This is a genomic window from Geitlerinema calcuttense NRMC-F 0142 (genome assembly GCF_030285425.1).
Map to the genome: position 1 here is coordinate 1 of NZ_JASVEJ010000024.1, position 52,487 is coordinate 52,487.

General features: G+C 49.3%; 55 protein-coding genes. 32 read left to right on the forward strand and 23 right to left on the reverse strand.

Annotated features, from left to right (window positions below; all coding sequences use genetic code 11):
- Positions 1 to 194: pentapeptide repeat-containing protein (locus QQ055_RS10905; protein ID WP_432806002.1), on the forward strand; the 194-nt coding region annotated here is incomplete at its 5' end.
- Positions 195 to 460: 266 nt separating this feature from the next.
- On the opposite strand, the gene nusB is transcribed toward QQ055_RS10905, so the two are convergent.
- The 4 genes from nusB to hpsJ-B form a co-directional block, all read right to left on the reverse strand.
- Positions 461 to 1,087, reverse strand: coding sequence for a transcription antitermination factor NusB (gene nusB / locus QQ055_RS06320; protein WP_069969501.1), 627 nt, complete (start codon positions 1,085 to 1,087; stop codon positions 461 to 463).
- 72 nt (positions 1,088 to 1,159) lie between these two features.
- Positions 1,160 to 1,894 carry a DUF502 domain-containing protein gene (locus tag QQ055_RS06325; RefSeq protein WP_069969502.1) on the reverse strand — a complete coding sequence of 245 codons (735 nt, stop codon included), beginning with the start codon at positions 1,892 to 1,894 and terminating at the stop codon, positions 1,160 to 1,162.
- 371 nt (positions 1,895 to 2,265) lie between these two features.
- Positions 2,266 to 3,144, reverse strand: a complete 879-nt coding sequence (locus QQ055_RS06330) for a glycosyltransferase family 2 protein (protein ID WP_283359935.1) — start codon at positions 3,142 to 3,144, stop codon at positions 2,266 to 2,268.
- A gap of 100 nt (positions 3,145 to 3,244) precedes the next feature.
- Entirely contained in the window at positions 3,245 to 4,075 is an 831-nt protein-coding gene (gene hpsJ-B / locus QQ055_RS06335) for a hormogonium polysaccharide biosynthesis protein HpsJ (RefSeq protein WP_283359936.1), read from the reverse strand.
- 417 nt (positions 4,076 to 4,492) lie between these two features.
- Between hpsJ-B and QQ055_RS06340 the strand changes: the two genes are divergently transcribed.
- The gene (locus tag QQ055_RS06340) at positions 4,493 to 5,131 is read left to right on the forward strand and encodes a tetratricopeptide repeat protein (protein ID WP_284475853.1); all 639 of its coding nucleotides are present in this window, start codon (positions 4,493 to 4,495) and stop codon (positions 5,129 to 5,131) included.
- 3 nt (positions 5,132 to 5,134) lie between these two features.
- Here QQ055_RS06340 and QQ055_RS06345 read toward each other — a convergent pair whose 3' ends face one another.
- Together QQ055_RS06345 and QQ055_RS06350 are read right to left on the reverse strand one after the other, a co-directional pair.
- Complete coding sequence (locus tag QQ055_RS06345) at positions 5,135 to 5,815, reverse strand: TIGR04283 family arsenosugar biosynthesis glycosyltransferase (protein WP_284475852.1); 681 nt, start codon at positions 5,813 to 5,815, stop codon at positions 5,135 to 5,137.
- Positions 5,816 to 5,876: 61 nt separating this feature from the next.
- Positions 5,877 to 6,476 (reverse strand): TIGR04282 family arsenosugar biosynthesis glycosyltransferase, encoded by a 600-nt coding sequence (locus tag QQ055_RS06350; RefSeq protein WP_284475851.1) that lies wholly within the window; start codon positions 6,474 to 6,476, stop codon positions 5,877 to 5,879.
- Positions 6,477 to 6,677: 201 nt separating this feature from the next.
- Here QQ055_RS06350 and pgl point away from each other — a divergent pair, with 201 nt between their 5' ends.
- The 4 genes from pgl to QQ055_RS06370 all read left to right on the forward strand — a co-directional run bounded on the left by pgl (position 6,678) and on the right by QQ055_RS06370 (position 9,522).
- On the forward strand, positions 6,678 to 7,394 hold the full coding sequence (pgl, locus tag QQ055_RS06355; protein ID WP_284475850.1) for a 6-phosphogluconolactonase: 717 nt from the start codon (positions 6,678 to 6,680) through the stop codon (positions 7,392 to 7,394).
- Between the two features lie 93 nt (positions 7,395 to 7,487).
- A complete protein-coding gene (locus QQ055_RS06360) occupies positions 7,488 to 8,210 on the forward strand; it encodes a double zinc ribbon and FHA domain-containing protein (RefSeq protein WP_069969509.1) in 723 nt (240 codons plus the stop codon).
- A 140-nt stretch (positions 8,211 to 8,350) separates the two neighbouring features.
- Complete coding sequence (locus QQ055_RS06365) at positions 8,351 to 8,872, forward strand: FHA domain-containing protein (RefSeq protein WP_283359941.1); 522 nt, start codon at positions 8,351 to 8,353, stop codon at positions 8,870 to 8,872.
- 203 nt (positions 8,873 to 9,075) lie between these two features.
- Entirely contained in the window at positions 9,076 to 9,522 is a 447-nt protein-coding gene (locus QQ055_RS06370; RefSeq protein WP_283359942.1) for an FHA domain-containing protein, read from the forward strand.
- A 25-nt stretch (positions 9,523 to 9,547) separates the two neighbouring features.
- Here the strand turns inward: QQ055_RS06370 and miaB are convergent, their stop codons facing one another.
- The 3 genes from miaB to QQ055_RS06385 all read right to left on the reverse strand — a co-directional run bounded on the left by miaB (position 9,548) and on the right by QQ055_RS06385 (position 13,142).
- Positions 9,548 to 10,930 carry a tRNA (N6-isopentenyl adenosine(37)-C2)-methylthiotransferase MiaB gene (miaB, locus tag QQ055_RS06375; RefSeq protein WP_284475849.1) on the reverse strand — a complete coding sequence of 461 codons (1,383 nt, stop codon included), beginning with the start codon at positions 10,928 to 10,930 and terminating at the stop codon, positions 9,548 to 9,550.
- Positions 10,931 to 11,000: 70 nt separating this feature from the next.
- Complete coding sequence (locus tag QQ055_RS06380; protein ID WP_284475848.1) at positions 11,001 to 11,642, reverse strand: Uma2 family endonuclease; 642 nt, start codon at positions 11,640 to 11,642, stop codon at positions 11,001 to 11,003.
- Positions 11,643 to 11,705: 63 nt separating this feature from the next.
- The gene (locus QQ055_RS06385; protein WP_284475847.1) at positions 11,706 to 13,142 is read right to left on the reverse strand and encodes a carotenoid oxygenase family protein; all 1,437 of its coding nucleotides are present in this window, start codon (positions 13,140 to 13,142) and stop codon (positions 11,706 to 11,708) included.
- Here QQ055_RS06385 and QQ055_RS06390 point away from each other — a divergent pair.
- The 5 genes from QQ055_RS06390 (at position 13,141) to QQ055_RS06410 (ending at position 15,502) form a co-directional block, all read left to right on the forward strand.
- Positions 13,141 to 13,296, forward strand: coding sequence for a hypothetical protein (locus tag QQ055_RS06390; RefSeq protein WP_284475846.1), 156 nt, complete (start codon positions 13,141 to 13,143; stop codon positions 13,294 to 13,296). The genes QQ055_RS06385 and QQ055_RS06390 overlap by 2 nt on opposite strands.
- Positions 13,297 to 13,381: 85 nt before the next feature.
- Positions 13,382 to 13,744 (forward strand): hypothetical protein, encoded by a 363-nt coding sequence (locus tag QQ055_RS06395; RefSeq protein ID WP_286004396.1) that lies wholly within the window; start codon positions 13,382 to 13,384, stop codon positions 13,742 to 13,744.
- Positions 13,638 to 14,156, forward strand: coding sequence for a DUF8692 domain-containing protein (locus QQ055_RS06400; RefSeq protein WP_490722105.1), 519 nt, complete (start codon positions 13,638 to 13,640; stop codon positions 14,154 to 14,156). The genes QQ055_RS06395 and QQ055_RS06400 overlap by 107 nt, the downstream gene beginning before the upstream one ends.
- Before the next feature lie 163 nt (positions 14,157 to 14,319).
- A complete protein-coding gene (locus QQ055_RS06405; protein WP_069969514.1) occupies positions 14,320 to 15,198 on the forward strand; it encodes a mechanosensitive ion channel family protein in 879 nt (292 codons plus the stop codon).
- A 115-nt stretch (positions 15,199 to 15,313) separates the two neighbouring features.
- Positions 15,314 to 15,502: a CsbD family protein gene (locus QQ055_RS06410; RefSeq protein WP_069969515.1), complete on the forward strand. Its 189-nt coding sequence runs from the start codon at positions 15,314 to 15,316 to the stop codon at positions 15,500 to 15,502.
- 68 nt (positions 15,503 to 15,570) lie between these two features.
- Here QQ055_RS06410 and rpe read toward each other — a convergent pair whose 3' ends face one another.
- On the reverse strand, positions 15,571 to 16,278 hold the full coding sequence (rpe, locus tag QQ055_RS06415) for a ribulose-phosphate 3-epimerase (RefSeq protein ID WP_284475844.1): 708 nt from the start codon (positions 16,276 to 16,278) through the stop codon (positions 15,571 to 15,573).
- A 122-nt stretch (positions 16,279 to 16,400) separates the two neighbouring features.
- Here rpe and QQ055_RS06420 point away from each other — a divergent pair, with 122 nt between their 5' ends.
- Together QQ055_RS06420 and QQ055_RS06425 are read left to right on the forward strand one after the other, a co-directional pair.
- Entirely contained in the window at positions 16,401 to 18,032 is a 1,632-nt protein-coding gene (locus QQ055_RS06420) for a S8 family serine peptidase (protein WP_284475843.1), read from the forward strand.
- Between the two features lie 229 nt (positions 18,033 to 18,261).
- On the forward strand, positions 18,262 to 19,539 hold the full coding sequence (locus tag QQ055_RS06425; protein ID WP_284475842.1) for a serpin family protein: 1,278 nt from the start codon (positions 18,262 to 18,264) through the stop codon (positions 19,537 to 19,539).
- Here QQ055_RS06425 and QQ055_RS06430 read toward each other — a convergent pair.
- Positions 19,529 to 20,929, reverse strand: a complete 1,401-nt coding sequence (locus QQ055_RS06430) for an MFS transporter (protein ID WP_284475841.1) — start codon at positions 20,927 to 20,929, stop codon at positions 19,529 to 19,531. The genes QQ055_RS06425 and QQ055_RS06430 overlap by 11 nt on opposite strands.
- A 178-nt stretch (positions 20,930 to 21,107) precedes the next feature.
- Between QQ055_RS06430 and QQ055_RS06435 the strand changes: the two genes are divergently transcribed.
- Complete coding sequence (locus tag QQ055_RS06435; RefSeq protein ID WP_284475840.1) at positions 21,108 to 21,470, forward strand: hypothetical protein; 363 nt, start codon at positions 21,108 to 21,110, stop codon at positions 21,468 to 21,470.
- A gap of 298 nt (positions 21,471 to 21,768) precedes the next feature.
- Entirely contained in the window at positions 21,769 to 23,172 is a 1,404-nt protein-coding gene (locus QQ055_RS06440) for an LCP family protein (RefSeq protein ID WP_071958200.1), read from the forward strand.
- On the opposite strand, the gene QQ055_RS06445 is transcribed toward QQ055_RS06440, so the two are convergent.
- The 3 genes from QQ055_RS06445 to dhaL all read right to left on the reverse strand — a co-directional run bounded on the left by QQ055_RS06445 (position 23,169) and on the right by dhaL (position 25,731).
- Entirely contained in the window at positions 23,169 to 23,552 is a 384-nt protein-coding gene (locus tag QQ055_RS06445) for a hypothetical protein (RefSeq protein WP_283359954.1), read from the reverse strand. The two genes, QQ055_RS06440 and QQ055_RS06445, sit on opposite strands and share 4 nt — an antisense overlap.
- A gap of 107 nt (positions 23,553 to 23,659) precedes the next feature.
- Positions 23,660 to 25,063, reverse strand: coding sequence for an aromatic ring-hydroxylating dioxygenase subunit alpha (locus QQ055_RS06450; RefSeq protein WP_284475839.1), 1,404 nt, complete (start codon positions 25,061 to 25,063; stop codon positions 23,660 to 23,662).
- A 41-nt stretch (positions 25,064 to 25,104) separates the two neighbouring features.
- A complete protein-coding gene (gene dhaL / locus QQ055_RS06455) occupies positions 25,105 to 25,731 on the reverse strand; it encodes a dihydroxyacetone kinase subunit DhaL (RefSeq protein WP_190566540.1) in 627 nt (208 codons plus the stop codon).
- 48 nt (positions 25,732 to 25,779) lie between these two features.
- Here dhaL and QQ055_RS06460 point away from each other — a divergent pair, with 48 nt between their 5' ends.
- Positions 25,780 to 26,118 (forward strand): 7(1) septoil knot domain-containing protein, encoded by a 339-nt coding sequence (locus QQ055_RS06460; protein ID WP_190566552.1) that lies wholly within the window; start codon positions 25,780 to 25,782, stop codon positions 26,116 to 26,118.
- 19 nt (positions 26,119 to 26,137) lie between these two features.
- Here QQ055_RS06460 and QQ055_RS06465 read toward each other — a convergent pair whose 3' ends face one another.
- The 5 genes from QQ055_RS06465 to QQ055_RS06485 form a co-directional block, all read right to left on the reverse strand.
- Positions 26,138 to 29,146, reverse strand: a complete 3,009-nt coding sequence (locus QQ055_RS06465) for a PAS domain-containing hybrid sensor histidine kinase/response regulator (RefSeq protein ID WP_286004398.1) — start codon at positions 29,144 to 29,146, stop codon at positions 26,138 to 26,140.
- A 182-nt stretch (positions 29,147 to 29,328) separates the two neighbouring features.
- Entirely contained in the window at positions 29,329 to 29,625 is a 297-nt protein-coding gene (locus tag QQ055_RS06470) for an NIL domain-containing protein (RefSeq protein ID WP_283359958.1), read from the reverse strand.
- Between the two features lie 223 nt (positions 29,626 to 29,848).
- Entirely contained in the window at positions 29,849 to 30,718 is an 870-nt protein-coding gene (cysW, locus tag QQ055_RS06475; protein WP_283359959.1) for a sulfate ABC transporter permease subunit CysW, read from the reverse strand.
- A complete protein-coding gene (cysT, locus tag QQ055_RS06480) occupies positions 30,705 to 31,565 on the reverse strand; it encodes a sulfate ABC transporter permease subunit CysT (RefSeq protein WP_283359960.1) in 861 nt (286 codons plus the stop codon). Before cysT ends, cysW begins: the two co-directional genes overlap by 14 nt.
- 83 nt (positions 31,566 to 31,648) lie before the next feature.
- Positions 31,649 to 32,722, reverse strand: coding sequence for a sulfate ABC transporter substrate-binding protein (locus QQ055_RS06485; RefSeq protein ID WP_284475836.1), 1,074 nt, complete (start codon positions 32,720 to 32,722; stop codon positions 31,649 to 31,651).
- Between the two features lie 180 nt (positions 32,723 to 32,902).
- On the opposite strand from QQ055_RS06485, the gene QQ055_RS06490 reads away from it, so the two are divergent.
- Complete coding sequence (locus QQ055_RS06490) at positions 32,903 to 33,046, forward strand: hypothetical protein (protein ID WP_284475835.1); 144 nt, start codon at positions 32,903 to 32,905, stop codon at positions 33,044 to 33,046.
- Positions 33,047 to 33,075: 29 nt separating this feature from the next.
- On the opposite strand, the gene QQ055_RS06495 is transcribed toward QQ055_RS06490, so the two are convergent.
- A complete protein-coding gene (locus QQ055_RS06495) occupies positions 33,076 to 34,008 on the reverse strand; it encodes an NAD-dependent epimerase/dehydratase family protein (protein ID WP_284475834.1) in 933 nt (310 codons plus the stop codon).
- Between the two features lie 39 nt (positions 34,009 to 34,047).
- Here QQ055_RS06495 and QQ055_RS06500 point away from each other — a divergent pair, with 39 nt between their 5' ends.
- The 5 genes from QQ055_RS06500 to QQ055_RS06520 all read left to right on the forward strand — a co-directional run bounded on the left by QQ055_RS06500 (position 34,048) and on the right by QQ055_RS06520 (position 38,344).
- Positions 34,048 to 34,254: a hypothetical protein gene (locus tag QQ055_RS06500; protein WP_141724484.1), complete on the forward strand. Its 207-nt coding sequence runs from the start codon at positions 34,048 to 34,050 to the stop codon at positions 34,252 to 34,254.
- The gene (gene gltX / locus QQ055_RS06505; RefSeq protein ID WP_284475833.1) at positions 34,251 to 35,699 is read left to right on the forward strand and encodes a glutamate--tRNA ligase; all 1,449 of its coding nucleotides are present in this window, start codon (positions 34,251 to 34,253) and stop codon (positions 35,697 to 35,699) included. The genes QQ055_RS06500 and gltX overlap by 4 nt, the downstream gene beginning before the upstream one ends.
- 3 nt (positions 35,700 to 35,702) lie before the next feature.
- Entirely contained in the window at positions 35,703 to 36,206 is a 504-nt protein-coding gene (locus QQ055_RS06510) for a hypothetical protein (RefSeq protein WP_069969531.1), read from the forward strand.
- A gap of 363 nt (positions 36,207 to 36,569) precedes the next feature.
- Complete coding sequence (locus QQ055_RS06515; RefSeq protein WP_069969532.1) at positions 36,570 to 37,241, forward strand: Npun_F0813 family protein; 672 nt, start codon at positions 36,570 to 36,572, stop codon at positions 37,239 to 37,241.
- 143 nt (positions 37,242 to 37,384) lie between these two features.
- Positions 37,385 to 38,344, forward strand: a complete 960-nt coding sequence (locus QQ055_RS06520) for a hypothetical protein (RefSeq protein WP_069969533.1) — start codon at positions 37,385 to 37,387, stop codon at positions 38,342 to 38,344.
- Between the two features lie 57 nt (positions 38,345 to 38,401).
- On the opposite strand, the gene QQ055_RS06525 is transcribed toward QQ055_RS06520, so the two are convergent.
- Positions 38,402 to 39,613, reverse strand: a complete 1,212-nt coding sequence (locus tag QQ055_RS06525) for a M20 metallopeptidase family protein (RefSeq protein ID WP_284475832.1) — start codon at positions 39,611 to 39,613, stop codon at positions 38,402 to 38,404.
- Positions 39,614 to 40,091: 478 nt separating this feature from the next.
- Between QQ055_RS06525 and QQ055_RS06530 the strand changes: the two genes are divergently transcribed.
- Positions 40,092 to 40,526, forward strand: coding sequence for an ATP-binding protein (locus QQ055_RS06530; protein WP_069969617.1), 435 nt, complete (start codon positions 40,092 to 40,094; stop codon positions 40,524 to 40,526).
- 11 nt (positions 40,527 to 40,537) lie between these two features.
- Here QQ055_RS06530 and QQ055_RS06535 read toward each other — a convergent pair whose 3' ends face one another.
- Positions 40,538 to 40,846, reverse strand: coding sequence for a DUF6439 family protein (locus tag QQ055_RS06535; protein WP_284475831.1), 309 nt, complete (start codon positions 40,844 to 40,846; stop codon positions 40,538 to 40,540).
- A gap of 179 nt (positions 40,847 to 41,025) precedes the next feature.
- Between QQ055_RS06535 and QQ055_RS06540 the strand changes: the two genes are divergently transcribed.
- The gene (locus tag QQ055_RS06540) at positions 41,026 to 41,349 is read left to right on the forward strand and encodes a sll0565 family protein (protein ID WP_286004399.1); all 324 of its coding nucleotides are present in this window, start codon (positions 41,026 to 41,028) and stop codon (positions 41,347 to 41,349) included.
- Between the two features lie 66 nt (positions 41,350 to 41,415).
- A complete protein-coding gene (gene asnS, locus QQ055_RS06545; protein ID WP_286004400.1) occupies positions 41,416 to 42,807 on the forward strand; it encodes an asparagine--tRNA ligase in 1,392 nt (463 codons plus the stop codon).
- A gap of 125 nt (positions 42,808 to 42,932) precedes the next feature.
- Here the strand turns inward: asnS and QQ055_RS06550 are convergent, their stop codons facing one another.
- Positions 42,933 to 43,235, reverse strand: coding sequence for a DUF3288 family protein (locus QQ055_RS06550; protein ID WP_283359968.1), 303 nt, complete (start codon positions 43,233 to 43,235; stop codon positions 42,933 to 42,935).
- Positions 43,236 to 43,319: 84 nt separating this feature from the next.
- Between QQ055_RS06550 and QQ055_RS06555 the strand changes: the two genes are divergently transcribed.
- The 7 genes from QQ055_RS06555 to QQ055_RS06585 form a co-directional block, all read left to right on the forward strand.
- Entirely contained in the window at positions 43,320 to 43,841 is a 522-nt protein-coding gene (locus QQ055_RS06555; RefSeq protein ID WP_284475829.1) for a hypothetical protein, read from the forward strand.
- A gap of 35 nt (positions 43,842 to 43,876) precedes the next feature.
- On the forward strand, positions 43,877 to 45,661 hold the full coding sequence (locus QQ055_RS06560) for a peptidoglycan D,D-transpeptidase FtsI family protein (protein WP_284475828.1): 1,785 nt from the start codon (positions 43,877 to 43,879) through the stop codon (positions 45,659 to 45,661).
- A gap of 76 nt (positions 45,662 to 45,737) precedes the next feature.
- Positions 45,738 to 47,801 carry a thioredoxin domain-containing protein gene (locus tag QQ055_RS06565; protein ID WP_284475827.1) on the forward strand — a complete coding sequence of 688 codons (2,064 nt, stop codon included), beginning with the start codon at positions 45,738 to 45,740 and terminating at the stop codon, positions 47,799 to 47,801.
- Positions 47,802 to 48,121: 320 nt separating this feature from the next.
- A complete protein-coding gene (locus QQ055_RS06570) occupies positions 48,122 to 48,664 on the forward strand; it encodes a calcium-binding protein (RefSeq protein WP_286004401.1) in 543 nt (180 codons plus the stop codon).
- Positions 48,580 to 51,021, forward strand: a complete 2,442-nt coding sequence (locus QQ055_RS06575; protein ID WP_432806004.1) for a calcium-binding protein — start codon at positions 48,580 to 48,582, stop codon at positions 51,019 to 51,021. The genes QQ055_RS06570 and QQ055_RS06575 overlap by 85 nt, the downstream gene beginning before the upstream one ends.
- Before the next feature lie 659 nt (positions 51,022 to 51,680).
- Positions 51,681 to 52,229 (forward strand): calcium-binding protein, encoded by a 549-nt coding sequence (locus tag QQ055_RS06580; RefSeq protein WP_286004403.1) that lies wholly within the window; start codon positions 51,681 to 51,683, stop codon positions 52,227 to 52,229.
- Positions 52,171 to 52,487: calcium-binding protein (locus tag QQ055_RS06585; protein ID WP_432806003.1), on the forward strand; the 317-nt coding region annotated here is incomplete at its 3' end. The genes QQ055_RS06580 and QQ055_RS06585, both read left to right, overlap by 59 nt.

A 52,487-nucleotide genomic window follows, 5' to 3' on the forward strand; every position in this document is an offset into this window, starting at 1 on the left:
ACTTCTGGAGTTGCTGCTTCCGGAGTTGCCACTTCAGGTTCGCTAACTTCTGGAGTTGCTACTTCAGGTTCGCTAACTTCGGGTTCGCTAACTTCTGGAGTTGCTGCTTCCGGTTCGCTAACTTCGGGTGGTTCGGCGACCGGAACAGCTTGTTGAGTCTGAATATTCTGATAAGCTGCTTTTGCCCAAGCTAAATAGTCCATCGCAGTCTCATCCGAGGTAGACTGTTCTGTCTCCTGCTCGGCGTCTGATGGAGATTCAACTGAAGTTGCTTCTTGTTCTTCTATCTGTTGTTCTTCGGCAGATTCTTCAGAGCGATTAAACTGGCGACGGAACCAATTAAAAACCATTGGAATTTTTCGCTTGAGCTTTCAGATTCAAATTGTATCGGGTTAGGGGAAATTCTGCTGTCCGTTAGGCAATGACTTCGGACACCGACTGCGAGGATAGCTGAGGGGAACTAGACCAAATTGGATTTCAGCAGATTGGAAACTCGACGCAGAACCCCATTGATAAAGCGATATTCTTCGTTACCGCTATAGCGTTTAGCCAGTTCAATGGCTTGGTTGATCGCCACTTTTTCATCAATGCCTACGTAAAGCATTTCCACCACTGCAATTCTCAGGATATCGCGGTCGATTCTGGCAATCCGATCGAGTTGCCAGTTCACAAGCGATTGTTTGAGGATATTGTCTACTTCAGTGCGATTTGCATGAACCAGTTTGGTGAGTTCTAGGGCGTACTCATAAACTTCTTGTTGGTTGCTAGAGAGGTAGACTAACTCTGGAATCTCCATTGCACTGCCAACGCGGTTAATTGCGAGTTGAGCCAGTTCAATCGATTCTTTGAGCATTGCCCTAGCGCTCGGTACGCTGTTGGCGATCGTTTCGCTATCGAGTAGGCGATCGCTACTGCGTTGCAATTCTGCCGCCGCTGTTTCGAGTGCTTCTGAGGCTTCAGTTCTCAGGGTTCGCACGGCCGCCAGCATTAAGTCTTGCAATTGTTGAGTTTCAAGTTTTTCTGGCGTAGTAGGCAACTGGCTAAGACTGAGTAGAGCCAGTTCGCGAGCAATTTGGCGGGGTAGCATGATGGTCGATCGGAGTCTGAGATCGTCTAATTTTAGCGCATTCTCCGATGCTTTTAGAAAAGGGCGGCGGCTTCAGGAGGTGGGTTCTTCTTCTTCAACTTGCAGGCGTTGCAGGGGTTGAGGTTCGAGTAAGGTTTCCAGTTTGCGATCGCTCTTAGAGTTGCGAGGCAGAGAAACCAAGCTATCGGGGCTAACAATTCCCCCAGAAACAATCACCTTAAAGGCATCTTCCACCGAGATTGATAAATTAATCACTTCATTTTCCGGGACGATCGCGTACCATCCGGTGGTAGGGTTAGGCGTCGAGGGAACGAACAGGCTAATCATGGGGGCGCAAAAATGGTTCTTAAATTCGCTGGTCAGGCTGCCTGTCACAAATGCGATCGCCCAAATGCCTTTACGGGGATATTCCACCAAGACAACCCGACGAAATTTATCGTTAGAGTCTTTTAAAAGGGTTTCTAGGAGTTGTTTAAGCGTTTTATAGATCGATCCGGCTAAGGGAATGGCTTGCAAAAAGCGTTCGCCCACCTCCAGCAACCACCGCCCCGCAATATTACGAGCCATTAGACCAATGATCAAGATACTCAGGAGGGGAACGGCAAGTCCGACAAGCAGGTTCAGCACGTTAACCAGGATGGGATGCAAGCCATCAAAGGGGTTAATTTGCTTGGGAATGCGGGTTAGGAAGTTAACAACCCAGATCGCGATGGTGATGGTGAGCCAGATCGTGGTTGCCAGGGGAATCACCACCAAAAGACCCGCAATTAGATCGTTCTTCAAGTCTTGCTTAAAGCGTTGGAGCACGAGTTTGCTTTTTCTCCTATGAACGAGCGAGAGCCGAAAGCACGCTTGTCAATCAAACGACTGAATGGGTTAAGCGTCGATCGGGTGACATCCTCCGGGTGAATCGGGTTGCCGATTCCCTAAAAAGGGAATTAGCCTCTTCTATTACTATTTGTAAAGGTTGTGAAGAATTGTTTCAAGTAATCATTGCAAAACCAGCCCTCATTTGCCAGTTTAAATAGATTCCTGGCTCTGTGGCTATCTTAGGACAATTGGGATCGCGAAAACAGCAGATTGGCCGGTCTTTCAGGAAAATCTGGAATTCCTGGCCTTTCTACTGGGTTGACTTACAAAGCTTCTTTCTCTCCCTAGGAGAAGGGAGCCAATCAAGATTACTGGCTGAGGGGGATTTCTGGACTCGGAGCGATCGCTCCTTGGGGTTCTGCAACCGGAGTAACGGGTAGATACTTCATTTCCCACACCTTCAGGACAATGAGGTATTCATAAAACGCCTGCAACGTACACCACGCCAAGCCGGGACGACCGTCAAGGCACCCCCCCAGAAACAGATACATATACACAAAGCGAATCAAAGGTCTAAAGGGGAGCCGTTGGGAAAGGTCTTTAAGAGCGCGGCGACGTTCAACTTCGGTTTTACCGAAAAATAAATCTTGCCAGTCCACCGAACCGTTTTCTAACTGGCGTAGCGTTTCGGTTGCTTCATCGGTGGAGTAACGATTGTGCTTTTCAATCCAACGGCTCAACCCTTTGCTACAGGTATAGTGCGGGTAAGTCTCTTTAAGAAAACCGACCGCCCCCTCATAAACCTCGCGTTCGGTATGGCCGTAGTCGCTAAACCAAACCCGATCGGGTCGCAACAGGCGCATCTGATAGCGGGGATACTGGGTACTATGGCGAATCCAGCGATTCATAAACATGACCCGTTCGGCCACGTAGTAACCTACATAGTCTTGGCTTTCGATCGCTTGCAGACACTCAGCGAACAATTCTGGGGTCATGCGTTCGTCTGCTTCTAGGATGTAAATCCATTCGTGTTTGGCTGGAACTTCCTTGAGCATCCAAGTCCGCTGGCGACCGTGGCTTTCAAACTGATGTTGCACAACGCGGATGGGATAGCGACTGGCGATCTCGACGGTGCGATCGCGACTATAGGAATCCACGACAATGACATCATCCGAGAGTGAGGCGGATTCAATGCAAGCTGCAATATCAATCTCTTCGTTATAGGTGAGGATATAAATCGAGAACATGCCAAGCTGTAGGTGTAAAGAGAATATCAACAGACTGACGCACCCTACCCCCCATCTGTTGGGGGGAAGCCAATCGTCCTAAACTGCAACTTCCAAGCGCCTAGGGGCGAGATTTGCGCCGTCCCGTGCGAGGACGCCCTCCCATACCGCCAGAAATTCCCGTCCAACCAATACCCACGAAGCCAACCGCTAGTAATAAGCTGCTCAGACCTCGCGAAATGGATTTGACGGTTCTAATTTGGGCTTGTTCTTCCGCCTCGCGTCTGCCCGTGCGAATCCGCGCTAAGGCTCTTTCGGGTAACGCCTGAGTTTGTTGGGTGACAAATTGATCGAGCGCCGCCGGGTTGCTTCTAAATTCTTGAAGTAAGTTGGCTTGTTCAGGAGCAACTTGACCGCTACTGAGGAGTTGATTGAGTTGTTCGTCGTTTCTCAGGAGTTCGTTGACTTGGGTCTTAAACTGGCTTTCCTGACGTTCGAGTTCGGCTTGAAACTCAGGGCGTCCGATCTCGGCTTGCAGTTGAGTTTCGGCGCGGGTTGCTTCTTGTTCGATCCGGGTTAAGGCGAGATTGCGATCGCGGATTGTATCAATCGTATGCAGGGGGGTGACAATTAAGTACGTAACCCCTAAAATCCAGGCCAGAACCAGAGAAACGCCTCTCAGAAAACTTTGGCCCGAAGAGGTAGAACTCGAATCGGCTGGATCGCTACTCAGCCAAAGTCCAGCGAGCAGCAAGGCCGTTCCGACGAGGGGAATCACGCCTCGGTCGATCAACTGGCTTGTAAAACTCAGCCGCCACTGAACGTTGGTGAGGTTCGGCGGAAACAGTAATGTCAGAGCATCCAATAAAAAGGATGCAATCATGACAATACCGACCAGTTGGAGCGCTCTGGCTGCGAGGTTGGAAATGGTGCCGCTATTGGTTGCTTTCATGAGAGATTGAGAGACTAATGAGGGATATTTTGTCCTATATGAGTTGGCTTGTCCGGTTGCCCCTCACCAGGGACGGAAACATTTTAAACAAGGGTAGGGACTAAGGGGATTACACAGCACCAGAGCGGAAGTCACTCGATGAAGGCAAAGACTGAGTTCGCACGCTCAAGCTGTGTAATGGCTTAAGTTTTGTTGAGTTTTCATCAGTAAAATACTGGTTTTTCCAGCTTTATCTGACTTTTAGCTCTTTCGATCCTTATGCTACACCATAACAAATCGTCGCCGTCAAACTTTCCAATAAGTTACAAGTAGCTACATTAGAGTTTTAGCAAAGCGGTAAGTTTTCGGACAAGATTTGTACGGCTTAGATTGTTTGTCCTAGGTAAGATTAATTTTTCTAAACTTTAAGGAACAACCATGCACCCCCACAAAAACTTCACACTCCAAGTGCAACTTGGCTTAGGCGTCGCAGGTGTCTTAACCTTGATGAGCCTGACCCCTAGTTTAACGCCTCGCTCAGTAGCCTTCGAGCCATCTCAGATCCAACAACCCACCCTAAATCAGCTACAACAAGCAGAGGCTCTGAATAACCAGGGAGTCGAGTTAGCAAATCAAGGAGAGTATGCAGCGGCAATTCGCCTGTTTAATCAAGCAATTGCCATTTATCCTCACTATGAAAAGGCTTACTCAAATTTGGGAATTGCCTTGGGCAGTCAAGGACAATTAACAGAAGCGATCGCCGCTTTTAATGAAGCTTTAAAGATCGATCCGAATAATTGGGAAACTTATAACAATCTGGGGATTGCTTGGGGAATGCAAGAGGAAATCCCCAACGCGATCGCCGCTTTTGAGCGAGCGATTCAAATTAACCCCGGCGAACCGATTTCTTATCGCAATTTAGGCATCGCTTATGTTAAGCAACGGCAACTCCCCAGGGCGATCGCGATCTTAGAACAAGCCCAAGAGCTTTACCAAGACCAAAATAACGCCTCGGAGGTGGATCAAATTGAGCAAGTGCTTGCCCGCCTGCGCCAAGCTATCAAAGCTTCAGAATAAAGATTAACGCTGGCGGCGATACCATTGGGCAATCCGTTCGGGTTGAACTCCCCCCAGATAAGCGGCGATCGCCCCTTGGTTGACGATCGTCGTTTTCCACACCCCCAAAGCCTGCCAGCGACGCGCTGAAGTTAAGACTGGGGTTGGCACAATGGCAATGTGTCCTTGGCGTCTGAGGCGGCGAATGAACTCAAAATCTTCCATAAACGCTTGCTGGGGGAAGCCGCCCAACTGTTCAAACACTGCCGCCTTAAGGAACAAAGCCTGATCGCCATAGGGCAATTGCAAAAGACGCGATCGCGCATTCACCCCCTTTTCAATCCAACGCAACAGCCAGCTTGGATCGTCAATGGCTAAAGTAAACGCCCCAGCGAGGGTACCCGGTTGAGCCAAAGCTTGGATCGCCAAGGAATCGAACCCCGCTGGTAAGCGCGTATCGGCGTGGAGAAACACCAAAATATCCCCAGAGGCGATCGCCGCCCCAGCATTCATCTGATGGGCGCGTCCTTTGGGGGCTGAGATCGCTTTGAGATCGAGGGTTTGCAAATACTCCCAGGTGCCATCTTGACTGCCGCCATCCACCACAATAATTTCTATAGGGCGATCGCTATTCAGTTGCGCCAGGGTTTGGGCGATCGTTTTTACCTCATTCACAACCGGAATAATTACCGAAACAGAAGTCATAGGAATGCTAAATCTAAGCCAAAAATCCTCTAATTGCCTGCCGCGCAGAGAGAAGGCCCTTTTACTGGAGTAACCCTAAATCTTCAGGACGATCGATATCGGCTAACTCAGGCAAACTTGCCCTACTCAAATTGAGACGTTGAGCGATCGCCGCCGTCTGTTCAAAAACGCGCGAGGTTCCCCAATCAATACCAACCAGTAACTCTGGGTAGAGACGCTGCAACCCAATTAGATAATAACCCCCATCTTTTGCAGGCCCCAATACCAAATCGTGCTGCTGCAACTGCTCAAACGCTTGAGCGAGAACCGATACCTCCAAATGCGGGCAATCAGTCCCCGCGATCGCCACTCGCTCCATCCCGGCTTCAAAGCTGCGTTGAAAAGCTTGGCTCATTCTGACTCCCAAATCTCCCGTTCCCTGCACGCAGTAGGTGAGATCGCCTCCTAACCATTGTTGCATCTGAGTGAGACTGCCCCCGGTGAAACAAACCTCTAGGGAAATGGGCAAGATTGCCGAGAGCGATTTTGCCTGAGCCAGCATTTGCTCTGCGAGTTGGCGGTGAAGTTGAGCGGCTCCTAACGCTCCCAAAGCGGGAATCAGGCGAGTTTTGGTTTTACCCGGTTCGGGAAACCGCGTGAAAATAATTAGATGTTGGCTCACAAGCGGGCAAGTTAAACTGTGACAGAGTTTTGTGAGTGGGAAGATTAAACCCCAATCGGTTAGGCAATCTTAGCAGGTTCTTCTGGCTCAAACCTGAATCCATGCTTAGGGAAGACCCAGAAAAGCCTGAGTTAGGGAGATAATCAGGCTGCCAACTCGCTAAATGACTCAAAACCCTACAGATTAAGGCTGAGGACAAGTATGCAAAAGTTTGTAGAAGTTTTACCCGATCGACAGGCAATTGTAGAGCGATCGCTCTTTTTACTGGTGGAGAAAATTCAACGGACGGTTGCCGAACGCGGACAATTTACCCTAGCGCTCGCTGGCGGCAGTACCCCTAAACCGCTCTACGAGGCAATGGCGACTCAAGAGTTGCCCTGGGATAAGATTCATATTTTTTGGGGTGATGAGCGTTACGTCGCACCGGACGAGCCAGAGAGCAACCAGAGAATGGCGCGTTTGGCTTGGCTCGATCGGGTGCCGATTCCAGCGAGCAATATTCATCCGATGCCAACGGGTGCTGGAGATGCCGCAGCAGATGCCGAGCGCCATGAGGCGGAGTTACGCGCCTTCTTTCAACTGGGTGCCGGAGAATTTCCCCGTTTGGATGCGATCTTGCTGGGAATTGGCGATGATGCTCATACGGCCTCGTTGTTTCCCCAAACCGCCGCCCTACAGGTTCGCGATCGCCTCATTACAGTCGGGCAAAAGGACGAGCAACCGCGTTTAACCTTTACCGTCCCTCTGATTAATCAGGCAGAGTGCGTTATGTTTTTAGTGACGGGTGCCAATAAACAAGATGCGATCGCGCAAATTTTTGCACCAGAAGCCGACGCCTTTACCTATCCGGCGCGTTTCATTCAACCCCAAGGTGAATTATGGTGGTTGTTCGATGAAGCAGCAGGTGCAAATTTGTAAAAATTCTTGTGAATGTTAAGGAAGCGTCACACCCCCTGAAAGCTTCTGAGAAATTTTTGGTTTGAATGATGCTGTTTGCCTGTTGATGTTCCTATGATTGTTTGTCCGAATTGCAATCACCAAAATCCTGATAGCGCTCAAATTTGCGAGGCGTGCTACACGCCTTTACCTGCGATGACGGCTTGCCCCAATTGTGGCGCAACAATTCAGTCTGACGCTCTATTTTGCGGTCAATGCGGCACGCACCTCAAGCCGAGTGAATCCGGTTCGGTGCAGGTGGCGTCTCAGTCAGAGGCGAGCGTACCCGAAGTCCCCGAATTAGTCCCCCCCGATCCGCTCGTTGAACCCGAACCGCTAGTGGAAACCAGCGCTTTGCTCTCGGAAGTGGAAGTTCCCTCCCCTCCGCCTTTGCCGAAACAAAGTTCCTCTCCCGCAGTCCAACCCCCGCCTTTACCCGTTGCGGTTTCTTCCCAAACCCAACTTCAGCAGCAAATCGCGCAATTGCTGCATGTGAGAAGTTCTCAGGCGATTGAATTACCCTCTCATCTGTCGGTGATTCATGTGGGCAAACCTAACGATCGCATTCCCCCGGATATTGATGTGTCGGGATTTCCTGACTCCGATGTCGTGTCTCGCGTCCATGCCGATATTCGAGTTGAAGGCGATAGCTATTATATTGAAGATGTAGGCAGTGCCAATGGGACTTATATCAACAATGTACCGCTAGCAATGGGAAATCGACATCGGCTGCGCCCAGGCGATCGCATCGCCCTCGGTAAAAACGACCTCGTAACGTTTATTTTTCAAATTGCCTAAACCTAGCTGAAGGCAGGTGTTGGAAAGCTTTTTTAGCCGTTGTGTGGGGCTTCTCACATGCACGCAAACTCCAACACCCTAAGATATACTGTAGCAGCCATACTCCTGCTTTTTCTTACACAGAATTCAACGCTGCCAATGTGATTACCCTGACTCTTTTACATCCTCTTCAGGATATTCCCGTTCAAAGCTGGACGTTTGATGATGAACCCGTGATTCGGATTGGACGCGCAACTGATAATCATGTGGTTCTTTACAGCGCAGTGGTTTCTCGCCATCACGTTGAGGTTCGGCGTAATGAGGTGACATGGGATGTGCTGAATTTAGGGTCGAATGGGACGTATCTTGATGGAAAACGAGTGAATCAAACACCGATTATTGATGGTGCCGTGATTCGCCTTGCTCGTTCGGGTCCAAAAATCCAAATTCGGATTGATTCAGCACCTTTATCGGAGAAACAAAGGGCTTATTTAGAAAAAGAGCGATCGCTAACCCCGTCTGGAAGCGAACCCTCGAAAGATACGCTCCTGATTGAGAAAAATCGGGAGGCGCAAAAACAGGCTTCGGTACCACCCAATTCCAATAGGCCTGCAACCTCAGTTTCACCTCCAGAAGACGAGGGGCCCTCAACTCGACCGGATCTCAATCCTTCTGAATCTTAATGAGATTGGCCGGTTTTCCGGCTTCCCGGCTGCTTTTGTGGCGATCGCTCCAACAGTAGTCTAGGATTAAAACTGAAATCTCGCGTGCGTCTAAACTCTAACCGCTTATCTGTCTGGCTTCGCTCGCTCTCGACAGAGAGTGATAGTCTTAGAGAGCGAACTTTTGTGCATTGACTCACTTCCTTTAACTACCTTCTCAGGTAATGTCAGCGATTACGATATCTCTGCTCCATCCTACCCAAGCTATCCCGGTTCAAAGCTGGTCATTTGAACCTGAATCGGTCATTCGGATTGGTCGATCGAATAGTAACGACGTGGTTGTTTACAGCGCGGTGGTTTCCCGACACCATATTGAATTGCAAAATAATGGTTCGGGTTGGGAAATTATCAGTTTTGGCTCGAATGGCACCTATATTAACAATGAGTTAATTTCCCGCAAGCCCGTTGAGGATGGGATGGTGGTTCGCTTGGGCAATTCTGGCCCCAAACTGCAAATTCGCCTAGGGGCCGATCCCAAAGCGCGACTCAGAAGAGCCGGAGAAGCGCGATCGCTATCGCCTTCAGAAGAGGCTTCTAAACAAACCTTTCTCACCGAACGCAAAAGCAAAAAGCCTGAAGAAACCCCCAATACCGATTTAGACCTCAACTAGGGGATCTCCAGACTTTCAGTTGGCTTCAGGAAGCACCCACGCCGACTAAAGGTTTGGCTGGGCTTCCCTCAAACAAACGCTCTCCGGTTAAGCTAAAAGCGCGAACTTCGGTAATTTGAACCGGGACGATCTGACCTTTGAGTTCTTTAATCTCGCCCGCAAAGAATGTGAGGCGATTTCCCCGCGTTCTACCCATCACTTGGGTAGGATCTTTCGGGTTCGCATCCTCAACCAATACCTCTTCAATCCGGTTGAGATAGCGCTGCGATCGCTCTGCGGCCTTAATCGATACCAGATGGTTGAGCCGTTGCAGGCGATCGGCTTTGACTTCCTCGCTTAACTGATTTTCCCATAAGGCGGCAGGCGTCCCCGGTCGGGGAGAATAAGCCGCCGTATTCAACTGGTCAAAACCAATCTCTTCTACCAGTTTCAGCGTATTCTCAAACTGTTCTTCCGTCTCGCCGGGGAAACCCACGATCGCATCGGCGCTAATCGCTGCATCGGGCATATACTCGCGAATTTTATCAATAATCCGGCGATACTTTTCAGGGGTATAGCCCCGCGCCATCGCCTTCAGGACTTGATTGTCGCCCGATTGGAAGGGAATGTGGAAATGCTCGCAAACCTTGGGTAACTCCGCGCAGGCTTTAATCAGGCGTTCGGTGAAATAGCGCGGATGGGAAGTTGCAAAGCGGAGGCGTTCCACCCCTGGCACATCATGGACAAAATAGAGCAGATCCGTAAAGGTGTGTAAATGGCGTCCTTCCGGCGTTACCCCTGGTAAATCGCGACCGTAAGCATCAATATTTTGCCCTAAGAGGGTGATTTCTTTATACCCCTGCTGTCCGAGTTCGATCATTTCTGTACGGATAGCTTCTGGGGTACGCGACTGTTCCACCCCCCGCACGCTGGGGACAACGCAATAGGTACAGCGTTCGTTACAGCCATAAATGACGTTAACCCAAGCTGTGACTTTGCTATCGCGGCGCGGCTTGGTGATATCTTCCATAATGTGAATGGGTTCAGTTGCCACCACTTGAGCGCCATTAAAGACTTCTTCGAGTAAGTCTTGCAGGCGGTTGGCGTGTTGGGGGCCCATGACTAAATCGAGTTCGGGAACCCTCCGCAGTAGAGATTCGCCTTCCTGTTGCGCCACGCAACCCGCTACAACGAGCGTTAAATCGGGTTCGTGCTGCTTGCGCTTGGCTTGTCTGCCGAGATAAGAGTAAACCTTTTGTTCGGCATTATCCCGAATCGTACAAGTATTGTAGAGAATTAAACCCGCCTGATTCGGGTCTTCGACAAATTCAAAGCCCATCTCCTCTAGGATACCCGCCATCCGCTCGGAGTCGGCTTTGTTCATCTGGCAGCCAAAAGTTGTAATGTGATATTTGCGTTTGGTGGTCATAAGGAGAAAAGCAGCAAGTTATTCAACCGTTCGCGTAGCATCGAACTTTTATTGTAGTTTCTGTTGCGTCTTACGGGCGCGATCGCCTCAACTGCTGGCGGAGTTCTCGTAGCGCTGCACCTGTTCCGCGAATTGATGCTACTTGCAGCACTTGCTCTATTAATCCAGATAAGTCTACGTTCGGAAAATAGCGGCTAACAGACTGCTGTTGGTAGGCTTCTCCTGAGAAGCCATAAATTTTTAAGCCGTTATTTTTGAGTAACCAAACTTCAGGAACGCGATAGGGTGCATAATCTTCCGCCGCCGTGTAGGTAGTGACATCAATTTCAATCACTAAATCGGGAGGCGGATCGACTTGCCAATTCAGGCGGTCTTTACCTACAGCCGCTTGCCAGTTATCAATATAAAAACAGTAGTCGGGTTCAATCCCTCCTTCTTCAGGAATTTCCATTGTAATTGGCGTAAAGGCTTCGTAATCGCGAGTTTCGCTGTCCAGTAGAATTTCAACAATTCTCGCGAGTAAATGGGCTTCGCGTCCATGTTTAGGTAAGGGACTCATCAGTAGAAGTTCACCCAGACGAAATTTCAGGCGAGGGAGAGGGCGATCGCCCCGACTTTGGCGCAACGTACAATAATCTTGCCAAGTTCCCGGCATTCGCACCACGGTTCCGGCGGGAAGTTGAATTTTGTCGCGGGAAATTACGGCGTACATAGAGCCTCCGTGGGGGTGAATCTGTCTTTACTCCGTTTTAGCCTATGGCGAATTCCGGATACTTTAAGCCGGTTTCCAGGTTCCGTGAAAGCCCATTGGGATAACGCTAGGTAAACCAAGTTTACAGATGGGTTCTTCATGGAGGCGATCGCACTGATAAATCCACACTTCGCTTTCATGGGTACCGCCATCATAAACCACGGTTAAAATCCAACCCCCTTCAGGGTTATTGGCATCTACGACATGAATCGGTTCTGTAGGATAGCGATTTTCTCCCAAGTCGGCCACTGTTAGCGTATCCTGCTGGTGGTCGTAGAGTGCGATCGCGCCCAGCAAATCTTCCCCTAACTTTTGTCCCGGACGATAGCAAGACAGATAGGTATAGCGCGAATCTTCTCCAACAAATTGATTGGGAACGAGGGGAAACTCGCAATGTTGGTCAATTAAGAGTTGAATTTGTTTAACTTTCGCCGTTTGGGGGTCAAGTTGTACGCGCCACAACTCTCCCTTGGCGGTTGTCTGCGTTTTGCCCGTTGCTACTTCTTTGAGGTATTGGTTGGTGCTATAAAAATCGGCATAGCGGACAAAATCAATGGCAATTGTCCCCTGGGGTTCAACAAACCCATTGCTAAAATGCCATTGAAACCAGGCTTCTGTTGTCGCCCGACTCACTAAGGTCAAGCTTTGGCGGTCGATAACTAAAATATCGGTTCCTAGACTGGGTTTCCATTCCAACGCATCGGAGAAACTTGTTAAACCCAAAGCCGCCGGTAGCAGGTTTAGACGAACGGGTGGAATAAAAAAGATGAGATACGCACCCGCCATCACAAAATCGTGAATGAGGGGGACACCCTTGAGGGGAATCTGATTGTGTTGCAGGATTTTCCCGGTGGCGTCGCTGCGATAGAGGTAGAGTTGGGCATTTAACCCGGCTTTAACCCCAAAATTAAAAATATCGCCGGTGGCTGGATCGACTTTGGGATGGGCAGAATAGGCAAAATCGGACTGAAGTTGCCCTAAGTCATCGAGTCCTAGCGTTTCTAAGGTTTGCAAATCTAAGGCGTGGGGTTGGCCGCCTTCCCAGAGGGTTAGGAGTTTGTTGGGTAGCGCTAAAACTGAGGTGTTGGCAGCGTTTTTGACGGGTTTTCCCCAACGTTCCCACAGGAGTCCAGGGGCACTCATGCCATAGTTGGGAAACAGAAAGCGATTTTGGGCGGCTTCTTGCTGGTAAGCCTGAGTTTGCACGTAGCGATAAGTCCCCGTTGCGCCGTTGTCGGTGAAATGAACGGCTAAAACGGCCCCATCTCCATCAAACCAATGTCCCACCCGTTGACCTCCCCGTTGCAACCGTCCGGGACCGTTGCGGTATAGGGTGCCGCGCAACCCTTGGGGAATATGACCTGAAAGGAGGGGTAAGGGGGTTAAGCCAAATTCTGTAGCGGGTTGGGCGAGGGCATTTCCCCAAGTGGGGCGGGTAATCGCTTGAGTTTGAACGTCCATGAAGTTTCCGATCGCAATTTCTAAACCTGTTGAGGTTTCTACATCTATCTTTGCAAGTTTGGCGGAAATGGGGGCGATCGCAACTGAATTTGCCCTAATTTCTATCTTTGGAGTGAAGGTTATTCCTCCATTAAAAAGGTTAACTCTTAGTTAACGAGACATTAAATGTACTCGCTTGGTCATCTTTTGGAGTCTTTCCGAAGGATGAATTAAAGAAAACTGCATCGGTCGATCCTGTCGTGAAAAGCTCTCCCAATGTCAAACAATCCCCGACTTCCTCTAGCGAACGCGCTTCTGTAGAGATTCGTCTCTCGCCTGAAAGAATAGTGCGTTTTTTAGGTTGGGTTGTTGTGGGTCTAGCGGCTGCTCATTTTCTGGGACAATTTTCTAAGCATGTCTTGGGTTATGGCAGTCTTAAGGGGATGATTCCTCTATTCGATCTAGATTTGGAATTTAATATTCCGTCTCTCTACTCAGGGTTATCGCTCATCGGGTGTGCAATGTTACTTGGAGCGATCGCTACTCCTGAAAAAACAAAAACGCGATCGCTATTTGCGCCATTGGCAAGGATTATCCTTGATTTTTCTGTTAATGGGCGTTGATGAAATTATTGAATTGCACGAGCGAACCATTAAACCTCTCCGCAATGCCTTGAACGCTACGGGTATTTTTTATTTCACCTGGGTGATTTTAGGATTTGCGCTTGTGGTGCTATTGGCGATCGCCTATCGTAAGTTTACGCTTTCGCTTCCCCCTAAAACCCGCAATCGCTTTATTCTGGCGGCAAGTTTATTCTTGTTAGGAACCTTGGGAATTGAACTGATTGGCGGATATTACGCTTACATTTACGGTAAGGAGAACCTCATCTACTCGTTATGGGTAGCGCTTGAGGAAGGATTGGAGATGGGGGGAATTTTAGTGTTTATCTCTGCGCTCTTAGCCTATTTGCGATCGCTCTCCGATAGTATTACGATTCACTTTGAGCGATCGCTGTCCGCTCCAACCAACAATTGACTGACAAAACTGCTGAACGCCTTATGCTGTGTGGCTGTTGTTGGGTTTCGTACCTTACCTAACCTACATGGCTACCCTTTTAGCAGTCAACCAGGCTATAGATACAGCCGAGAAACCCTTAGTGCTATTCTAACGAAGGGAAAATTTGCCTGTTATAGATTTTATGGATGATTCCTTGATCCGCCAAATCCAAGCGAGCTTACTAGACTTACTCGATTTTACAATTAAAGCACTTCCCGCAATCATTCTGGCGATTATCCTGGTGTTTGTCACCAGTTGGGCAGCAAAACTGGTTCGCCAAATTGTCTCTAATGTCAGCAATCGCACGGTCAAAAATCAATCGTTGCGATCGCTCATGGTTCAATTGAGTTATGTGGGTGCTTGGGTTGTTGGGATTCTGATCGCTTCTGTAGTGGCATTTCCCGACCTGCGACTCGGCGATATCATTGGACTATTGGGGTTAGGTTCCGTTGCTATTGGTTTTGCATTCCAAGACATCTTTAAGAACTTTCTGGCAGGTATTCTCCTGCTGTTGCAAGAACCCTTCCGCATCGGCGATCAAATCGTGGTAGAAGGATATGAGGGAACGGTAGAAGAAATTGCCATTCGTTCTACCCAAATCCGCACCTATCAAGGGGAATTGGTGGTTGTTCCCAATGCGATCGTTTTTACCAACCCCGTACAGGTTCTAACTGCTAAACCCTATCGTCGTACCGATTTAGAAATTGGTTTAGATTACAATACACCCTTACAGGAAGCCGTCGATACTTTATTTACTGCGGTGAGTCGGGTTGAAGGAGTTGTGAACGAACCGCCCCCAGAAATTGATATTGTGGCATTTGGCGATAGTTCTATTGATTTTGTCGTGCGCTATTGGACGCTTCCCCAAAAACTGCACGTTCGCCACATTCGCACTCAAGTCATTATTGCCCTGAAACGAGCTTGCGATCGCGAAAACTTCAATATTCCCTATCCCATTCGCACCCTATATTACTTCGACCAAGAAAAGTACAGCGATTATTTACCTCCCGGCGAGCGATAAGCTGTCTTGAGACAGAGGTAGAATCACTCCTGGGATGGGTATGGGTAAACGGTGTTTTTTGACAAGATAGAGACAAGTCAAACATCCGTTTATCTAAACTTGGAGATTCAAAGTTATGAGTATTGAAAACAGAGCAGAAGCAACCGCTAAAAATATTGAAGGTAAGCTTCAAGAAGCTGTAGGCGAAGTCACCGGAAATCGCCGCGACCAAGCCGAAGGCAAAATCAAGCAAGCAGAAGCTCAAGCTCTGCATACCAAAGAAAATATCAAAGACTCCATTAAAGACGAAATCGATCGCGCTTAATCCATCATTGATTAACGAAACGGGCGGCTATACACTAGTCGCCCGTTTTTGTTTAAAGCACCTTCGGACTAAACAGTCGCCAGTTGAGGTTCGGGACGCTTGCTGTTGCGAATTCCGGTAATCGCTTCTGCGTAATCTTTGGCTTTGAAGACCGCAGAACCAGCAACAATGGCATTAGCCCCTGCTTCTAGAACTTGCCAGGTATTATTGCCTTTCAGACCGCCATCCACCTCAATCCAGGGGTCTAAACCGCGTTCGTCACACATTTGACGCAGCTTGCGGATTTTGGGAACCACCGCCGGAATAAAGCTTTGACCGCCAAATCCGGGGTTAACGCTCATAATTAAAATCAGATCGCACACCTCTAGCACGTATTCAATCAGGTCTAGAGGCGTTGAAGGATTCAGCACAACTCCCGCTTGTTTGCCCAGTTCGCGAATTTGGCAAAGCGTCCGGTGCAGGTGAGGGGAAGCGTTATGCTCGGCGTGAACTGAAATGATATCCGCCCCAGCTTTGGCAAAGTCTTCAACGTATTTTTCCGGCTCGACAATCATCAGGTGAACGTCTAGCGGCTTTTGGGTGACAGGACGAATGGCTTCAACGATTAATGGACCAATCGTGATATTCGGAACAAACCGACCATCCATGACATCAACGTGAATCCAATCTGCTCCAGCTCGATCGACCGCTTGAATTTCTTCTCCGAGGCGGCTAAAGTCGGCAGATAGAATAGATGGGGCAACGACAATGGGTTTCTGAGATTTCGTTTCGGTCATGGCAGTCGGTATTCTCCTGGTCTGATGTCTTGCTGTGTCCAGTTTAACAAAATCTTCAGTATTACCAACTGCGATCGCGCCTCAATGTTCCACTGTTCGCTCGTGTATAGGGAGGAGCTACATTGGCTCAACTAAAGACCTTCAAAAAATTAGCGGGATTTGCCTTTGGTTTAGGGGCTTCCCTCGTGGCAATTCCCGTCTTCGCTACAGAGACTTCCCTTGGGGAAAACGGAATTAACGCCTTGCGCCTTCACGAAGCCCCTTATAATTTAATCGGCCGTAAAATTGCGATTGGTCAAATTGAGATTGGTCGCCCCGGACTGTTCGGGTTAGATAAGGCGGTGGCTCGCAATCCTGCGATCGCGCCGTTTAAAGTGTTCTTTCGCAATACCATTGCTAAAAATAACGCTAACGTCGATCTGCACGCTCAACAAGTCGCAGGCGTGATGATTAGCTCCGATAAAGCCTATCCCGGCGTTGCACCAGGGGCGCGGTTACACTCTGCCGCCATTGGCACCCTACGGCGCAGCGGTCAGCCGGAAGAATGTCTTTCCGCCCAACACTTGGCGCAGCAAAATGGCGGCGACTTGAGAGCGATTAATTTTAGCTTCGGGGAATCTTTGCGCCAAGATCCGCGTCCCAACGCCTTATTAGATGGAAATGCCCTGTTAACCCAATGCATTGATTGGTCGGCGCGGGTGCATAATGTGCTTTACGTGATTGCAGGCAACCAAGGTAAAGGCGGCATTTCGATTCCCACCGATAATTACAATGGCATCAACGTGGCATTTACCCGCCTGGAAAATGGCAGCTTTTCTAAAACCGATTTTGCCAATTTAGGCGATCCCGCCGCCGGGACGCCGGGACGCATTGCCGGTTATGAAAGTAATGTCGGGCCTCGTCGGTCTATTGGTTTAGTCGCACCGGGCAGTAAAATTTCTTTGGTCAATCTGGATGGGACGATTGGACGGGCAAGCGGTACGAGTTTTGCGGCCCCCCATGTCACGGCGACGGTGGCGTTACTTCAAGAATACGGCGATGGAGAAATTCAGCGATCGCTCTCATCTGTTCCCAATACGACTCTCCCCAACTGGACGTTAGATGCTCGCCGTCACGAAGTCATGAAGGCGGTGATGTTTAACTCTGCCGATAAGTTGAAAGACCGTGGTAATGGTCTAAATTTGGGCATGACGCGCGATATTTTCGATCAAAGCCATCGGACTTGGTTAGCGTCTGAAGCCTTCTACGACCGCAAAATCCCCTTGGATATTCAACTGGGGGCCGGACAATTGAATGCATATCGCGCTTATCAGCAATTTAGTGCGGGTCAATGGCAACCCGGTAGTGCTATTCCTGCCAAGGGTTGGGATTACAATAGGGTTTCGGTTGGCGATCGCCCCTATCAAGACTATATTCTCGAACGTCCCTTGCAAGCGGGGAGTATGCTGAGTGCGACTTTGGTCTGGAACCGCCATGTTGAGCTAAATGATGCCAATCAAAATGACGAATACGATTTGGGGGAAACTTTTACAGATCGGGGTTTAAATAACCTCGATCTCTACCTGATGCCCGCAGACTCCAACAATATTCAAGATAATATTTGGTCTTCGGTCAGCGAGGTAGACAGTACGGAGCATATCTTCCAGCGCATTCCCGAAACAGGACGCTACAAAATTCGCGTTTATTTCCACCAACAGGCAAACGAACCCACTCAAGATTATGCGATCGCTTGGTGGTCAGTTCCAGTGCAATAAACTGAATTTGGCACTCTTTTCTCGCTTTTTGTCTATCTGCTTAACGTTACGGTTTCAGTAACCAGACCGCGCTTTAAAAAGGGTTATGGCATCTTAGAACAGAGAGTTATTCTCAGTTTTAATGTTGCAAGATGCGGAGCTAGGATAATGCCCGTTTGGTTTAACTCCATTTGAGGCCCTATCTTGAACATTAAGCTCTAAAAAGTGACTGAACGATAAAGGTCAATCCATGAAGATTCAACTGATGAGGAGTAGCGCGATCGCTGCTTTGGTGATGCTGGGGTTACTAGGAAGCGTGGGGTTAGATTATTTAGACTTAGGAATGGCTCAATCTCAGCCGATTTATTCTCAACAAACGCCCATGAATTCAATTCCTACAGTTGACGAACGTCTGATAACAGCAAATACTCAATTTGGTTTTAATCTGTTTTCGCAACTGAGCCAGCAAGAAGGAGAAAAAAATATCTTTATTTCGCCTTCTAGTATTGCGATCGCGCTTTCTATGGCTTACAACGGGGCAACAGGAGATACGCAACAGGCAATGGCTCAGGCGCTAGAGATTCAAGGTCTTTCTTTATCTGAGGTGAACCAAGCCTACGCCGATTTTAAGACTGTTCTAGAAAATGCCGATCCTCAAGTTCAATTGCAAATTGCCAATTCATTGTGGGCGAGACAAGACATTACCTTCGATCCGCAATTTCTTCAGAATAATCGTCAATTTTATCGAGCGCAAGTGACAAACTTAGATTTTCAAGACCCAGCCGCGACTCAAACTATTAATAATTGGGTAAAAGAAAACACCAACGGCAAAATCAACCAAATTGTCGATCGCTTGCGACCGGATGATGTTTTGTTTCTGATTAATGCCATTTACTTTAAGGGAAATTGGACAACACAGTTTGACAAAGCACAGACCACTAATCAACCCTTTTATGTGAGTAATACGCAAACAAAAACCGTGCCGTTAATGTCACAGCGCGGCAATTATCGTTATTTAGAAACCGATAACTTTCAAGCAATTAGCCTGCCCTATTCTAACGGTCGCTGGAGCTTGTACGTCTTTTTACCCAAACCGGATCGCAATCTTGCTCAATTCCAACAACAACTGAATGCCGAAAACTGGGATACCTGGATGGCTCAATTTAGAAGACGGGAGGGTTCGATTCAGCTTCCCCGCTTCAAAATGGAATATAGCACCAACCTAGAACAAACATTGAGCGCATTAGGGATGGGGGTGGCTTTTAGCCGACAAGCCGAGTTTACCCAAATGACGACCGAACCCGTTTACATTGACCAGGTGAAGCATAAAACCTTTGTAGAAGTGAACGAAGAAGGAACAGAAGCCGCCGCAGTGACCTCCATTGGAATTCGCACCACTTCAGCACAAATGCCGACAGAACCCTTCCAAATGGTGGTCGATCGACCGTTCTTCTGTGCGATCCGCGATAATCAAACGGGTAGCCTGTTATTTTTGGGTTCAATCGTCGATCCGGCGCTCAATCGTTAGGATGGGTAAGGGAGGTGGAGAAGCTTTCCCGTTGGAGTTGATACAGCCACAGGGTACTCAGTGCAGCAATGCAAGTGGCGAGTCCGAAGCAAGCACTATAGCCAAACCGCAGGGCAAAAAATCCACTTCCCAAACTACCGACAGCCGTCGCAACGCCGATACTCGCATTATAAAAGCCAATCGCGAGTCCTTCTTGGCTTTTAGGGGCAAGACGAGCGATCGCAGTCGTTCCCGATACGCTAATTGCAGCCCAAGTCACCCCATTAAACAGTTGCACAAGACCCACAATCAAGAGGTTGCTGGAATGGGGTGGAGTCAGCGCCAGCAAGGTAAAAATCCCAAACAAGCCGCAACGCGCAGCCGTGGCTTGAATTTGCAAGCGCCAACCGGAATGCTGTTGGATATAGCGACCGATGGGAACATAAAACCAGGTTTCTAGAGAAGCTTTGCTTAAGGCGATCGCAAAAATTTGAGCATTCGTCACTTGCAAGCGTTCGGTCAGGAAAATGGGTAGGGGAACGAAAATCAGATTAAATGAGATAAACAAAAACAGCGAACACAAGCAATAGCGACCTAAGCGGGTTTCTAGGAAGGCTATTCCTGGAAGCGTTTTCCAACGGGGACGTTCTGGTAATGCTTCGCGAAACGTTGCTTTCAGTAGATCGGGGTGCCAGACAAAATATAATAGGCGGGCTGGATAAAAGGTTGCCCGTTTTTCAATCACAGCTACCGTGAGACGACCGAGGAGTTGAGGGCTAAACCGGCGACGAGGCTGATGATGGTGCGGTTCTTTGACCCATCCCCAGCACAACAGCACGCTGAGGAAGGTAATGGTTCCGGCGAACAGCACCAGACGGCGCAAGGCCGTTTCTGGATCGACTAGGGAAGATCGACCCGTTAGCCACACAATACCCAGCACCAGACTGGCTACAAAACTCCAGCCGCTCATTTGATAAAATCGCCCGAAATATCCCGACCACTCTTGTTCGGGAAAACTATCCACCACTAAAGCTGAACTGGCTGGAGTAATGCTGGTCATGAAAAACCCGTTCAGCGTGCTGTATAAGATCGCCTGCGGCAAGGTTTCGGCAAAACTGAGTAGGCTGGTACAGAAACCAAACCCTAAAAAGCCTAAAATCAAGAAAGGACGGCGTACCCTTAAGCGATCGGATAAGTTGCCCCAAAAAATAAACCCTACAACCCCGACTAAGGCGGTTAAAGCGTGAATGCGGGCAACATCACCAACTGTTCCGCCTACCCCCTGAACGATGAGTAAAGGTAGGGTGACAATCAGTAGGCTTTCGCCGAGTTTAAAGGGGATAAAAGCAAAAAACCACAACGGTAATGACGGGTTCACCCATTGAGGTTTGCCGGAAAAACCAAAATGCATTCTCTCAGTTGACGATCTTGAACGCGATCGCGCTGTGATTAACGTTCTTTCTCTTGGCTATGATGACGCTTAAATCTTTGAGTGGGTTCTGTCTTTATGAATAAGCAGCTAATCTTCTTGAGAAATTAACGGAGCGCTTAAGATAGGGCTGTAGAGGTCTGGTTTAGGTGAACGGTTGATGAGAGAGGACACTGACCCTTTTGAGAACGCTGAACTCAATCGCTTGCAGTTGTTTATCTATTATGTGCCTGTTTTAGGATGTATTTCGGCACTGTGGACTATTGCTCGCAATCAGGGGAACCGCCAGCAGCGTGCAGCAAGTCGTTTAGCAGTATTATTAGCCTTAGCTTGGGTGGGCGGTCATGCCGTCCTAGAAGCCGGGGCCCGAAGTTCGGAATCCTACGCGTTTCCGTTGTTGTTAACCAGTAGTCTGCTCACCTCTAGCTACTTTTTACTCAACTTCTGGCTGATGGTTCGCCTGTGGCAGCGTAAGTCCACTCGCTTACCGGGAGTGAGCCATCTGAGCGATCGCTTTCTGTAATGGGTACCCCTCCTATTGACCCCCTAGGCGAACAATGACAAAATTGCTACTTCAGTGGGAGGGAGCAAAGAGGGTCGGCAATGTATACCAGAGATTGGGGAGGTGAGTATGCTGATCTCGCTTAAACTCTCAGAAAGAGAGTAATATGGCTCAACTGCTGAAAATGCTGTCTTTTCAGGACAATTTTTTCCAAGAGCAGCAGGGATAAGCAAAGTTCCCTATACTAATCGTCGTAAGGATGCATTTGCGAATTCAGCGACTTTACTTTAAAGTCCTTATTTAGTGTGTGAGGAAGCAAGTGGCGGCTCAGAAACATCTGAAACAAAATTCTCCCCAGCAAATTAAACCCAGTAATGTGCGGTGGATTGGTATCGGTCTGGGTTTATCGGGAATTGCTTTATTGTCTGCCACAGCCGGTGCTTTGCTGGCGATTTCTTTAGCCAGTACGCCGCTGATGCAAACTCGCCTGACAGCGGAGGAAGCTGCTGTTTTTGGCAAGGGCGATCGCATTGCCACAGGCGGGACGCTACAAATGCCTGAGTTGACTCGCCCCGTCAATATTTTAATTCTCGGAACCAAAGTTCTCACCTCCGATCTTGATAATCCCCCAGACCGCCTTCAGCACTTGGGCTACCACGCTTTAGTGGATTCTTTTGAAGGCTTAACCGATACCATGCTGCTGGTGCGCTTCGACCCGGCAACGCGCAAGCTGTCCGCCCTCTCGATTCCCCGCGATACGCGCAGTTGGATTGAAGACCACGGCTTGCAGAAAATTAACGAGGCGAACTTCTATGGCGGCCCGGCGCTATCGGCGAAGGCGGTTAGCGAACTGCTGGGCGGTGTTGGCATCGATCGCTACATTCGCCTCAATGTCCAGGGAATTGAAAAGTTGATTGATGCCCTCGGTGGCGTTACGCTCTATGTCCCGCAGGATATGGAGTACCGAGATGATAGTCAACATCTATACATCAACCTCAAGGCCGGACAGCAGCACCTCGATGGCGATCGCGCCATGCAGTTTGTCCGATTCCGTTACGATGATTTAGGCGACATTGGACGGATTCAACGCCAGCAGTTATTTATTCGAGCCTTACTCGAACAAGCGCTCAACCCTACAACCTTGGCTCGTTTGCCGAAGTTGATGTCTATTATTCAGTCGAATCTCGACACCAACCTCAGCGTTGAAGAATTGTTTGCCCTCGCTGGGTTCGCAACCCGTACAGACCGCTCTCAAGTCCAAATGCTCATGGTTCCAGGTCGGTTCAGTTCGCCAGAGGAATATCAGGCGAGTTACTGGTTGCCCGACTACGAACGCATCGATACGATGATGAGTCAGCATTTTGGCATGGCAACCGCCACGACTGCACGGGCTGTTAAGTCCCTCGATCCCGCCTACGTGAATGTAGCCATTCAAGATAGTACGGGCGAATGGGGCGCGGTTGACGATTTGGTGAATACGCTCTACGACCAAGGCTATGGCAATGTTTATGTCAGTCGGCCGTGGAACGAACCGCTAAAGGTGACGCGCATTGTCGCCCAAGATGGCGATGTCACAGTGGCCAAAGACTTACAGCGATCGCTCGGCTTTGGGGAAGTGCGCGTTGAAAGTACGGGCAGTTTGCGCTCCGATATTACCATTCAGTTAGGTCAAGACTGGCTGCGACAAAAACACCGAATGCTACGCCAGCCGGATCATCTCTAATTTTGGCCAGGCTCAGGGCGATCGCGCCATTGCGGATCGATCGCTTGCTGTAAGGCTTGTTTATTGATGGGTTGTTTCACAGGTTGAACCGCTGGTTGAGAAGGGCTGGAAACGCGCTCTATCGCCAGCGGATTCGTTTTTTGTGGCGCTGCAACCGACGGCGAGAGGAGTTCGTTGAGCAGATCGAGTTGAGCATCTACAATGGTCGGACGGGTTTCGTACCAAGTGGCGATCGCGATCGAGAGTTTCTCCACATCGTCGGGTAATGCAGACACCATTTTGGCGAGTTCCGCGAGGTTATTCTCAGTAAACAGGCGGCGCGATCGCTTGTCGCTCAACAGTTCAATAAAAGCTTCTAGATTTTGTTCGTGAAAAGACATCGCTCTATCGTTTGCAGTGGATAACCTCAAGATACCGAACTGAGCGACCCAGACCAAACTCTAAATTAGGGTTAGCCCGAATCGTAACATTCGGGCTAGAAGCAAAATCAACCGGACTGCGCCCGCGACTTTTCCGGGAGGTTGCGCGGGGGAATTTCTCGGCCTTGGTAAAACCTCTGTTTGAGTCGGTTGAGGGCGAAAGCCGCACCCGCCGCCAGGATAAAGATACCGCCACTGGCGATACTTCCCCAGAGATGACCGAACCCAAACGCCAACAGGGGAACCAGAAGCCACGCGATCGCGCCCACTGCAATACTCACCCATTGCAGCCGTTGAATAGTGGCTAAAGCCTTGCGACAACTGGCACAATGCGTTGTATGAGAAGTATAGCGGTCTAAAAGTTGGGCTTGAGATAAAGGCGGGGGTAAACGTTCCCCCGGAAATGGATCGGCTTGGTATTCATTCACCCACTGGCGAAAGGCGAGGACAAAGTTATCGGCTTTCGTGGGTAGATAGCAAGCTTTGGCATAATTTCCCCCACCTCCAACCGCTTCTAAATAGCGTTCTTGGTAATGGAGGAAAATTTGGTCATCTTCCAACACCGCATTTTGTCCTAAATGAGAATACCAACGCGGCGTTAAACCAATAATCAGCCGGGGGATCGGCGAGGGAAACTTAAAGGGAAACCGGGCAAATAAGCGACATTCACCTTTGCGGATAGGGGTAGCATAAACCACCGTTAAGGTTCTGCCAAACTGCTTGGAGGTGAGGTCATGCCACATTAAATTTGGGGCAATAAAGCTGCTTTCCTGCCGTCCCAAGGTGCCTCGGCGGGGGCCTTCCTCCCAAATTCCCCTAAAGCCCTGTTTGTCGGCTTCTACGACTTCGAGATCCACTGGGCCGGCATTGCTGCGATTGCCCACCGATTTATGATGGGTAAACGGGACGTGGCTGGAGTCTAAAACATTTTCTAATAAAGTGAGGGCGTCGTAGGGAAGATCGCGAAAGGTGTTGAGACAAACCCATTCCGAGGAGGTTTCCTCTAGAACATCGACGATGGGAACGCAAACTTTCTCGGCGTTCTCTGGTTGACCTGGATAGACGAAGAGTAACCCTTGTCTGACGGCTGTGGGAAGCGATCGCACTTGCGATCGCGGCGAGAGTTCTCCTCTGTTCGCTTCCCGTTGTTGAGGAATGGATTTGCATTCCCCCGTACCGCCAAATTCCCAACCGTGATAGGGACATTCTAAACAACCTGCTTCATTCACGCGACCCTGGGAAAGCGGCGCGAGACGATGAGGACAGCGATCTGCAAATGCCCGCCAGCATTCGGCTTGTTTGTCCCACCACAGGACTAAATCTTCACCTAAGAGGGTAAAAGGGGTAGGTTTGGTCCGATCCAAGTCTTCGATATAATGCACGGGATACCAAACTTCTTTGCAGTCAAACCGCGTTGGATCGTTCCCCCCGGCGGGAAGCGTGGCTGTCTCGCGTTCTATAGCTACAGTCATAGAGGATAGTGAATGCGTTCTTCTTTGAATGTAACGCTTTATTACAGGTTGGGGTCGAATAGGGTTTTGAGAATCAGATAGGCGGAGGCTGCACCCGGATCGAGATGGCCGCAAGCGCGATCGCCTAAATAACTCGCCCTTCCTTTTTTCGCAACTAGGGGAATGGTACTGTCTCGCCCGGTTTTGGCGGCTTCTAGGGCAGTTTGCCAAGCGGTGGGGAAATCTGACCCTTGGGCGATCGCGCTTTGATAGGCTTGTTGAGTCGGAATTAGAACATCCAATAGGGTTTTATCTCCCAATTGGGCTTTACCCCGCAGGACAATGGCTTCGACAAAAGCTACTAAAATAGCGCCCATTGCTTCGGCGTTAAGTTCTTCTTTGCCCGCAGTAGCGATACTGGCGCGTAAAAACATCGTCCCATACAACGGCCCGCTAGCGCCCCCAACGGAGGAAATTAGGGTCATGCTGACGTGTTTAAAGAGGCTTCCAATATCTCGATCGGCAACAGTCGGCAATTGTTCTAAAACCTTTTGAAACCCGCGATCGAGGTTAATACCATGATCGGCGTCGCCAATCGCGGCATCAAGCTCTGTTAGATAATCTTTATTTTCGGCGATCGCTTCAGCAACAGCTTGCAACCCTTGGATAATTTGCCCTTTGGTAATCATAAAATACAAAATTAGAGAGAAGGACGGGATTTTAAACCCAAAACAATGATGAGATTTAAGCTTTGGTTCGGGCTAGCGATCGTTGTCAGTTCGATTGCGTTCAGCCAACCCACATCCTCTCATGAGAATCCGTTCGATCGCGAAAACTGTACTTATAAGGGGCGACCTCTCTATGGTAAGGTGCAGAAAGTCGAGCGGTTCGCCGATCTGAAGGTTCAAGTGGTGACTGCTTTTCCAGATTTGAAGGTACAGCAGGTTAATGCTTTTCCGGATCGATGCGGTCAATGGCAATGGGTTGATGCGTTCCCTGATTTTACGGTGCAAACGGTGGACGCGTTTGCCGATCTGAAGATTCAATATGTTAATGCGTTCCCTGGGGTACCTTAAGCTACAGTTTGTTCGGTCGCTAAAGTTTAAAGTAGGGAACAGTTAAGGCGGTTTGCTGAACGAGGTTGGCGATCGCGTTAACTAGCTTTTCGGGTTCGATTGGTTTAGACAAATGCTGACAAAATCCGGCAGCTAAGGCCTGTTCGCGGTCGCGATCGCTAGCATAGGCAGTTAAGGCGATCGCCGGAATATCGGAGCGATCGGAGGGGAGCGATCGCAGCAATCGCATAAAGTCGTAACCGTTAACCTCGCGCATCCCAATATCGCTAATAATGGCATCGGGGCGCATCCGATCGAGAACTGATAGCGCGGCTTTGACTGAATGCACGGGTGTCACCTGGATGCCTGCTTGTTTGAGAACCATTTCAATTAACTCGCAGGTATCGCGATCGTCTTCTACCAGCAAAACCTGAAGGTTTTTTAAGTAGGGCAGATTTGCAAGCCGCCGATGTACGGACGAAGCCGATCGATTAGGTTCTGGGCGATCGCTATTTTTCAGATGCGGATTTTGCACAACCGGAAGCTTCACCGTAAAGGTTGTGCCTTTCCCTTCACCAGCACTATCTGCCGCGATCGTTCCCCCGTGCAATTCCACTAAGTGGCGAACGATCGCTAAACCCAAGCCCAACCCCCCGTGCGATCGCGTAATCGAATTATCGGCTTGGCGGAAGCGATCGAAAACATGGGGTAAAAACTCAGGGCTAATCCCTTTGCCCGTATCGCGAATTTGAATCGCAATCTCTTGAGAGAATTGTTGGAGGATAACCGTGACTCGACCTTGGGCTGGCGTAAACTTAATCGCATTCGAGAGTAAATTCCAGACCACTTGCTGCAAGCGATCGGGATCGGCCCAGGTAAATTCTACTGCCGGGTCTAACTCCATCTCAACCTGAATGTTTTTAGCCGCCGCTAAGGTTCCAACCGTATCAACCGCCCTGCGAATTACTAAAGCAATATTGGCGTTCCGGCATTTGAGCGTAATTTTACCTTGAACAATCTTAGAAACATCGAGTAAGTCTTCCACCAGTTGGGTTTGCAGGCGGGCATTCCGTTCGATCGTTTCCAAAGCGCGATCGCGGGTTGAATCATTGAGTTGGCGGGTGCGTAATAGCTGCGCCCATCCCAAAATACAATTAATCGGGGTTCGCAACTCGTGGGAAAGGGTCGCGAGAAACTCATCTTTCATGCGGTTAGCCGTTTCAGCCTCTGCCCTCGCCGCTTGTTCGCGAATCAGTTGGGCGCGTTCTTCTTCCGCTTGCTTGCGCTCGGTGATATCTTGAATCAACGTCACAAAATAATCAACCGTGCCATCAGCGCGGCGGATGCAGCGGGTAGAGAGGTTCGTGTAGATAATCTGCCCATCTTTGCGAATGTAGCGTTTATCGAGGGAATAGCCATCGCGCTGACCTAATAGCGCTTGGTGGAAGAGGGTAATATCCAACGCCAGATCCTCCGGATGGGTGAGTTCTAACCAACTCATTTCTTGGAGTTCTTGGCGAGAATAGCCCAAAATATCGCAGAGTTTCTGGTTAACGTCGATCCACCCTTTTTCCGGGGAAGTAATGGCGATGCCAATTAACGGTAATTCAAAGTATTGTCGCAGCGTGAATTCCCGCTGGCGCAAGGCTTCTTCGGTGGCTTTGCGATCGCTAATATCGCGGCTGACAATTAAAGCGGTTTGCACCGCGCCTTCACGATCGAATTCGGGAACGACTCGCGACAGATAGGTTCGAGTTCCGGTGACACTAGGGGATTGAAATTCAACGGTTTGTTCCGAGGCGGTATCGAAGACGCGCCTTAAGGTGGCGTTCCACAACTGGCATAATTCTTCAGAGGCTCCAAGTTCTTCGCTGGTTTTGCCTAATAAAGCCGCTGCTGGAACTCCCGTTGAACGCTCGACTGCTGGGTTAACGTAGATATAACGTAGGTCGCGATCGCAGCGGATAATGACATCGGGGGTATTTTCCAACAACGCTTTGAGTTCTTGTTGGCGGTTGTATAAGGCTTCTTCGGCTTGGCGGCGTTCGGCAATTTGTTGTTTTAAGGCTTGGTTGGCTTTAACCAGTTCGTCGGTGCGCTTTTCAACCCGCAATTCCAATTCAGCGGTGAGTTCTTGCAGGGCGAGTAAGGCGTCGGCGCGATCGCGATCGGCCCGATCGAGAGTCCGGGCATTGAGCCAGATCAACACGCTAAAGAAGACAATATTAACAATAACCAGTAGTGCTAAAGCAAAGGACGTACGATACAACTGGGCGCGAAATCCAATCGCAATCAAATATCCAGCCACCGAGGGAATGATGACTGCGGCAATCAGCAGGCGACGGGCAATGAAGCCTCCTAGACTGCGGCTCGCCATAATTGCCATAATGCCGACGTGAGGATGGATGCTTAAAATACCAATCGCTAGCACGACGAAGGCGATCGCCGTATGCAGAGCCATGTGAGTATGGTAAGCAATTCCATACAAAGTCCGGAACTGATAGGCATAGCCGAGGAGGGGTTGCCAAGAAATTAAGGCAACCATTAAGGCGAGATATTGACTAAAACGAATCGATTGGCGGTTGTGCTGGTTTAAAAACAGCAGGGCGCTGGCCAGTAAGATAAAGTTAACCGCCGCATTGGGAGCCATTCGCCCAGGATAAGCGGTACCGATCGTCCCTGGAGGTTCGCTAAACACGAGGCGATCGATCCCTAGATCGATTCCCAAGACATATTGCAGTAAGGTGAGGGTTGCCAAAGCTAAGACCGCGATCGCAATCCCTTGAGCAATCCAAGACGATCGCGATCGCCTGCGATGGGATTGGGTGTACCACAGAGCAATACTCAAGCCAATAAAGGCGATCGCGCTGTTGGCTTTCATGCTGACAAACTCCGGGCGGATGCTTTTCAGCAGCCCAATATCGCCCACCCAGCCAACCAACACTAAAACCCCAATCCCAAAAACGAAAGCACTCGCAAAACGGGGGATTAGGGAGAGTTGGCGATGGCACTGAGAATCGGAAAGTTGAGTTCTACTCGCTTCCGGCATTGGCGTTGAGAATCAAATTGCAAGGATAAACCTTTGCGGAACCAATAGCCCGCTCTAGTAGTAAAATCCACAAGCTAATCTTTTGTCATCTCTCTTTAGCTTGATTCTCGATTTCTAAGCCAGAAAAGCAGCCTCAGCTTTTCTCGATTTAAGGAACAAATGAAGCCCCGATTTAGATCGCCTTACCAACCATCATTCGGTTCGCTAGAATTCTCCCAAATTTCTAAGTCCAGATCGTTTAGATCGATTAACGCACCGCGAATTTGTTCTGGGGTGCCTTGAAGGTCGAGATCGAACCAACCTTCCTGGGGGACTTTTGCGCCCAATAAAGCTGCATTGATATTGACAATCAAACCGTGCCGAGAAGTCAACCGAGAAATTACGGGTTCTGAGTGATATTCTTTGGGAATTCGCAAGCAAATGCGTTGATGAGTCGGACGGCGATCGCTATGCTCTTCAGAATGAGACGATGCTAACATCACAAATCCTCCAGATCGTGTCAATGAGGGATCGGACTCAAAACACTAAGCCAACTTGTAGAGCATTTTGGGGTTCTGTGCAGGACCCTTTATTGAAATTCCCCTGATTCAAGGGAATCTTGTGGTACCTTACCGAAGAGAAAACGGCTGTATCTCTTTCATCAACCCCAGAACGTTAGGAAATTCAATCCATCGTTCCGGAAAACCTCCGGTTGAACGGGGATTACTCCACATCTTTAATGCGCGTTTTGCGCTCTAAAATTTCTTTGAATACCAACGTCACTACCGCTAAACAGCCTAAAATAACAGCCGCCGCAAAAGCTGATTGGGTGTGATACTGCTTATAAGATTCCTCCACAAATAACGGCAAGGTTTGGGTTCGTCGGGCAATATTACCAGAAACCACCGCCACTGCTCCAAATTCGCCCATCGCCCGCGCATTCGTCAGCAGCACCCCATATAGCAACCCCCAGCGAATATTAGGAAGCGTGACGCGCCAGAAAATTTCCCAATCTTTTGCTCCCAAGGTTCTCGCGGCTTCTTCTTGATCGGTTCCCACTTCTTCTAAAACTGGAATCACTTCTCGCGCCACAAACGGTAAAGTTACAAAAGCCGTGGCAATAATCATTCCCGGTAAAGCAAAAATGACTCTAAAATTAGCAGCCTCTAGAATCGGCCCTAACCAGCCATTTCTGCCATAGAGTAAAACAATCATCAAACCTGCGACCACTGGCGAGATCGAGAAGGGCAGGTCGATAATACTAATGGCTAAGGCTCTACCCGGAAATTGATGGCGCGCGATCGCCCAAGCTGCACACAAGCCAAAAATGGTATTAACCGGGACTACAATCGCGGCAATAATTAACGTTAATTGAGCCGCATGGATAAAATCGGGAGTTTGTAAAGCCTGGAGAAATGCCCCCACTCCCCCTTGAAAAGCCTGCACAAAAACATTAATCGCCGGAATTAATAACACCAACGCTAAATAGAGGAGGGCGATCCCAATCAGAATATACTTAATTTTGCCTTCTTGATGGCGTGCAGGTTCCTGAGCTTGAGACAATTCTGAATTGCTGGCATTACTTATAGTCATATCTTCTGCCCCACGCTTGTAACAAGTTAATTCCCAATAAAATTCCCAAAGAAATTGCTAACATGACAGTGCCGATGGCAGTTGCACCCGAATAATCATATTGTTCCAATCGTTGGAAGACTAGCACGGGAGCAATTAAATCTTGAAAAGGCATATTCGCCGCGACTAATACCGTTGAACCATATTCCCCAACTGCGCGAGAAAAACCTAACGCTACCCCCGTCAGAATTGCTGGCATTAATGGGGGTAAAATCACGCGCCAAAAGGTTTGAAATTGAGAAGCGCCTAAACTCCAAGCCGACTCTTCTACATCTTTTTCCATTTCCTGTAAAACAGGCTGCACCGTTCGCACTACGAAGGGAAGGGAAATAAAAGTCATTGCTACCCCTACCCCCAACCGAGTAAAGGCAATTTTAATTCCCAAAGGTGCCAACAGCGAACCAATCCACCCATTATCGCTATAAACGGTTGCTAGGGTTAAACCAGCAACGGCGGTGGGTAAAGCGAACGGTAAATCGACGATGGCATCAACGATACGCTTAAAGGGAAAGTCGTAGCGAACTAAAACCCAAGCTAATAAAGTGCCAAATACGCCATTAATGGCACTGGCAATAAATGCCGTAACAAACGTAACTTCATAGGCAGAAAGGGCAATGGGAGAGGTGGCAACTTGCCAAAACCGCACAGGACCATCGGTACTGGCACGCAGTAACATGGCGGCGGAGGGAATTAACAGCATGATGCTGAGGTAGACGAAGGTAATGCGCCATGCCCATGAAACTTGGTTGAGTTGCTGCCAAACGTTTGGACGCCTGACTCGAATTTCTGGAGAAGAAGATACAGCCATGAATTCTCAATTAGCGAAACGATAAAGACTCAATGAGGAAAATTGAGCATCAATCACACAGCTCAATTTTCCCTCACCGGGGTTTAGTTACCCGCGCGAATTTGATCGAAAACCGCGCCATCCTCAAAGAATTGCTGTTGGATGGTATCCCATCCGCCTAAATCTTGGACGGTAAACAGATTATTAATGGGGGCGTATTTGTCCGCAACTTCTTTGCGTTGGGCAACGCTAGCATCAACCGGACGAAAACCAACGGCTGCAAATTCAGCTTGGGCTTCTGGGGTAAATAGATATTCGACAAAGGCTTGGGCGACTTCTCGCGTTCCGTGTCTGTCAACGTTACGATCGACGATGGCGACAGGATTATCAATGGAAATATTGACATCGGGGATAACGTAGGGGAGTTGCTGCCCGCCTTGTTGGGCTGCCAGAATAATTTCGTTTTCGTAGTTAATCAGAACGTTGCCTTGCCCTTGTTTGTAGAAAACGTCGGTGGCTTCGCGAGCATCTCTGGTGAGAATGGGGACGTTTTGATAAACTTGTCTGACAAATTCTTGGGCTTGTTGCTCGGTTCCGCCATTTTCGGTCACTGAACCCCATAAGGCGAGGAAGTTCCAACGGGCAACGCCGGAGGTTTTGGGATCGGCGGTAATCAGTTGCACGCCGTCTCTGGCTAAGTCTTGCCAGTTTTGAATGTTTTGAGGGTTGCCTGCACGGGTGACAATGACGGGTACGGATTGACTGACGATGCTGTTGTTGGGATATTCTTGTTCCCAACCTGGCTCGATCAGTCCTGCTTGTTCGATTCTTTCGGTATCTAAGGCTAGGGCAAGTTGGACGATATCTGCCTCTAAGCCATCGATAACCGCGCGAGTCTGAGAACCCGATCCGCCATAACTGGCGTTAATTCTCACGGTTTGGTTGTGTTCTTGCTGCCACTTTTCGACGAATTTCGGAATAATGCGATCGTGGGCGGCTTTGGTGACGGCGAAGGAGACTAGGGTCAGATCGACTGTTGAAGCCTGTCCTTGTTGTCCAGTTCCTGATGTGTTGGCATTGGGCGTGCAAGCTGCGATCGCGACGCTTAAACTAATTCCTGCTAAAAATAAGGCTGTAAATCTACGAGTGGTGTTTTTCAACCAGCGCCAAGGCTTCATACTGAGTTCTCCTAAAATCTCCGGTTCGTCGGTCAAGTTACCGTATTTAGACTGAGTTAGATATTAGCGCAGATGGAGTCATTTGTCTCTAGGTAATTTCTAGTTCCCCAAAAACAACAGTCACTTTCTTGAGTGACTGAGTTCAAAGTGCTGAGTGCTGAGTGACTGAGTTAAAACCGAGTGAGTCTCATTACACTTAGAGCGATCGCTCACTTTCTAGATCCCGACTCTGTTACCTTTACCGACTGCCAAATCAGTATCCAACGCGAGCAAGTTGAACGCTTAAAAGGGTATTGGCATCGCCAGCCAGAGACAGTTGTTTAAAACAGTCGCTGGCGGCATTCTTGGCTTCTCTAAGCTTGCAGAATCATGTCATCGACAGAGAAGTCAATCTCGGCTTTGTCCCGTCCAGAGGCTAGATAATCGTGATGGAAGGAGTCTTTTAAGCCAGAGATGAGGTCAAATTCGGGTTGCCATTTGAGTTCGGTTTTGGCTTTGGTGACATCGGCAAAGAAGTGCTGAACGCGCATAGGAAAGGCTTTGCGCTTGCCAAAGTCGAACTGTTTGGGGTCGTAATGTACAATTTTGAGGCTATCGGGAGATTTGCCAGCCGCTTCGATGCAGGCGCGGGCTAATCCGTCAAAGGTGACATAGCGATCGCCAGAAACGTTATAAATCTGTCCAATGGCCAGTCCCTTTCCTAATACTTTTGCCATTGCTGCCGCTAAATCCGCACAGTGACCCAATTGCGTGATATGTTGACCGTTACCGGGAATGGGGATAGGGCGATCGCGGACAATCCGATCGAAAAACCAAGCCTCTAGATCGTTATAATTCTGCGGGCCATAAATATAGGTGGGACGAATAGCCGTAAAAGGCAAACCCTGAGTCGCGAGATAGGCTTCAGTTTCGTGTTTTCCCTTATGGCGGCTTTTGGGATCGACCGGATCGCCTTCCTTGTGGGGCATTTGGTCAGATTTGAGATAAACGCCCGCCGAACTCATGTAGACGAAATGCTGAATGCGGTCTTTAAAAATTTCCGCCAGGGGTTGGGTATCGCTTAACTCGCGCCCGTTGTTGTCAAAAATGGCGTCAAAGCGTTCTGAGGATAGCTGTTCTTTCAACTGTTCGGCAGAAGTGCGATCCCCGTGAATTTGTTGAATCCCTTCAATCGGTGCGGGTTGATTTCCCCGATTAAACAAAACCACCTCATGACCTTGCTTCACTAGAATTTTAGTCAGATAAACCCCAATGAAACGGGTTCCCCCCATCATTAAAATTCGCATATTTCAACTCTTGGATAGATCGCAATCAAAAATTTTGCTTTGGAAAATTCCCCTAGCCGAACAGATTATAACGGAACGGTGCGATCGCCGTTTCAGAATGGCGATAAGAGTTGGCGGATTGTCGCTAAGATTGAGAATACACAGCAAAAACTACGCTCAACCTATTTAGACTTGAGCCTTGTAGACTACGACGATCGATCCAGTCGTGCAATTCTGCGATCAAATCAATACATTCAATCAACATGACAGTTAGAGTTCGGATTGCTCCAAGTCCTACCGGAAACCTACATATTGGCACAGCCAGGACGGCTGTGTTTAACTGGTTATTTGCGCGGCGTCAAGGCGGAACCTTCATTTTGCGAATTGAGGATACCGATTTAGAGCGATCGCGCCCAGAATATACCGAAAATATCCTGGAAGGCCTCACCTGGCTAGGACTGAACTGGGACGAGGGCCCCTTCTTTCAAACCAAGCGCCTCGATCTCTACCAGCAAGCCGTGCAAACCCTTCTCGACAAAGGATTAGCCTATCCCTGCTATTGCACCCCAGAAGAACTCGACGCCCTGCGAGAGGCCCAGAAAGCGCGCGGAGAAGCCCCCCGTTACGACAACCGCCACCGGAATTTAACCCCCCAAGAACGCGAAGCTTTTGCAGCCGAAGGTCGCAAACCCGTCATCCGCTTTAAAATTGACGACGATCGCGAAATTGTGTGGAATGACTTGATTCGCGGTAAGGTCAGTTGGCGCGGTAGCGATCTCGGCGGCGATATGGTGGTTGCCCGTTCTGCTGAAGATCGTACAATTGGGCAAGCTCTCTACAATTTAGCGGTGGTGGTTGATGATATTGAGATGCACATCACCCACGTCATTCGCGGGGAAGATCATATTGCGAATACCGCCAAGCAAATTCTGTTGTATGAAGCCCTCGAACACCCGGTTCCTGAATTTGCTCACACGCCGTTAATTTTGAATATGGAAGGTCGCAAACTCTCGAAGCGCGACGGCGTTACCTCCATTTCCGATTTTAAACGGATGGGCTATTTAGCACCCGCCTTAGCTAACTATATGACCTTACTGGGTTGGACGCCCGCCGATTCCACTCAAGAGATTTTTACCCTAACCGAAGCCGCGCAGCAATTTGGCTTTGAACGGGTGAATAAAGCTGGGGCGAAGTTTGACTGGGCGAAGTTGGACTGGATTAATAGTCAATACCTGCATCAGATCCCGGCGACTGAATTAACTGAACTGTTGGTTCCTTACTGGCAAGGGGCAGGGTATGCTGTCGATCTCGATCGCGATCGCCCTTGGCTCGATCGTCTGAGTGCCTTAATTGGCCCAAGTTTAACTCGTTTAGAAGAAGCTGTGGCGATGAGCCAACTCTTCTTTCGCGAAACGGTAGAAATTAACGAAGAAGCCAGCACCCAGTTGCAACAAACCGGATCGGCGGAAGTCCTGCAAACCCTCCTAGAAAGCCTTGAGGGTCAATCTTTGGATGAAACCCAAGCCCAGGGGATGATTCAAAGCTTGGTTAAAGAGAAAAAGCTGAAAAAAGGCTTAGTGATGCGGAGTCTCAGGGCTGCCTTAACCGGCGAGTTACATGGCCCCGATTTAATTCAATCTTGGTTATTGTTGAATCACAAAGGGTTAGATCGAACCCGAATTGAACAAGCAAAAGCGATCGCGCAATCTTAAATCATGAAACGTCTGCCACTTCCTTGCTCTGGTTTTTTAGCCCGCAGTGGCTTGCTGATGCTCGTTTCCGTCGCCGGATTCGCGCCCCTAGGTCAAGCCCAAACCACCCCCATTTCCCCGACCTTTAGGAGCATTACCGTTAGCCCCAAGTTTTCTCCCGATCCCCTCGTTCTTAAAGGGATCGGTGGGGGGGAAGTGTCTGCAAGCGACCGGGTTGGCATTGTGGAAACCTCTACTGGCTTCTGTGTCGGCTTTATTAACGATCGACCCGATCACCGCCTTGTCTTGACTGAGGCTTTTAGCTACCTCAGCTTGCAAGTTCAAAGCCCACAAGACACCATGCTGGTCGTGCGCGGCCCTGGGGGAACCTGGTGTAACGATGACCTGGTGGGCAAAAACCCAGGAATAGCAGGGGAGTGGCTACCGGGCACCTATGAAGTCTGGGTCGGTTCCTATCGGCAAGCCGATTATCATCCCTATCTCATTAAGATTACCGAAGTTCGTTAAAATCTCCCAACGGTTAACCGCTAACTATACTAAGATCCGTCTCAAGTTAAGCTGTTTAACTCAGCTTGGGTCGGAGGTTCGGCAATCGGCTTGCTGGTGGCTCAACGCTCAGTGCGATTGGGTGCGATCGCATCTATCTCTAGAGGCAAACCCCATCAAGCGTAAAGGTTGCATAGTACGATTATGGGTAATAGTTGTGAATTCAGGCGATTCGTCTAACGCGAAGCGCGTGAAACTGCATCTATCGATCCCAGAAGCTGCCTCAATTGTTGAGTGCTGCATTTACTAACGATTTGTTCTTGGGGATTGCGATCTCCCTCTGGCATCGCACACCCGCCCTGACTGGAGTCAATTGGCAGTGTCATGTTTATTTTAAAGAGGCAGGACGTTGAAATTTCGAGCGTTCAACACCCCAAACGCGATCAGCAAATACCGATTCTGAACTATCAGGGGCAAACTTTTCGCTTGATTAATGTCTTTTCAGCCGCGCAAGCCGATGAAGCCAAGGCATACTGGCGAGATTTAACCGATAATCGGGGCAAAGCCTGTGTCTTGCTGGAGGAACCGGATCGCTATAGCGTTTGGGGAAAAGTGCGGCTCGATCAACTTGCTAACGATGAGGCGGGTACTACAGAAGCGAAACCCGCTTTATATACCCAGGCTTGTTTGCTATTGCTCCAAGCCGTCTATATTGACATTGAAGATTTGTTAGGCAATCGACAAGCAAGCGCTTTTGAAAAAGATTTAGCTGGAGCCTTGGCTCAATGGAGCTTTCCTCAAGCCGGTTCGGCAAAAGCCATTAAGGATATGCTAACGCTTGACCCCCTCGATGGGCTACCCATTCAACCCTGGCAAGAACATCACTTGATCAATTTCTTGCAAGAGTTACATCGCTTAGGGAAAGACTATTTTGGTAATGACAGTTTTACCGCACGAGCCATTGAGGTTTTAGATGACCTCTCTGATGGCGATCGCGTTGAGTTTACCGCCTGGATCAACAAATCTCCCCTCGGTCAACTGTGGAATGCAGGTTAACTGAATTCGTTGAAAAATTGTGTGCGATTTGCCAAACCTAGGGAAATTTTCTCCTAAGATGGCAGTAACTTGTAGACCTGCTCATTCTATGGTCTGCTGTTAATAAGCTGAAAATAACTGATTGTGCGTTCACCGGACTTCCTATGAGCAGCTCCGCCGAAAAATCATCTACCGCGAAATCCCCCCTGACCGCTCAAACAATCGTCTTAGCTGGCGTAACTTGGGCGGTTGCTGCGCTGCTATTTTTTCTGTTGTTTGGCGCAACTCCCCCAGGAGAAAGCCCCCCGACGTGGTACTTGCTAGGCACCTACATTTTTGGGTTTGTCGCCAACCTCAGCGCTGCTATTTTGTGTTTGAGAAACTGGCGCAGCCCTCAAATTGTCAGCGGACGCAACGTTTGGCTGGGCATTGGTTTGGGCTTATTCCTCTACGTTATTGGCGATATCTTGTTTTTCCTGTGGGAATTTGTCTGGGAACAAGATCCAGTCGTTTCGCCCGGTGACTTTTTCTATTTGCTAAATTACCTGTGCCTATCTTGGGGTATGATGCTCGCAGTCACCAGTCGGCGCTTGAATTTAGAACTCAAGCAATGGATCGCGATCGCCGCTATCGGGATTGTGGGAATGGCCCTGGCGGTTTGGCTATCGCTCCCCCCTTCGATGTCTGGACTGGCGTCCACCTCACAAACCCCGACGGCTCCTACTCCTGCTGCTACCACTCCAGCCCCCGCTCCCGCAGCGAGCAGAGCACCTGATTGGGTTGTCAAACTCGAAGAGGATTTAGCGCCTCTTGATAAGCCCGTGACGCTGATTTACACCGTTTTTGACGTGGCACTCCTCATTGCAGCAACCACCCTGCTCTTGGCGTTCTGGGGCGGTCGATTTTCCCAATCTTGGCGGATGATCGCAGCAGCCGCTTTTTGCCTCTACATTGCCGATATGTGGTTCAAGTATGCCGCCACCCGCGTACCAGATTACCAAAGCGGCGGCATTCTTGAAGTATTTTGGGTCTTTAGCCCCCTGTTATTTGGGATTGGCGCGGCCCTAGAATACGATATTTCAACCCGCACCCCCACCCGTCGCGCTGGACGGCGGCGCAGCTAAAACTGGCAGAAATCACAAATTCAGCAAGTGTGGCGATCGCACTTGCTTTTTTAGCGGCTAAAAAAACGCCTCCACGCAACGGATAAACATCTCTACCCCTATCCCCAAAGCCGTTTCGTCAAAGTCAAAGTGGGGATGATGGTGGGGATAATTCAATCCCTTTTCGGCATTCGCAGAACCCAGGAAGAAGTAACACCCAGGGATTTCTTGGAGAAAGAACGCCATATCTTCGCCGCCCATTGTCTGGCATTCTGGCACGACGCCCGCCGGGGTTTCCACAACGCTCAAAGCTACCGATCTCACTAAATCCGCCATTTGCGAATCGTTGATCAAAGCCGGATACAATCTCCAGTAGTCTAAGTGGTAACGCGCCCCGTGAGCGTGGCAGATTCCCTCAATAATTTGGGCCAGACGTTGCTCGAAATAATCGCTCAGTTGGGGATCGAAGTAGCGCACCGTACCGCTCATTTTGGCACTGTCGGCGATGACGTTGAGTGCAGTTCCGGCATGGAGTTCGCCCACGGTGACGACTGCGGCTTGGGTGGGATCGATATTCCGGGCGACAATGGTTTGTAGGGCGTTAATAATTTGGGCGCTCAGAACAATGGAGTCAATGGTTTGATGGGGCATGGCACCATGTCCCCCTTTACCGAAGATGTGCAGGCGGAAGCATTCAACCGCCGCCATTAACGCCCCACGGCGAACGCCAATGGTCCCTAACGGCAGGTTGTTCCACAGGTGCAACCCAATGATGGCTTCTACGTCCGGGTTTTTGAGAACCCCCGCTTCAATCATGGGTTTTGCGCCTCCGGGTCCTTCTTCGGCGGGTTGAAAGATGATTTTGAGGGTGCCGTTAAAGTCTTGGCGGTGTTGGGCGAGGTAATAGGCGGTACCGAGGGCGATCGCCGTATGTCCATCATGACCGCAAGCGTGCATAATGCCATCATGCTGCGATCGGTAAGGGACGGTGTTTTCTTCTTGGATGGGGAGGGCATCCATATCGGCTCGAATCGCCAATACCCGACCGGGTGCCGATCCGGGGATCGTTGCCACAATGCCGGTTTTGGCAATGCCTGTTTGATGTTCGATCCCCCATTGCGTTAATTTTTCAGAGACAAATTGGGCGGTTAGCTGTTCTTGAAATCCGAGTTCGGGCTTCTGATGCAGTCGCCTGCGCCACTCCACAAGTTGAGCTTGAAGGGCGCGAATTTCAGGTCTAACTTGGTTTAAATCAATCGCAGAAGTCGAACGCGAGGAAGATAACGTCATAGGGTGCTGGCGGATAGGGAAATGGGCGATCGCGGCTAGATCGACGCTCAGTCAGGCGAGTCTTTTGAGCCGTTTAGGGGGTTCTCGCTGGGCGGCGTACAACTAGAGAACGCCTGCGCCCAGGAACCTGCAAATTCTAGTATATCGAGCTGAAAATCGGGGTATCCATCGCCGCCAAATTCAGGTATTAACCTTTGCTAGATGTTTTTCCTAAAGACTTTCTGTACAATAGAGGAGAGTGGACAGGTAATAATTTGATTGAATTCTTAATCATCTTCAGTGATGAGCGGACGACCGATCTAACCACGGCAAAGGCAATGCAACCTGCTTCTACAACTGATTTGTTCTTAGCCTTATTCATGCTTTTTATTCAGGACCCAAGTTTGAGTACCGCCTAACCTGATGTCGGCTTTCGCAATTCAGGCAAAGCCTGGATCTGATGAGTATCTGTCCTGTTGAAAGCTCAGGGGTTTTTGGAGTGATTGCGATTTCCCAGCGTCCGGTAAGCTCGAAGTGGAGTACGATTAGCTTTGCTTCTACTCTCTACCTGTGTCCGGTTCTTGATTTATTGCTCGCAGGCGTTCCTAATCGCTTGCAGGCAGAGGTGCGACTCGGCTTGCAAGAAGCGTTAGTCAATGCTGCCAAGCATGGCAATAATCTCGATCCGAGTAAAAAAGTTTTAGTTCGCTTCTCAGTAATGGGAAACACCTGTTGGTGGGTGATTTCCGATCAAGGTTCGGGAATTCCCGCAGATTGTTGTTGCAGCACTGAACGTTCCGAACAGCTTCCCCATCAAGAATCGGAATGCGGTCGGGGATTGTTTATTCTCCATCAGGTTTTTGACCAAGTGGAGTGGAACCCTGACGAACGAGAGTTAAAGTTAGGAAAACTGCTCTCTCATTCGTCTTACTAACTCGATCTCGCCTATCTTTGGGATGGGTTTGAGGAATGACCGTGCGTCGGACAAGGGGGGGCGGAGATCGAACGGTCAAGCCATCCAGTTGCCTGTTGCAGTCGCGGTAAGGCTTCCTCCGGTTGGTCTTTGAGGAGAAAGATTAAAGCGGCTGAGAGTTGTTCGCCCGATCGAGCTTTGCGATTGGCTTTTAAGCGATGCCAGTCGTTCGGCGCGATCGCTAAACGTTCTGCCAAGATTTGCGCGAGTTCTAGCGTACTCATCTCGCTGCAAGGGCGATCGCTTTTCGATCCAGATGAGGCGAGAGGCAGATTAGACATCAGAAAAGCTCAATAATCTAAGCGACGACTTTAAAAAAATATACTACCTGTTTACAAAGCACCGCGATTTATTCATGAATCTACATTTTATCTAGGCTAAACGACATCATCCGTTAGGGGGATCGCTGCTGCCTAACTCTAGTATGCTGAGGGGTGGTTGAATGCGCCGAGTTGAATTTATGTCTAATCAGCCTTCCCCGGTCGATCCCGAAGGAGAATTGGAGCGATCGCTCCTCAACGCCGAACAAGCTTTAAGCGAACTCAAAGCGCGCTATAGCCAAGTTAAACAGGGTCAAAGCCAGCAAGAAGAATTACAACACCGCGTATCACAAATTCAGCAGGAAGTCAAGCAGATTCAACGCCAACTCAACAGCCTAGAAATTGAACTCGAAAGCCGCCTCTTTTCCTGGGTGCGACTGAGCGATCCCTTTTGGCAAGCCGTACGCTTTGGCGGGATCGGTCTAATTGGCGGCTGGTTTTTGCATTGGCTGATCCGGCGCTAATCCGAGCCGAAACGCTGAGAAGTGATTAAACTAGCTGTAAGGAACGCGATCGATCAAGAATATCCAATGGCAACTCGACGAATTGCTGAAATTTTACGAAATGCTCAACCCCAAGAACAAGTCACCATTAAAGGTTGGGTGAGAACAGCGCGAGAACTCAAAGAATTTACCTTCGTAGAAGTCAATGACGGCTCCTTTTTAGCGAACCTGCAAGTCGTGCTTGATGGGAGTTTAGCCAACTATGACACCCTGCTTCAGGAAATTACCACAGGTGCATCCGTTGAAATTAGCGGCGTTTTAGTAGAATCTCCCGCCAAAGGACAGCGCATTGAACTCAAAGCCTCTGAAGTCAGAGTTTACGGAGGAGCCGATCCCGAAACCTATCCCCTCCAGAAAAAACGCCATTCCTTTGAATTTTTACGCACGATCGGACACTTGCGATCGCGCACCAACACCATCGGAGCCGTCTTCCGAGTTCGCAACGCCTGCGCCGCCGCCATTCACCAATTTTTCCAAGAACGCGGCTTTTTGTGGGTACACACCCCCATCATCACCGCCAACGACTGCGAAGGAGCCGGAGAACTCTTCAGCGTCACCAGCTTCAACCTGAAAAACATTCCCCTCACCCCCCAACAAACGGTAGACTACACGCAAGACTTCTTTGGCAAACCCGCCTATTTAACCGTTAGCGGCCAACTCGAAGCCGAAATTATGGCAATGGCGTTTCGAGATGTCTACACCTTTGGCCCCACCTTCCGCGCCGAAAACTCCAACACCTCTCGCCACCTCGCCGAATTTTGGATGATTGAACCCGAAATGGCGTTTTGCGATCTAGAGGGGAACATGCAACTAGCGGAAGAATTTCTAAAATTTGTCTTCGCCTCAGTGTTAGAAGCCTGTCCCGAAGATATGGAATTCTTTAACCAGCGGATTAACGATACCGTTTTGGAAACCGCTCAAAATATTATCCACAACCAGTTTGAGCGAGTCACCTATACTGAAGCCATTCGCCTATTGGAAAAAGCCGATAAAAAGTTTGAGTATCCCGTCAATTGGGGATTAGACTTGCAATCGGAACACGAACGCTATTTAGCCGAGGACTTGTTCAAAAAACCCGTCATTGTCACCGACTACCCGGTGGAAATTAAGGCTTTCTACATGCGCCTCAACGATGACGAGAAGACTGTCCGAGCAATGGATGTCCTCGCTCCCAATATTGGCGAAATTATTGGCGGATCGCAGCGGGAGGAACGGTTAGAAATTCTCGAAAAACGCATCCAAGCACAGGGAATGAACCCTGAAGATTTATGGTGGTATCTAGAACTGCGCCGTTATGGAACGGTTCCCCATGCTGGCTTCGGTTTGGGGTTTGAACGCCTGGTTCAGTTTATGACGGGGATGAGTAATATTCGCGATGTCATTCCGTTCCCCAGAGCGCCGCTGACGATTGAGTTTTAAAGGAAAGAAGAATGGAGGAATTGGGAGAGACGTTCCAGCGGACAAGAGAGTCGAGTAGGTTGGGTTGAGGTACGAAACCCAACACCAGCCACGGACTTTCAGCCGTTTTGTCCGTTAATTAGCCATCAACTCCAATCTTCTTGTTGTCCATCCGGAGATTGTTGGTAAACGCGACCAATTGCATGAATTTGACGAGTGCGCTCGTAAAGCTCATCTTCGGTTAACTGCCACTGGAGAAGGGTTTTTTCCAAGTCGCGCTGCAAATCTCTAGCGCCTGGAAAACCTTGATAGCGAACCTTGAGACGCGCAAGTTCGACAAGGTGGTATTCTGTGGGAGCGCCAATGACTCGCAAGAGTTCATCAACTAAAAGGCGATCGCGATTGTATTGAGGGTGTTGCTGATCTTTGCCATTAGAGGAATCGAACATTAGACTCGTGGATGATTGTACGCCTTGGGTGGAACCTAGAAATTCTAGGTCGATCTTAACTGTTATTCTGATTTTGCATAGATTATGGCTGTTGCTTTTCCTCCTCCGAATTCTCCCCGCCGTCGTCCCACTCGCAGAACCCCGCTTCAGGTGGTTCCTCAGCAACCGGGTTCTGTGACACCCTTATCGGCGCGGCGTCAACCTCGCCAGCCTCAGCTTGGGGTACAACCTCCAGTTTCTGCAAAGCGAGTCCGTCCCAATCGTATGCTGGTAACGGTAGAACGAGGTGCAGCTTTAGTCACCCTTGTTTTGGGAAGCGCAGTTTTAAGCCTTTATGGTTTAACGGTTTATTCTCAACAGAAATGGAGCCGAGAATATAACCAGTTGCAACAGTTGCAGCGCTACGAACGCCAATTGGCGATCGCCGCCGAAATGTTGAAAAATGAAATGGCTCAACAAGCGGAAAGACCGAATGGGGGGTTAATTCCACAAAACCCTGAAAATACCATTTTTCTCGTTCCGGCTCCCGAACGCAATTTACCCGCATCCCCCAGCGCGCCACCCCCGCCAATGGAACCGGAAACGCCAACGCCTTTAGGCTACTAACTCCAATCCTCACTTGAAGCGTTCTAGAGACTGAGATGGCACCTATTTCTCTTGGCGATCGCATTCGTCAGTTCTCGTTAAAGTCCCTGCTGGTGACTGAGCCTTCTAATACCCGCCTCATCTGGGTTTGGGGGATATTATTAGTGGGCATATTAGGAATAATGGGGAACTTATATAAGCTGCAAGTGCAACAAGGACCCGTGTTGCAACAAAAAGCTAGAGAGCAGCAACAGTTCAAAGCTCGAACCTATGCGCCTCGGCGTCCCATTGTCGATCGCAACGGGCAAATTTTGGCCATCGATCGACCGGCTTATACCCTTTATGCCCATCCCATCCTATTTAAAGAACGACCCGAAGCGATCGCTCAAGCGCTGTCTCAACCCTTGAACAAACCGCCAGCGGAATTGCTCAAACAATTTCGCCGCCGTGAAAGCGGTATTCAACTGGCTTACGATCTCAGCGAGGAAGTGGCGCGTCGGATCGGAGGACTTCACCTCGATGGCTTAGAACTAACCCCCTATCAGCAACGCCTGTATCCCCAAAACAATTTGCTGGCCGAAGTTGTGGGTTATATTAATCTCGATCGTCAAGGACAAGGGGGCGTTGAGGCTTCCTATCAAACCTTTTTAGAACGTTCCACCCAAGAAGCCTGGGTCAACCGCGCGGGCAATGGGTTAATTTTACCGGATCGCTTGCCAGAGAACTTCTTAGAAACAGACGAGCAACAACTGCAACTTACCCTCGATAGTCGCTTACAGCGGGTAGCAAGATCGGCATTGAAGCAACAGCTTGAAACCTATCGCGCCAAGCGGGGAACGGTAATGGTGATGAATGCGAATAATGGCGAGATTTTATCCCTCGTCACCGAACCCACCTTTGACTCCAATGTCTATTACAAATCTGAGCTAGAACTGCTGAAAAATTGGGCCGTTAGCGATTTATACGAACCCGGATCGACATTTAAACCCCTCAATATTGCGATCGCGCTCGAACTCGGCGCAATTCGTCCCAATAGCGTGTTTAATGATGAAGGGCAAATTGTGGTAGATGGCTGGCCGATTCAAAACCACGACTTTTCAACCAATGGCGGTCGCGGAGCCTTAAGCATTACAGACATTCTCAAATATTCGAGTAATGTTGGGATGGTCCATATCATGCGCCAGATCCCGTCGGAAACCTATTATACGTGGTTGGAAAAGCTCGGACTCGGTACGAAAAGCGGGATCGATCTTCCCGGCGAAGCCGCCAGTCAATTAAAAGAGCGATCGCAATTTATCTATTCCCCCGTTGAGTCCGCCACCTCCTCCTTTGGTCAAGGTTTTTCCCTGACACCGCTCCAACTTTTACAAATGCAAGCTATGCTGGCCAATGGTGGATTTCGGGTAACGCCTCATGTGGTCAAAGGACTCGTCGATCCCCAAGGTCAACAGCATTTTTCTCCCCCCATTCCTCCCCCGGAACCCGTGTTTTCGCCTCAAACTACGCAAACGGTTCTGGGAATGATGGAGAAGGTCGTCACCGATGGTACCGGACAAGTGGCGCAAATTCCCCACTATCGGATCGGCGGTAAAACCGGAACGGCCCAAAAAGCCCATCCTCAAGGAGGGTACTACGAACGCGCCCGAATTACGAGTTTTGTGGGGATTGTACCGAGCGACCCGTTCTTGAGTCAGAATACTCCCCGCTACGTGGTTTTAGCTGTTATTGATGAACCCCAAGGCGAAGATGCATTTGGATCTACTGTGGCTGCGCCTATTGTTAAATCGGTGATGGAAGCGCTCATTACCCTAGAACATATTCCGCCGTCTACCTCTCAGTGAAAGGATTTCTCCGATTTTCGACACAATCGACTAGGATCGACTTGCGTCTAATCAAACTTCGTCGGTACTGCAAACGATGACTAACCGCCTCAGCCAAAGCCAAAGTCTATACCTTCGCAAACACGCAGAAAATCCGATTGATTGGTGGCCTTGGTGCGAAGAAGCGCTACTTAAAGCGCAACAAGAAGATAAGCCGATTTTCTTATCGATTGGTTACTCCAGTTGTCACTGGTGTACGGTGATGGAGGGCGAAGCGTTTTCCGAAAGCGCGATCGCCGATTATATGAATGCTCATTTTATTCCGATTAAGGTCGATCGCGAAGAACGGCCCGATTTAGATAGCATTTACATGCAAGCCTTGCAAATGATGACTGGACAAGGCGGCTGGCCGTTGAATATTTTTCTGACCCCAGAGGATCGCGTTCCGTTCTATGGGGGAACCTATTTTCCGGTAACGCCTCGCTACGGACGACCCGGATTTTTACAGATTTTGCAGTCCATTCGCCATTTTTACGAGACAGAAAAGCAAAAATTAGCTGAATTTAAACAAGATATCCTCGCAGGCTTGCAACAGTCTGCTTTGTTTTCCACTCAGGGAGAGTTGGGAGAGGATTTGCTACAAAAGGGTTTGGAACTCAGCACTGGAATTTTGTCGAGTTCGGAAATGGGGCCGAGTTTCCCGATGATTCCCTATGCAGAAACGGCTTTGCGGTTTGTCCGTTTTTCTCAGGAGTCTAGCCGTTATAACCCCCAGGTGATTTGTCCGCAGCGCGGCTGTCACTTAGCTTTGGGAGGAATTTACGATGCGGTTGCGGGTGGGTTTCATCGCTATACCGTCGATCCGACTTGGACGGTACCGCACTTTGAAAAAATGCTTTATGATAACGGTCAAATTGTTGAGTATTTGGCGAATCTCTGGAGTGCTGGCACGCAGGAACCCGCTTTTCCGAATGCGATCGCGGGAACCTTTACCTGGTTAAAGCGGGAAATGACGGCTCCCGAAGGCTACTTTTACGCCGCGCAAGATGCTGATAGTTTTATTTCTCCAGAAGCGCGAGAACCGGAAGAAGGCGCATTTTATGTTTGGTCGTTTGCTGAATTAGAATCGCTGTTATCGGCTGAAGAATTCAGCGAGCTGCAAAACCAATTTACCGTAACCTCTCCAGGGAATTTTGAAGGCAGCAATGTTTTACAACGCTTGCACCCAGGAGAGCTGTCTGTGATCGCGCAATCGGCTTTAGCAAAATTATTCGCCGCACGGTATGGGCGTTCTATTGCAGATGAAACCCCCTTTCCGCCTGCTTTTAACAATCACGAAGCCAAAACAACGCAATGGCCCGGACGAATTCCCCCCGTTACCGATCCTAAAATGATTGTGGCGTGGAACAGTTTAATGATTTCCGGTTTAGCTAGAGCCGCTACCGTTTTTGCAGATTCTCGCTATTTAGCACGGGCCGCTCAAGCCGCTCAGTTTATTTTAGACCATCAACGCCCAAACGGACGCTTCCATCGCTTGAACTATCAAGGGGTTGCGAGCATTCCGGCGCAGTCTGAAGACTATGCCCTTTGGATCAAAGCTTTAATTGACTTACAACAAGCGACCCTAATTGCCGATTCATCTCAAATTGACTGGCTCGCCCAAGCCGTAAGTTTTCAAGCCGAATTTGATGAATTTCTGTGGAGCGTGGAATTAGGCGGATACTATAACACGGCCAGCGATGCCAGCAGGGATTTATTAATTCGCGAACGCAGTTATGTAGATAATGCTACCCCGGCAGCTAACGGAATTGCGATCGCCAACCTCGTCCGCCTCGCCCTCCTCACCGAAAACCTCCAATATCTAGACCGCGCCGAACAAGCCCTGGAAGTGTTCAGCAGCTTAATGAACCAATCTCCTCAAGCCTGCCCCACTCTGTTTAGCGCCCTCGACTGGTACCGCAATCATACCCTAATCCGCACCACTCCAGACCAGATCGCCACCCTCAACCGCCAGTACCTCCCCACCGCCGTCTTCAAAGTCGAAACGAACTTACCTCAAGGTGCTGTAGGATTAGTGTGTCAAGGACTCAGTTGTTCTGAACCGGCCCAGAGCGCACAGCAGTTAAAAACACAAGCCATTCAACTGGGAAGTCGGCGCTAAACGCAATTCATTCAGGGGCAAACCCAAGCTTAGGGTTCTACCACTTCCCAGAAATTTAGCCGCCACCTGCTAGAAAGTCCTCTGGGAATGGGCATTATAGTTTCAAACGTTCGCTTCGGAGGATCGACCTCAACCGAAAAACCTCCCCTGCTCGCAACTTCAGCAAATTTTGGGTTAACTTTAACCAGGGCTAACCGCCGCGCTTTCAAAGCTATTGAGATTAGCCCTAATTAACCAACGAGCAAGCAACCCATTGTAAACTACAAACTTTAAAGCCCATTAGCGTCTCGGTGAATATTTAGGAGTGAAGGAAAACGATTATGGGACTATTACCACCCGTTGTAGCACCTAGCGATCAAGATACTTTGATATCGGGTCAAGCCGACCAAAATAATCAAATTTTTGGAGGAGCTGGTCAAGATACTCTTTTGGGAGTTGGCGGAAACAACCGGCTTGAAGGTCGCGGGAACGATGATTCCCTAGTAGGCGGCACAGGAAACGACACAATCCTAGGAGGAGATGGCAGCGATACCATCATCGGTACCGGCGGAAATAACCAGTTATTTGGAGAAACCGGTAACGACTTTATCCTGGGAGGTACAGGTAACGACACCATCTTTGCTGGATCGGGTCAAGACTATATTGACGGTGAAGAGGGTAACGATCTCATCTTTGGTGAATCTGGACTGAATACCCTGCTTGGTGGTGCTGGAAACGACACTATCCAAGGGGGTGCCAATACGACTTCATTAATGGGGGTGCTAACGATGACTCACTCCTGGCAGGAGGAGGCGATAACACCATTCGAGGAGGTCAAGGCAATGACTTCATTCAAGGTGGAGGCGGTAATGACTCCCTATTAGGTGATGCAGACAATGACACGATTTTAGGCATTGGCGGTAATAACTTTATTGATGGCGGAGTGGGTAATAACTCTCTCGTAGGTGGAGGTGCTAGCGATACTTTGGCGGCGGGTGCTGGCAACAGTACGCTAGATGGTGGTGGTGGCTTCAACTATGCGAATTATGCCAACTTAACCGACGGCGTTGTTGTTACATTTACGCCTGCCAATCCTGCTGCAACCCCTCCAGTCCCTCAGTTTACGGGTACAGTCACAGGTGGCGGTGTAACCCATACCCTGAGAAATATTCAAGCAGTTGTGGGTTCGAGCGGTAATGATACGCTATCAGGGACAGGAATTGAAACCCTTCTGGGCGGTGCTGGTGATGACAGCATGGTAGGAGGCTCCTTCATGGATGGGGGAGCGGGTAACGATTACTTTGTTGGAGAAGCTGCCAACCGCATCATCCTGGGAGGCACGGGTAATGATACCCTGTCTTTCGATAATGACACGATTGCCGGTGCCAACCTTTCTATTAATGCCGATCTCAGCCTAGGTCAACTCAGAATTGGTACCTTCACCCAAACTCTCAGCAGCATTGAAGTCATTGAAGGGACTGAACAGAACGATACGATTTTAGGCAGTGCTGCCTCTGAAACGCTGTTTGGTTATGGCGGTAATGATTTGATTGCTGGGGTTGGCGGTCAAAATCTCCTCGATGGTGGAGAAGGCAACGACACCATCATCGGCGGGACAGATAATGATACCGTCATTGGCGGTCTAGGCAATGATAGCCTCGTGGGTGGAGAAGGCAATAACTCCCTAACCGGTGGAGACGGGGATGATACCCTGGTCGGTGGCTCTGGCAATGATACCTTAAGCGGTAATGAAGGGAATGACTCGCTGGTTGCTGGAGAAGGCAATAACCTGTTAGACGGGGGTGCGGGTAACAACACGCTCATCGGGGGAACCGGAAACGACACGCTTCTCAACGGGACTTATGTTGAGGGCGGAAGCGGTAATGACTCCGTTGTTGGCACGGCAACCAGTGCAACGCTAATTGGTGGTGAAGGAACTGATACCCTATCCTATGCTGGTATTGCGACTGGGCTGCAAATTAATCTTGCTGCCTCGAATGTTGTAGGCGATGGTTTCACTGACTCCATTCAAGGCTTTGAAGTGATTGAAGGTGGTACAGGAAACGACACCATCACCGGAGGAGGGCCTAGCGTTACTCTCCGAGGCGGTGCGGGTGATGATACTTACATTCTGAATGCTACTAACGCTGCTGGAACGTTAATTGACGATACGTTAGGCAACGATACTTTAGAGATTCTGGGTGTCACATTATCTTTAGAGGATACTTTACCCGCAGGAACTACAGGGGTTCTGCGAGATGGTGCCAATCTAGTCATCGATTTGAATGGAGATGGGGTTGTCAACCCAGCGACCGATCTCGTCATTGCTAACTTCTTTGACTCAGCAGAAGGTACGGCGGCAGGAGCAGGATTTATTCCTGTCTTGGATAACTTAACGGGCGAGCAGATTCTGCAAAGCTTTGATCCGGCTACTCCCACCCCCACCCCTACTCCTACCCCTGGCCCGTCTCCGACGCCATCGCCGCGTCCGGTTCCCTCGCCGGTTCCTCCGATTGTACCGCCAACCCCCACTCCGACTCCGACTCCGACTCCCCCTGGTAATGTTCCGACTTCAGGAAATGATTTCTTAGTGGGAACTGGAGGTAGCGATACGATCTCTGGTCTGCAAGGAGACGATACGATTCAAGGGGTAGCCGGTAATAATCTCTTACAGGGCAACCAAGGGAATGATTCGATTGTTGGCGGTACGGGTAACGATACCATCTATGGCGGTAAGGGATTTGATACGCTGATTGCGGGTGCAGGAAATAATGTCCTGTTTGGCGATCAAGGTAATGATTCTGTCGTGGGTGGTTCCGGTAATGATGTTCTTTACGGCAACCAAGGTAACGATACCCTGATTGCTGGAGGCGGAAATAATCTCCTATTTGGAGGTCAAGGGAATGACTCTCTAGTAGGGGGTACTGGAAACGATACGCTTGTTGGCGATTTCGGTCGAGATACTCTGGTTGGCGGTGCAGGCCCTGATGTGTTTGTTCTGCGAACTGGAACGGCGGTTGGCAATCTTGGGGATGCTGATTTGGTGGTCAATTTTGACATCAATGCTGACTTTATTGGTCTGACAGGAGGTCTAACCGCAGCAGGGGTCAGTCTGTCTGCGATTGATACCCACACTATCCTCAGTGTTGCTCAGACGGGCGCTATTTTAGGGGTTGTGGTGGAAGTCTCGCCCGATCAGTTAGCGAACCGTTTGATTTCGGTTGATGTCGGTTTGGTCTAGCGCTAATGAGTCTTGAATAAACGATTTCTATAGAGAAAAATAGGTTTATTCTCGAAGACTTGAGTTAGAGCATTAATAATCTTCTTGGAAGCGATCGCACTTTCCTAAGCAGGAGGCGATCGCTTTTTTTAAAGGGAAGAATCAGGGCAACCCTAACCCCAATTAACCGAGTTTGAAAGCTGGCGATCGCCCCTGCAAAAAACTCGCTGTGTTAATAAGAATTCATGGTATATTCAATTCAGCGTCTTTAGTTCTGAGTTTCTAATCAGCTTTACAAAAAATTTTTTGAACAAGCGGGAACAAATAGAACTCAGTAACGTCTACAGTGTAAGCCCCTCTTATAAGCAGGTTCTAAAGGGCATGGGAGTAACTTAGGTTACTGCCATTTTTGGCATGTCGGACTCGCGTAACTCATCGCTCGCCGATATTGAATTGCAACTCGTCGGCTGTGTGTAATTTTTACTGAATTGATTCCACCATTGGCTAGTGTTAGATTCAAATTCCCTAAAGTTTTGGTATTAGTTTTAGCAAATTGACTTCTCCTGCGATCGCTGCCTTTAACACCCCAGTTATTGACAAGGAGAACCTCAATTTTTGCTATAGACTAATTATTTGCTTACTTTTGCTTTAAGTTTTTGGTATCAAGGAGACAATCTAATATGTTCATCCTGGGAACAAATGGTCCTGATTTTCTCATGGGAGGAAATGGTCCAGACACCATTGATGGTCTAGCCGGTAACGACACAATTCGCGGTGGAAATCAAAATGATTCCCTACTAGGTAGTGAAGGCAACGATTCCCTCCTCGGAGAAAATGGCGAAGACATTTTGCGGGGCGGACAAGGCAACGACATTCTCTACGGCGGTAACGGTCAAGATACCCTGTTTGGAGGCGATGGAGACGATACCCTCTACGGCGGTAATGGCAAAGATAAACTGATTGGCGGTGCCGGGAACGACTACCTCTTTGGGGGAAACGGCAAAGATATCTTAATTGACGATGAAGCCAACGAAGAAAACTGCGTTGAAGGGGGTGAAGGTAACGACACCTGTATAGGCGGTAGTAAAGACGATACTGTTTTAGGTGGAGACGGTGACGATCTCTGTATCGGGGGTTCCGATGACACCTTAGATGGGGGCGACGATGGGAATGACACCTGCATGGGGCGGTACTGGAAACGATACCGTCATGGGTGGCAGTGGCGATGACCTCTGTATGGGAGGAGATGAAACCCTAGACGGCGGCGTTGATGACGGTGCAGACATGATTGATGGTGGCGCTGGCAGCGACACCTGCATGGGCGGTACTGGAAACGATACCGCAATGGGCGGCGCTGGCGATGACACCGTAATGGGTGGCGACGGCGATGACATGTGTATGGGCGACACCGACGATGATGGCGGTACCGATGATGACGGTGCAGACATGATTGATGGTGGCGCGGGTTCTGACACCTGTATGGGTGG

Bases quoted from the DNA above. Each gene is read 5' to 3' on its own strand.
- nusB (WP_069969501.1), bottom strand. From the start codon at position 1,087: ATGCTACCCCGCCAAATTGCTCGCGAACTGGCTCTACTCAGTCTTAGC.
- QQ055_RS06330 (WP_283359935.1), bottom strand. From the start codon at position 3,144: ATGTTCTCGATTTATATCCTCACCTATAACGAAGAGATTGATATTGCA.
- hpsJ-B (WP_283359936.1), bottom strand. From the start codon at position 4,075: ATGAAAGCAACCAATAGCGGCACCATTTCCAACCTCGCAGCCAGAGCG.
- QQ055_RS06340 (WP_284475853.1), top strand. From the start codon at position 4,493: ATGCACCCCCACAAAAACTTCACACTCCAAGTGCAACTTGGCTTAGGC.
- QQ055_RS06345 (WP_284475852.1), bottom strand. From the start codon at position 5,815: ATGACTTCTGTTTCGGTAATTATTCCGGTTGTGAATGAGGTAAAAACG.
- pgl (WP_284475850.1), top strand. From the start codon at position 6,678: ATGCAAAAGTTTGTAGAAGTTTTACCCGATCGACAGGCAATTGTAGAG.
- QQ055_RS06360 (WP_069969509.1), top strand. From the start codon at position 7,488: ATGATTGTTTGTCCGAATTGCAATCACCAAAATCCTGATAGCGCTCAA.
- QQ055_RS06370 (WP_283359942.1), top strand. From the start codon at position 9,076: ATGTCAGCGATTACGATATCTCTGCTCCATCCTACCCAAGCTATCCCG.
- miaB (WP_284475849.1), bottom strand. From the start codon at position 10,930: ATGACCACCAAACGCAAATATCACATTACAACTTTTGGCTGCCAGATG.
- QQ055_RS06380 (WP_284475848.1), bottom strand. From the start codon at position 11,642: ATGTACGCCGTAATTTCCCGCGACAAAATTCAACTTCCCGCCGGAACC.
- QQ055_RS06390 (WP_284475846.1), top strand. From the start codon at position 13,141: ATGAAGTTTCCGATCGCAATTTCTAAACCTGTTGAGGTTTCTACATCT.
- QQ055_RS06385 (WP_284475847.1), bottom strand. From the start codon at position 13,142: ATGGACGTTCAAACTCAAGCGATTACCCGCCCCACTTGGGGAAATGCC.
- QQ055_RS06405 (WP_069969514.1), top strand. From the start codon at position 14,320: ATGGATGATTCCTTGATCCGCCAAATCCAAGCGAGCTTACTAGACTTA.
- QQ055_RS06410 (WP_069969515.1), top strand. From the start codon at position 15,314: ATGAGTATTGAAAACAGAGCAGAAGCAACCGCTAAAAATATTGAAGGT.
- rpe (WP_284475844.1), bottom strand. From the start codon at position 16,278: ATGACCGAAACGAAATCTCAGAAACCCATTGTCGTTGCCCCATCTATT.
- QQ055_RS06425 (WP_284475842.1), top strand. From the start codon at position 18,262: ATGAAGATTCAACTGATGAGGAGTAGCGCGATCGCTGCTTTGGTGATG.
- QQ055_RS06430 (WP_284475841.1), bottom strand. From the start codon at position 20,929: ATGCATTTTGGTTTTTCCGGCAAACCTCAATGGGTGAACCCGTCATTA.
- QQ055_RS06435 (WP_284475840.1), top strand. From the start codon at position 21,108: ATGAGAGAGGACACTGACCCTTTTGAGAACGCTGAACTCAATCGCTTG.
- QQ055_RS06445 (WP_283359954.1), bottom strand. From the start codon at position 23,552: ATGTCTTTTCACGAACAAAATCTAGAAGCTTTTATTGAACTGTTGAGC.
- QQ055_RS06450 (WP_284475839.1), bottom strand. From the start codon at position 25,063: ATGACTGTAGCTATAGAACGCGAGACAGCCACGCTTCCCGCCGGGGGG.
- dhaL (WP_190566540.1), bottom strand. From the start codon at position 25,731: ATGATTACCAAAGGGCAAATTATCCAAGGGTTGCAAGCTGTTGCTGAA.
- QQ055_RS06460 (WP_190566552.1), top strand. From the start codon at position 25,780: ATGAGATTTAAGCTTTGGTTCGGGCTAGCGATCGTTGTCAGTTCGATT.
- QQ055_RS06465 (WP_286004398.1), bottom strand. From the start codon at position 29,146: ATGCCGGAAGCGAGTAGAACTCAACTTTCCGATTCTCAGTGCCATCGC.
- QQ055_RS06470 (WP_283359958.1), bottom strand. From the start codon at position 29,625: ATGTTAGCATCGTCTCATTCTGAAGAGCATAGCGATCGCCGTCCGACT.
- cysW (WP_283359959.1), bottom strand. From the start codon at position 30,718: ATGACTATAAGTAATGCCAGCAATTCAGAATTGTCTCAAGCTCAGGAA.
- cysT (WP_283359960.1), bottom strand. From the start codon at position 31,565: ATGGCTGTATCTTCTTCTCCAGAAATTCGAGTCAGGCGTCCAAACGTT.
- QQ055_RS06485 (WP_284475836.1), bottom strand. From the start codon at position 32,722: ATGAAGCCTTGGCGCTGGTTGAAAAACACCACTCGTAGATTTACAGCC.
- QQ055_RS06495 (WP_284475834.1), bottom strand. From the start codon at position 34,008: ATGCGAATTTTAATGATGGGGGGAACCCGTTTCATTGGGGTTTATCTG.
- gltX (WP_284475833.1), top strand. From the start codon at position 34,251: ATGACAGTTAGAGTTCGGATTGCTCCAAGTCCTACCGGAAACCTACAT.
- QQ055_RS06510 (WP_069969531.1), top strand. From the start codon at position 35,703: ATGAAACGTCTGCCACTTCCTTGCTCTGGTTTTTTAGCCCGCAGTGGC.
- QQ055_RS06515 (WP_069969532.1), top strand. From the start codon at position 36,570: ATGTTTATTTTAAAGAGGCAGGACGTTGAAATTTCGAGCGTTCAACAC.
- QQ055_RS06520 (WP_069969533.1), top strand. From the start codon at position 37,385: ATGAGCAGCTCCGCCGAAAAATCATCTACCGCGAAATCCCCCCTGACC.
- QQ055_RS06525 (WP_284475832.1), bottom strand. From the start codon at position 39,613: ATGACGTTATCTTCCTCGCGTTCGACTTCTGCGATTGATTTAAACCAA.
- QQ055_RS06535 (WP_284475831.1), bottom strand. From the start codon at position 40,846: ATGTCTAATCTGCCTCTCGCCTCATCTGGATCGAAAAGCGATCGCCCT.
- QQ055_RS06540 (WP_286004399.1), top strand. From the start codon at position 41,026: ATGTCTAATCAGCCTTCCCCGGTCGATCCCGAAGGAGAATTGGAGCGA.
- asnS (WP_286004400.1), top strand. From the start codon at position 41,416: ATGGCAACTCGACGAATTGCTGAAATTTTACGAAATGCTCAACCCCAA.
- QQ055_RS06550 (WP_283359968.1), bottom strand. From the start codon at position 43,235: ATGTTCGATTCCTCTAATGGCAAAGATCAGCAACACCCTCAATACAAT.
- QQ055_RS06555 (WP_284475829.1), top strand. From the start codon at position 43,320: ATGGCTGTTGCTTTTCCTCCTCCGAATTCTCCCCGCCGTCGTCCCACT.
- QQ055_RS06560 (WP_284475828.1), top strand. From the start codon at position 43,877: ATGGCACCTATTTCTCTTGGCGATCGCATTCGTCAGTTCTCGTTAAAG.
- QQ055_RS06565 (WP_284475827.1), top strand. From the start codon at position 45,738: ATGACTAACCGCCTCAGCCAAAGCCAAAGTCTATACCTTCGCAAACAC.
- QQ055_RS06570 (WP_286004401.1), top strand. From the start codon at position 48,122: ATGGGACTATTACCACCCGTTGTAGCACCTAGCGATCAAGATACTTTG.
- QQ055_RS06580 (WP_286004403.1), top strand. From the start codon at position 51,681: ATGTTCATCCTGGGAACAAATGGTCCTGATTTTCTCATGGGAGGAAAT.